58 protein-coding genes, 1 tRNA gene and 1 pseudogene (2 of these 60 cut by a window edge) are annotated in these 55,985 nt (G+C 61.3%); 32 read left to right on the plus strand and 28 right to left on the minus strand.

Annotated elements, in window-relative coordinates; translation table 11 throughout:
- Positions 1-16: the 5' end (the start) of a citrate synthase gene (locus CO666_RS14025; RefSeq protein ID WP_179869683.1), read on the minus strand. Its footprint begins 1,130 nt before the window's first position; the window shows 16 of its 1,146 coding nt (coding positions 1-16); its start codon is at positions 14-16; its stop codon lies beyond the left edge, outside the window.
- Positions 17-100: 84 nt separating this feature from the next.
- On the opposite strand from CO666_RS14025, the gene CO666_RS14030 reads away from it, so the two are divergent.
- The gene (locus tag CO666_RS14030; protein WP_097612709.1) at positions 101-1,189 is read left to right on the plus strand and encodes a citrate synthase/methylcitrate synthase; all 1,089 of its coding nucleotides are present in this window, start codon (positions 101-103) and stop codon (positions 1,187-1,189) included.
- A gap of 69 nt (positions 1,190-1,258) precedes the next feature.
- Here the strand turns inward: CO666_RS14030 and CO666_RS14035 are convergent, their stop codons facing one another.
- From CO666_RS14035 to CO666_RS14050, 4 genes are all read right to left on the minus strand, one after another.
- Complete coding sequence (locus CO666_RS14035; RefSeq protein WP_097612815.1) at positions 1,259-2,887, minus strand: CTP synthase; 1,629 nt, start codon at positions 2,885-2,887, stop codon at positions 1,259-1,261.
- A gap of 144 nt (positions 2,888-3,031) precedes the next feature.
- Positions 3,032-3,562: a preprotein translocase subunit SecG gene (gene secG / locus CO666_RS14040; protein WP_085737307.1), complete on the minus strand. Its 531-nt coding sequence runs from the start codon at positions 3,560-3,562 to the stop codon at positions 3,032-3,034.
- A 118-nt stretch (positions 3,563-3,680) separates the two neighbouring features.
- Positions 3,681-4,451 carry a triose-phosphate isomerase gene (gene tpiA, locus CO666_RS14045; protein ID WP_097612710.1) on the minus strand — a complete coding sequence of 257 codons (771 nt, stop codon included), beginning with the start codon at positions 4,449-4,451 and terminating at the stop codon, positions 3,681-3,683.
- Positions 4,452-4,588: 137 nt separating this feature from the next.
- The gene (locus CO666_RS14050) at positions 4,589-5,488 is read right to left on the minus strand and encodes a phospholipase (protein ID WP_097612816.1); all 900 of its coding nucleotides are present in this window, start codon (positions 5,486-5,488) and stop codon (positions 4,589-4,591) included.
- A 222-nt stretch (positions 5,489-5,710) separates the two neighbouring features.
- On the opposite strand from CO666_RS14050, the gene parE reads away from it, so the two are divergent.
- From parE to CO666_RS14080, 7 genes are all read left to right on the plus strand, one after another.
- Positions 5,711-7,798: a DNA topoisomerase IV subunit B gene (parE, locus tag CO666_RS14055; RefSeq protein WP_097612711.1), complete on the plus strand. Its 2,088-nt coding sequence runs from the start codon at positions 5,711-5,713 to the stop codon at positions 7,796-7,798.
- 503 nt (positions 7,799-8,301) lie between these two features.
- On the plus strand, positions 8,302-8,424 hold the full coding sequence (locus CO666_RS34895; RefSeq protein WP_280951801.1) for a hypothetical protein: 123 nt from the start codon (positions 8,302-8,304) through the stop codon (positions 8,422-8,424).
- Positions 8,425-8,502: 78 nt separating this feature from the next.
- Complete coding sequence (locus CO666_RS14060) at positions 8,503-9,801, plus strand: hypothetical protein (RefSeq protein ID WP_097612712.1); 1,299 nt, start codon at positions 8,503-8,505, stop codon at positions 9,799-9,801.
- 28 nt (positions 9,802-9,829) lie between these two features.
- A complete protein-coding gene (locus CO666_RS14065; protein ID WP_097612713.1) occupies positions 9,830-10,432 on the plus strand; it encodes a DUF2268 domain-containing putative Zn-dependent protease in 603 nt (200 codons plus the stop codon).
- Between the two features lie 398 nt (positions 10,433-10,830).
- Positions 10,831-11,970, plus strand: coding sequence for an esterase-like activity of phytase family protein (locus CO666_RS14070; protein WP_097612817.1), 1,140 nt, complete (start codon positions 10,831-10,833; stop codon positions 11,968-11,970).
- Positions 11,971-12,084: 114 nt separating this feature from the next.
- Positions 12,085-13,302, plus strand: coding sequence for an AI-2E family transporter (locus CO666_RS14075; RefSeq protein ID WP_097612714.1), 1,218 nt, complete (start codon positions 12,085-12,087; stop codon positions 13,300-13,302).
- A 164-nt stretch (positions 13,303-13,466) separates the two neighbouring features.
- Complete coding sequence (locus CO666_RS14080; RefSeq protein ID WP_097612715.1) at positions 13,467-14,201, plus strand: phosphotransferase enzyme family protein; 735 nt, start codon at positions 13,467-13,469, stop codon at positions 14,199-14,201.
- 144 nt (positions 14,202-14,345) lie between these two features.
- Here the strand turns inward: CO666_RS14080 and CO666_RS14085 are convergent, their stop codons facing one another.
- On the minus strand, positions 14,346-14,801 hold the full coding sequence (locus CO666_RS14085) for a GNAT family N-acetyltransferase (protein WP_097612716.1): 456 nt from the start codon (positions 14,799-14,801) through the stop codon (positions 14,346-14,348).
- 128 nt (positions 14,802-14,929) lie between these two features.
- Between CO666_RS14085 and CO666_RS14090 the strand changes: the two genes are divergently transcribed.
- The gene (locus CO666_RS14090; protein WP_097612717.1) at positions 14,930-15,361 is read left to right on the plus strand and encodes a hypothetical protein; all 432 of its coding nucleotides are present in this window, start codon (positions 14,930-14,932) and stop codon (positions 15,359-15,361) included.
- Here the strand turns inward: CO666_RS14090 and CO666_RS14095 are convergent.
- From CO666_RS14095 to CO666_RS14105, 3 genes are all read right to left on the minus strand, one after another.
- Complete coding sequence (locus CO666_RS14095) at positions 15,358-16,500, minus strand: DUF2336 domain-containing protein (RefSeq protein ID WP_097612718.1); 1,143 nt, start codon at positions 16,498-16,500, stop codon at positions 15,358-15,360. The two genes, CO666_RS14090 and CO666_RS14095, sit on opposite strands and share 4 nt — an antisense overlap.
- Before the next feature lie 108 nt (positions 16,501-16,608).
- Positions 16,609-17,220 carry a flavin reductase family protein gene (locus tag CO666_RS14100; protein ID WP_097612719.1) on the minus strand — a complete coding sequence of 204 codons (612 nt, stop codon included), beginning with the start codon at positions 17,218-17,220 and terminating at the stop codon, positions 16,609-16,611.
- A complete protein-coding gene (locus tag CO666_RS14105; protein WP_097612720.1) occupies positions 17,220-17,804 on the minus strand; it encodes a nitroreductase family protein in 585 nt (194 codons plus the stop codon). The genes CO666_RS14100 and CO666_RS14105 overlap by 1 nt, the downstream gene beginning before the upstream one ends.
- Before the next feature lie 113 nt (positions 17,805-17,917).
- Here CO666_RS14105 and CO666_RS14110 point away from each other — a divergent pair, with 113 nt between their 5' ends.
- Positions 17,918-19,018 (plus strand): hypothetical protein, encoded by a 1,101-nt coding sequence (locus tag CO666_RS14110; protein WP_097612721.1) that lies wholly within the window; start codon positions 17,918-17,920, stop codon positions 19,016-19,018.
- A gap of 198 nt (positions 19,019-19,216) precedes the next feature.
- Here CO666_RS14110 and thrS read toward each other — a convergent pair whose 3' ends face one another.
- The 5 genes from thrS to CO666_RS14135 form a co-directional block, all read right to left on the minus strand.
- Positions 19,217-21,223, minus strand: a complete 2,007-nt coding sequence (gene thrS / locus CO666_RS14115; RefSeq protein ID WP_097612722.1) for a threonine--tRNA ligase — start codon at positions 21,221-21,223, stop codon at positions 19,217-19,219.
- 147 nt (positions 21,224-21,370) lie between these two features.
- Complete coding sequence (locus CO666_RS14120; protein WP_097612723.1) at positions 21,371-23,971, minus strand: tetratricopeptide repeat protein; 2,601 nt, start codon at positions 23,969-23,971, stop codon at positions 21,371-21,373.
- Positions 23,972-24,147: 176 nt separating this feature from the next.
- Complete coding sequence (locus tag CO666_RS14125; protein ID WP_097612724.1) at positions 24,148-24,675, minus strand: DUF1697 domain-containing protein; 528 nt, start codon at positions 24,673-24,675, stop codon at positions 24,148-24,150.
- A 118-nt stretch (positions 24,676-24,793) separates the two neighbouring features.
- The gene (yidD, locus tag CO666_RS14130) at positions 24,794-25,207 is read right to left on the minus strand and encodes a membrane protein insertion efficiency factor YidD (protein ID WP_097612725.1); all 414 of its coding nucleotides are present in this window, start codon (positions 25,205-25,207) and stop codon (positions 24,794-24,796) included.
- Between the two features lie 5 nt (positions 25,208-25,212).
- Complete coding sequence (locus CO666_RS14135; protein ID WP_097612726.1) at positions 25,213-25,659, minus strand: iron-sulfur cluster assembly scaffold protein; 447 nt, start codon at positions 25,657-25,659, stop codon at positions 25,213-25,215.
- Between the two features lie 310 nt (positions 25,660-25,969).
- On the opposite strand from CO666_RS14135, the gene folE reads away from it, so the two are divergent.
- The 3 genes from folE (at position 25,970) to CO666_RS14150 (ending at position 28,137) form a co-directional block, all read left to right on the plus strand.
- Positions 25,970-26,584, plus strand: coding sequence for a GTP cyclohydrolase I FolE (gene folE / locus CO666_RS14140; RefSeq protein ID WP_097612727.1), 615 nt, complete (start codon positions 25,970-25,972; stop codon positions 26,582-26,584).
- 25 nt (positions 26,585-26,609) lie between these two features.
- A complete protein-coding gene (hisI, locus tag CO666_RS14145) occupies positions 26,610-27,062 on the plus strand; it encodes a phosphoribosyl-AMP cyclohydrolase (RefSeq protein ID WP_097612728.1) in 453 nt (150 codons plus the stop codon).
- A 112-nt stretch (positions 27,063-27,174) separates the two neighbouring features.
- Positions 27,175-28,137, plus strand: coding sequence for a patatin-like phospholipase family protein (locus CO666_RS14150; protein WP_097612729.1), 963 nt, complete (start codon positions 27,175-27,177; stop codon positions 28,135-28,137).
- Between the two features lie 63 nt (positions 28,138-28,200).
- On the opposite strand, the gene CO666_RS14155 is transcribed toward CO666_RS14150, so the two are convergent.
- Positions 28,201-28,635, minus strand: a complete 435-nt coding sequence (locus tag CO666_RS14155) for a CBS domain-containing protein (RefSeq protein ID WP_097612730.1) — start codon at positions 28,633-28,635, stop codon at positions 28,201-28,203.
- A 91-nt stretch (positions 28,636-28,726) separates the two neighbouring features.
- Complete coding sequence (locus CO666_RS14160; protein ID WP_097612731.1) at positions 28,727-29,518, minus strand: rhomboid family intramembrane serine protease; 792 nt, start codon at positions 29,516-29,518, stop codon at positions 28,727-28,729.
- A 262-nt stretch (positions 29,519-29,780) separates the two neighbouring features.
- Between CO666_RS14160 and CO666_RS14165 the strand changes: the two genes are divergently transcribed.
- The 7 genes and pseudogenes from CO666_RS14165 to CO666_RS14195 all read left to right on the plus strand — a co-directional run bounded on the left by CO666_RS14165 (position 29,781) and on the right by CO666_RS14195 (position 36,518).
- Entirely contained in the window at positions 29,781-30,425 is a 645-nt protein-coding gene (locus CO666_RS14165) for a PAS domain-containing protein (protein WP_179869684.1), read from the plus strand.
- A 124-nt stretch (positions 30,426-30,549) separates the two neighbouring features.
- Positions 30,550-31,161: a PilZ domain-containing protein gene (locus CO666_RS14170; RefSeq protein ID WP_097612733.1), complete on the plus strand. Its 612-nt coding sequence runs from the start codon at positions 30,550-30,552 to the stop codon at positions 31,159-31,161.
- 264 nt (positions 31,162-31,425) lie between these two features.
- A pseudogene (pip, locus tag CO666_RS14175) lies at positions 31,426-32,365 on the plus strand (prolyl aminopeptidase).
- Between the two features lie 364 nt (positions 32,366-32,729).
- Positions 32,730-33,335, plus strand: a complete 606-nt coding sequence (locus CO666_RS14180; protein WP_085737327.1) for a transglutaminase-like cysteine peptidase — start codon at positions 32,730-32,732, stop codon at positions 33,333-33,335.
- Between the two features lie 345 nt (positions 33,336-33,680).
- Entirely contained in the window at positions 33,681-34,427 is a 747-nt protein-coding gene (locus CO666_RS14185) for a hypothetical protein (protein WP_097612734.1), read from the plus strand.
- Between the two features lie 157 nt (positions 34,428-34,584).
- Complete coding sequence (locus CO666_RS14190; protein ID WP_097612735.1) at positions 34,585-36,129, plus strand: D-alanyl-D-alanine carboxypeptidase; 1,545 nt, start codon at positions 34,585-34,587, stop codon at positions 36,127-36,129.
- Between the two features lie 113 nt (positions 36,130-36,242).
- The gene (locus CO666_RS14195) at positions 36,243-36,518 is read left to right on the plus strand and encodes a hypothetical protein (protein WP_097612736.1); all 276 of its coding nucleotides are present in this window, start codon (positions 36,243-36,245) and stop codon (positions 36,516-36,518) included.
- A gap of 32 nt (positions 36,519-36,550) precedes the next feature.
- Here the strand turns inward: CO666_RS14195 and CO666_RS14200 are convergent, their stop codons facing one another.
- Together CO666_RS14200 and CO666_RS14205 are read right to left on the minus strand one after the other, a co-directional pair.
- Positions 36,551-36,988: a DUF1489 family protein gene (locus CO666_RS14200; RefSeq protein ID WP_085738944.1), complete on the minus strand. Its 438-nt coding sequence runs from the start codon at positions 36,986-36,988 to the stop codon at positions 36,551-36,553.
- Between the two features lie 61 nt (positions 36,989-37,049).
- The gene (locus tag CO666_RS14205; RefSeq protein WP_097612737.1) at positions 37,050-38,453 is read right to left on the minus strand and encodes an L-serine ammonia-lyase; all 1,404 of its coding nucleotides are present in this window, start codon (positions 38,451-38,453) and stop codon (positions 37,050-37,052) included.
- Between the two features lie 194 nt (positions 38,454-38,647).
- Here CO666_RS14205 and CO666_RS14210 point away from each other — a divergent pair, with 194 nt between their 5' ends.
- Together CO666_RS14210 and CO666_RS14215 are read left to right on the plus strand one after the other, a co-directional pair.
- Positions 38,648-39,412, plus strand: a complete 765-nt coding sequence (locus tag CO666_RS14210; protein WP_097612738.1) for a DUF599 domain-containing protein — start codon at positions 38,648-38,650, stop codon at positions 39,410-39,412.
- Positions 39,412-40,401, plus strand: a complete 990-nt coding sequence (locus CO666_RS14215; RefSeq protein ID WP_097612739.1) for a heparan-alpha-glucosaminide N-acetyltransferase — start codon at positions 39,412-39,414, stop codon at positions 40,399-40,401. The genes CO666_RS14210 and CO666_RS14215 overlap by 1 nt, the downstream gene beginning before the upstream one ends.
- 9 nt (positions 40,402-40,410) lie before the next feature.
- On the opposite strand, the gene CO666_RS14220 is transcribed toward CO666_RS14215, so the two are convergent.
- Together CO666_RS14220 and mgtE are read right to left on the minus strand one after the other, a co-directional pair.
- Entirely contained in the window at positions 40,411-40,803 is a 393-nt protein-coding gene (locus CO666_RS14220; protein WP_085737334.1) for a MerR family transcriptional regulator, read from the minus strand.
- A 63-nt stretch (positions 40,804-40,866) separates the two neighbouring features.
- A complete protein-coding gene (gene mgtE / locus CO666_RS14225) occupies positions 40,867-42,282 on the minus strand; it encodes a magnesium transporter (RefSeq protein ID WP_097612740.1) in 1,416 nt (471 codons plus the stop codon).
- Between the two features lie 240 nt (positions 42,283-42,522).
- On the opposite strand from mgtE, the gene CO666_RS14230 reads away from it, so the two are divergent.
- The 3 genes from CO666_RS14230 (at position 42,523) to CO666_RS14240 (ending at position 44,327) form a co-directional block, all read left to right on the plus strand.
- Positions 42,523-43,017, plus strand: coding sequence for a peptide deformylase (locus CO666_RS14230; RefSeq protein WP_097612741.1), 495 nt, complete (start codon positions 42,523-42,525; stop codon positions 43,015-43,017).
- A gap of 117 nt (positions 43,018-43,134) precedes the next feature.
- Positions 43,135-43,644, plus strand: coding sequence for a BON domain-containing protein (locus tag CO666_RS14235; RefSeq protein WP_097612742.1), 510 nt, complete (start codon positions 43,135-43,137; stop codon positions 43,642-43,644).
- A gap of 317 nt (positions 43,645-43,961) precedes the next feature.
- Positions 43,962-44,327, plus strand: a complete 366-nt coding sequence (locus tag CO666_RS14240) for a hypothetical protein (RefSeq protein WP_097612743.1) — start codon at positions 43,962-43,964, stop codon at positions 44,325-44,327.
- A gap of 116 nt (positions 44,328-44,443) precedes the next feature.
- Here the strand turns inward: CO666_RS14240 and CO666_RS14245 are convergent, their stop codons facing one another.
- Complete coding sequence (locus tag CO666_RS14245) at positions 44,444-45,088, minus strand: methyltransferase family protein (protein WP_097612744.1); 645 nt, start codon at positions 45,086-45,088, stop codon at positions 44,444-44,446.
- A gap of 205 nt (positions 45,089-45,293) precedes the next feature.
- Positions 45,294-46,013, minus strand: coding sequence for a lipoyl(octanoyl) transferase LipB (gene lipB / locus CO666_RS14250; protein WP_097612745.1), 720 nt, complete (start codon positions 46,011-46,013; stop codon positions 45,294-45,296).
- Positions 46,014-46,197: 184 nt separating this feature from the next.
- Between lipB and CO666_RS14255 the strand changes: the two genes are divergently transcribed.
- The 7 genes from CO666_RS14255 to sugE all read left to right on the plus strand — a co-directional run bounded on the left by CO666_RS14255 (position 46,198) and on the right by sugE (position 51,784).
- Positions 46,198-46,282, plus strand: a tRNA-Leu gene (locus CO666_RS14255).
- Between the two features lie 97 nt (positions 46,283-46,379).
- Complete coding sequence (locus CO666_RS14260; RefSeq protein WP_179869685.1) at positions 46,380-47,330, plus strand: DMT family transporter; 951 nt, start codon at positions 46,380-46,382, stop codon at positions 47,328-47,330.
- A gap of 97 nt (positions 47,331-47,427) precedes the next feature.
- Positions 47,428-48,132: a hypothetical protein gene (locus CO666_RS14265; RefSeq protein WP_097612747.1), complete on the plus strand. Its 705-nt coding sequence runs from the start codon at positions 47,428-47,430 to the stop codon at positions 48,130-48,132.
- A 95-nt stretch (positions 48,133-48,227) separates the two neighbouring features.
- A complete protein-coding gene (locus CO666_RS14270; protein WP_097612748.1) occupies positions 48,228-50,237 on the plus strand; it encodes an acetyl-CoA carboxylase biotin carboxylase subunit in 2,010 nt (669 codons plus the stop codon).
- 137 nt (positions 50,238-50,374) lie between these two features.
- Entirely contained in the window at positions 50,375-50,848 is a 474-nt protein-coding gene (locus tag CO666_RS14275; RefSeq protein WP_097612749.1) for a GNAT family N-acetyltransferase, read from the plus strand.
- Between the two features lie 10 nt (positions 50,849-50,858).
- Positions 50,859-51,326, plus strand: a complete 468-nt coding sequence (locus CO666_RS14280; RefSeq protein WP_097612750.1) for a YaiI/YqxD family protein — start codon at positions 50,859-50,861, stop codon at positions 51,324-51,326.
- A 143-nt stretch (positions 51,327-51,469) separates the two neighbouring features.
- Positions 51,470-51,784, plus strand: coding sequence for a quaternary ammonium compound efflux SMR transporter SugE (gene sugE, locus CO666_RS14285; protein ID WP_097612751.1), 315 nt, complete (start codon positions 51,470-51,472; stop codon positions 51,782-51,784).
- 48 nt (positions 51,785-51,832) lie between these two features.
- Here the strand turns inward: sugE and CO666_RS14290 are convergent, their stop codons facing one another.
- The 6 genes from CO666_RS14290 to CO666_RS14315 form a co-directional block, all read right to left on the minus strand.
- Complete coding sequence (locus tag CO666_RS14290; protein ID WP_097612752.1) at positions 51,833-52,222, minus strand: DoxX family protein; 390 nt, start codon at positions 52,220-52,222, stop codon at positions 51,833-51,835.
- A 139-nt stretch (positions 52,223-52,361) separates the two neighbouring features.
- A complete protein-coding gene (locus CO666_RS14295) occupies positions 52,362-53,894 on the minus strand; it encodes an acyl-CoA carboxylase subunit beta (RefSeq protein ID WP_097612753.1) in 1,533 nt (510 codons plus the stop codon).
- A 50-nt stretch (positions 53,895-53,944) separates the two neighbouring features.
- Positions 53,945-54,403, minus strand: a complete 459-nt coding sequence (locus CO666_RS14300; RefSeq protein ID WP_097612754.1) for a calponin homology domain-containing protein — start codon at positions 54,401-54,403, stop codon at positions 53,945-53,947.
- Positions 54,404-54,469: 66 nt separating this feature from the next.
- Positions 54,470-55,255 (minus strand): ATP12 family chaperone protein, encoded by a 786-nt coding sequence (locus CO666_RS14305; RefSeq protein WP_097612755.1) that lies wholly within the window; start codon positions 55,253-55,255, stop codon positions 54,470-54,472.
- 9 nt (positions 55,256-55,264) lie between these two features.
- Positions 55,265-55,918, minus strand: coding sequence for an HAD-IA family hydrolase (locus CO666_RS14310; RefSeq protein ID WP_097612756.1), 654 nt, complete (start codon positions 55,916-55,918; stop codon positions 55,265-55,267).
- On the minus strand, positions 55,915-55,985 hold the end of the coding sequence (locus CO666_RS14315) for an RluA family pseudouridine synthase (protein WP_097612757.1). Its footprint extends 922 nt past the window's final position; 71 of the gene's 993 nt are visible here — the last part of the coding sequence; its start codon lies off the right edge, out of view; it ends in the stop codon at positions 55,915-55,917. The genes CO666_RS14310 and CO666_RS14315 overlap by 4 nt, the downstream gene beginning before the upstream one ends.

Consider the following 55,985-nt stretch of genomic DNA (forward strand, 5'->3'; position numbering starts at 1 on the left):
CAGTCAGCCACGACATCGGAGCCTCACATTGATCAATTGCGTCAAGATTGACGTCAATGAAAGTAGGTCGGATCATCCCGGCCGTAAAGGAGAAAACAACATGAAAAATGGCTTGGAAGACGTCATTGCCGCCGAAACGCAGCTCTCGGATGTCGATGGCGAAGCGGGACGGCTGATCATCCGCGGCGTATCGCTGGATCATCTGGTAGCTGACGCCACCTATGAAGGCGTCACCGCACTCTTGCTCGACGGGCTGATGGAACGAAGCTTCAATGAAGCGCAATTGCGCGGCTGGCTGGCCAAAGCGCGAACCGGGGTGTTCGACCATATCAAGGCTGCCGATGCCACGCTGCTCGCCTTGCCTCCGGTCGATGCGATGCGGGCGCTGATCGCCAGGCTGCCCGACGGCGAGGATTTCGACACGGCGCTCCGCCTGCTGGCCGCGCCCGCGGTCTTCCTGCCGGCGATTCTCAGGCTGCAGCGCGGCGAAAGACCGGTCGCCCCGGACGCCTCGCTGCCGCAGGCGGCCGATATCCTGCGCATGCTGACCGGAAAAGTGCCGACCAAGGAGCAGACGGCCGCACTCGACGCCTACCTCGTGACGATATCCGATCACGGCCTCAACGCCTCGACCTTCGCATCGCGCGTCATCGCCTCGACGCAGGCCGGCCTCACCTCCTCGGTCCTGGCGGCGCTGAGCGCGCTGAAGGGACCGCTGCATGGCGGTGCGCCCGGTCCGGTGCTCGACATGCTGGACGCGATCGCAACAGCGGAGAATGCCGGGCCGTGGCTCGGCGAAGCGCTCGACCGCGGCGAAAGGCTGATGGGCTTCGGCCACCGCATCTACCGGGTCCGCGATCCCCGCGCCGATGCGCTGAAAGGCGCACTGCAGCCGTTGATCGCGACAGGACAGGTGGACAGCGCCCGCAGCGCCCTGGCCGAAGCCGTGGAGGCAGCGGCATTGGCGATCCTCAAGCTGCGCAAGCCGGACCGGCCGCTCGACGTCAATGTCGAATTCTATACGGCGCTGCTGCTCGAGACGCTCGGCTTCCCGCGCCAGGCCTTCACCGGCGTCTTTGCGATCGGCCGCACTGTGGGATGGCTGGCGCATGCGCGCGAACAGGCACTCGACGGCCGGCTGATTCGCCCGCGCTCGGTCTATATCGGGCCGCTGCCGGCCGCTGCTTGAAGGTCGATCCGGCAAAGATCCGGATCTCATCCAGATCGCGCTCAACCGCGCGATCTGGTGCCGCACTCGTCAGACGAGACGGCTTTGTTCCGTCGCCGCTTCGATGAAGCTGGCAAACAGCGGATGCGGGTCGAGCGGCCGGCTCTTCAGTTCGGGGTGATACTGCACGCCGATGAACCAGGGATGATCGGGATATTCGATCGTCTCAGGCAGCACGCCATCCGGCGACATGCCGGAGAAGACGAGGCCGCAGCTCTCGAGCCGGTCCTTGTAGTCGACATTGACCTCGTAGCGGTGGCGATGACGCTCGGAAATATCGGTCGAGCCGTAGATTTCCGAGATCTTCGTGCCCTTCTTCAGCGCCGCCTTATAGGCGCCGAGGCGCATCGTACCGCCGAGATCGCCGGCCGCCGTGCGCTTTTGCAGCTCGTTGCCCTTGACCCATTCGGTCATCAGGCCGACCACCGGCTCCTTGGTCGGACCGAATTCGGTCGAGGAGGCACTGGACACGTCGGCGAGATTGCGCGCCGCCTCGATGACAGCCATCTGCATGCCGAAGCAGATTCCGAAATACGGAACCTTACGTTCGCGGGCGAAACGGGCTGCATGGATCTTGCCCTCCGAACCGCGTTCGCCGAAGCCGCCGGGCACGAGAATGCCATGCACCTTTTCGAGATAGGGCGCAGGATCTTCCTTTTCGAAGACCTCGGACTCGATCCATTCGAGCTTGACCTTGACGCGATTGGCGATGCCGCCGTGATGCAGCGCCTCGATCAGCGATTTATAGGCATCCTTGAGGCCGGTATATTTGCCGACGATCGCAATCGTCACCTCGCCTTCCGGCGTGCGGATGCGGTTGCAGACCTCTTCCCAGGGGTCGAGACGCGGCTTCGGTGCCGGCTCGATGCCGAAGGCGGCCAGCACTTCGTCATCAAGGCCTTCCTTGTGGTAGGCGATCGGCACATCGTAGATGTTGGCGACGTCGAGCGCCTGGATGACGGCGGACGGGCGTACATTGCAGAACAGCGACAGCTTGCGGCGCTCTGCTTCCGGAATTTCGCGGTCGGCGCGCACCAGCAGGATATCGGGATGAATGCCGAGCGCCTGCAGTTCCTTGACCGAATGCTGGGTCGGCTTGGTCTTCAGCTCGCCGGCCGCCGGGATGTAAGGCATCAGAGTCAGGTGGACATAGACGGCGGTGCCGCGCGGCAGGTCGTTGCCGAGCTGGCGGATCGCCTCCATGAACGGCATCGCTTCGATGTCGCCGACCGTACCGCCGATCTCGCAGATGACGAAGTCATAGTCGTCATTGCCCTCGATCACGAAATCCTTGATCTCGTTGGTGACGTGCGGAATGACCTGTACCGTCGCGCCGAGATAGTCGCCGCGCCGTTCCTTGTCGATGATGTTCTTGTAGATGCGGCCAGTGGTGATGTTGTCGGTCTTGGTCGCCGAACGCCCCGTGAAGCGTTCGTAATGACCGAGATCGAGATCGGTTTCCGCGCCGTCGTCGGTGACGAAGACCTCGCCGTGCTGGGTCGGGCTCATCGTGCCCGGGTCCACGTTCAGATAGGGATCGAGCTTGCGAAGCCGGACCCGATATCCACGGGCCTGCAGCAACGCTCCGAGAGCCGCGGCCGCAATTCCTTTTCCGAGAGAGGAAACCACGCCGCCAGTGATGAATACGTATCGCGCCATGGGATTCACCGGATACCTTTTCAAAAACGATTCCACCAGCCCCAAAAATTCTTTTCCGGAATTTTCGGAGCGTGGCGCAGGAATCTGAACAAAAGAAAACCGGCAGACCCTGGGGCCTGCCGGCGGTTTATGTCGAAGCCCGATTTATTGTGCCGTCGGGACGCCGGAAGGCTGAGCCGGGGCCGGAGTTGCGGCCGGAGCCGCAGGCGCAGTCGCCGCCGGAGCGGTGGTCGTCGCCGGTGCAGTAGCAGCCGGAGCCTGAGTTGCCGGAGCAGTCGTCGCAGGAGCTTGGGCGGCGGGAGCCTGCGGCGCGGGCGTTGCCGCCCCGCTGCTTGGAACGCCGTTGCCGGCCGGCGGATTTGCCGGGGCCTGCGCGCCGCCGCCGAGCGAATCGAGAATGCCGTTGCCCTGGCCGCCTGTTGCCGGAATGCGGTCGAGAATGTCGCTCGGGCGGCCTTCGTAACGCGTCAGAATGCCGAGGCCGAGCGAGGTCAGGAAGAACAGGGTCGCAAGGATCGCGGTCGTGCGCGTCAGCGCATTGGCCGTGCCGCGGGCCGACATGAAGCCCGAACCGCCGCCGATGCCGAGGCCGCCGCCTTCCGAACGCTGGATGAGCACGACGCCGACGAGGGCGAGCACGATCATGAGATGAATGACAATCAATACGGTCTGCATGGGTCCAGTCCTGCCCGCCTGGAGACGGACACAGTTAAGAATTCTGGCGGCTCTTTACATGAGGCTTTCATCTATTCCAAGCCCTTCGGCCCGGAATAAACTGGGAAAGAACAATGCCTCAGGCGAGCAGCGCCTCATAGGCCCGGTAAATGGCGAGGAAGTCGGACGCTTTCAAGCTCGCCCCGCCGATCAGCGCGCCGTCGACATTGGCAATGCCCATCAGCTCGCCGGCATTGGCCGGCTTGACCGAGCCGCCATAGAGAAGACGCATCTTGCGGCCTTCGTCGCCGAAGCGGGCCACGAGCTCGGCACGCATGAAGGCATGCGCCTTTTCGACATCGCCCGATGTCGGCGTCACACCGGTGCCGATCGCCCAGATCGGCTCGTAGGCGATGACGGTGTTTTCGGCGGTGGCACTGTCCGGAACCGAGGCGGAAAGCTGGCGCTTGATGACGTCGAGGGCCTGCCCGGCGCGGCGTTCGTCGGCCGTCTCGCCGATGCAGATGATCGCCGTCAGCTCGGCGGCAAAGGCCGCTTCCGCCTTGGCGCGCACCAGATGATCCGTTTCGGCGTGGTCGGTGCGCCGCTCGGAATGGCCGACGATGACATAAGTGCCGAAAGCATCGGCGATCATTTCGGCAGAGATGTCGCCGGTATGCGCACCGGACGCCTTCTGATGGCAATCCTGCGCGCCGATCGCAAGCGGACTGTCGGTGCAGAGCGCCGTCGCCACGTAAAGCAGCGTCGTCGGCGGGCAGATCAGCGCCTCGACCTTGTCGGCGAGCGGCGGGCGAACGCCCTCGGCGATCGCCTTGATCTGATCGAGGGAGGCACGCGTGCCGTTCATTTTCCAATTTCCCGCCACGAGCGGTCGCACGTCAGGTGTCATGCCGGCCTTCCCAAAATCTGTCTATGCCTGCGGCAATATCAAAAGCTTGCGGCAAAGAAAAGCATCATGCCCCTGACGTAACGGGAATCGCTGCGCTTGCGGGCATATTTCTGCCGAAAACCGACGGGCAACATGCTTTAGCCGGCAAGAATCCAGTTCAACACCCTGCGCCAGTCGATCATCCGGATCGGCGTTCCGTGATTGCCGGTCTGAAACAGCGTGAAGTGCGTCGGGTATTTCGCCTTGTGCAGGCTTTCGAAGAGCGCCTGCTGGTCGCTTGCAGCATAGACCGGGTCGCGGCTGCCATGGGCGAACCAGAGCGGCAGCTTCGCCTTGTAGAAGGCGCTCCTGGTGAAATCGGGATCGGTGACGCCGCTCATGACAAGCATGCCCTTCAGCCGCTTGACGCTCTCGCCGTCGCGCGCAATGCCCCAGCAGACCTGGCTGCCCATCGAGGCGCAGGAAAGGATGATCGGCCGGCCCGGCGATTGGGCGCCAGCATAACGGATGAGGCCGGCAATCGCGGCAACGCCGTTGCTGTCGAAGCTCCTGACCGTCGGCGAGTAATAGACGCCGCCATTGCCGGCGACGAGGTTCTTCAGCCGGTTGAAATTGCCGCCGAAACTGTAGTCGTTGGCCCCCAGTCGGCGGTCGCCGTCGCGACCATGGATGAAAATCACCGTGAAGGCAGCGTTCTGAGCCGGTCCCACCCTGGTGACATCGAGCTTGATGGCGTCGAGCGACAGCGTCTCGTCGGCCTGGCTTTTGCGGATGCCGAGCGCCACATATTTCTGCTGCACCCGCTTTTGCGGGATCTGGTCGCGGCCGTTGATATCGCGCATCTCATCATAGTCGATGACCTCGAAGGCGCCGTCATCGCCGGTCTGCAAGATGGTCTGCTTCGAAAACAGATCGTCCTTGAAGGGCGGTAGCGCATCGGCCGCCCGCGCCGGGCCGACAGGGGACAGGATGGCCGCGGACAGGAAAAAGGCCGCAATTGCTGATATAACAGTGTAATGACTTGTGGACATTCGCATGCGGATGGTTTCCTGAAGCCTGCCGCCGCTTGCCATTCCGCGCCCGGCAACGCAAATCATGTATGAAAAGCCCCGCCAAAACGGGCGGTGTCGCGTATAGAGGTGCTTTCTGGCAAAATCTGCCTGATTCGCAAACGTGACATGAAATGCGGTGATTTTGGGTCGGCGGAGGATGCAAGCCCCAAGCCAGACCCAAGACAGGATGAAGATCTGAACGGCTCCATGGACGATAGCAACGACCTCTTTTCCGGAATGCCCCTCTCTGACAAACGCGAGGAGGCACAAAAGCCTGCCGCGCCGAGTGAACGGCCGCCCGTCGCTGTCGCGCCGGCCCCCGCCCCCTCGGCGCCTGCACGTCCCGCACCCGCCGCGTCGAACGCGGATGAGTACGGCGCCTCGTCGATCCGCGTCCTCGAAGGCCTGGAGCCGGTGCGCATGCGCCCTGGCATGTATATCGGCGGCACCGATGAGAAGGCGCTGCATCACCTCTTTGCCGAAGTCATTGACAACGCAATGGACGAGGCGGTCGCCGGGCACGCCAATTTCATCGAGGTCTATCTTGACCTCGAGGGTTATCTCACCGTCTCCGATAACGGCCGCGGCATCCCGGTCGAAAACCATCCGCAGGTGCCGGGCAAGTCGACGCTCGAAGTCATCATGACCAAGCTGCATGCCGGCGGCAAATTCGACGGCAAGGCCTACGAGACCTCGGGCGGTCTGCACGGCGTCGGCGTCTCGGTCGTCAATGCGCTCTCCGACGACCTCGAGGTCGAGGTGGCGCGCAACCGCAAGCTCTACCGCCAGCGCTTCTCCCGCGGCCTGCCGCAGGGCGGGCTGGAAGAGCTGGGCGACGTCCACAATCGCCGCGGCACGCGCGTGCGCTTCCATCCCGACCCCCAGATCTTCGGGGATCACATGAAGTTCGATGCCGCCCGGGTGTTCCGGATGGCGCGCTCGAAGGCCTATCTGTTCGGCGGTGTCGAAATCCGCTGGAGCTGCGAGGCCGGCGTTCTGCCCGAAGGTTCTGAAGTCCCCGACAAGGCCGTCTTCCACTTCCCCGGCGGCCTGAAGGATTATCTGCAGGCGACGATGGGCAAGGAGTTCACCGTCACCCGCGAGATCTTCGCCGGCAAGACCGAGAAGGTGAGCGGCCACGGCTCGATGGAATGGGCGATCACCTGGTATGGCGGCGATCCGCAGGTGCATTCCTATTGCAACACCATCCCGACGCCTGAGGGCGGCACGCATGAGGCGGGCCTGCGCATCGCGCTGACCAAGGGGCTGAAGGCCTATGCCGAGCTGACGCAGAACAAGCGCGCCGCGCAGATCACCACCGACGACGTGATGATCTCGGCCGTCGGCATGCTGTCGGTCTTCATCCGCGAGCCGGAATTCGTCGGCCAGACCAAGGACAAGCTCGCGACCGTCGAAGCCCAGCGCATCGTCGAGAACGCGTTGCGCGACCCCTTCGACCATTACCTTGCCGACAATCCGAACGAGTCTGCCAAGCTGCTCGACTGGGTGATCGAGCGCGCCGAGGAGCGCCTGCGCCGCCGCAAGGAAAAGGAAGTCAACCGCAAGACGGCGGTGCGCAAGCTGCGTCTGCCCGGCAAGCTTGCCGACTGCTCGCAGAACACAGCCGAAGGCGCCGAACTCTTCATCGTCGAGGGCGACTCGGCAGGTGGTTCGGCCAAGCAGGCGCGCAACCGCGCCAACCAGGCCATTCTGCCGCTGCGCGGCAAGATCCTCAACGTTGCCAGCGCCGGCCGCGAAAAGCTCGGCGCCAACCAGCAGCTCGCCGATCTCATTCAGGCGCTCGGCTGCGGCACCCGCTCGAAATACCGGCAGGAAGACCTGCGTTACGAGCGTATCATCGTCATGACCGATGCCGACGTCGACGGCGCCCACATCGCCTCGCTGCTCATCACCTTCTTCTATCAGGAGATGCCGGAGCTGGTGCGCGGGGGCCATCTCTTCCTCGCCGTGCCGCCGCTTTATAAGATCACCCAAGGGGCGAAATCCGCCTATGCCCGCGACGACAATCATCGCGCCGAACTGATGCAGACGGACTTCAAGGGCAAGGCCAAGGTCGAGATCAGCCGCTTCAAAGGTCTCGGCGAGATGATGCCCGCCCAGCTCAAGGAAACCACCATGGATCCGTCCAAGCGCACCCTGCTCAAGGTGCTGATCGACGAGGTGGATTTCGAAGGCACCCGCAGCGCCGTCGACGATCTGATGGGCACCAAGCCGGAAGCTCGCTTCCGCTTCATCCAGGAACGCGCGGCCTTCGCCGAAAACCTTGATATCTAATGAGAAACCCAAGTTGGTTCTGGCCAAACACCGCTGAAAAACTGGCCAACTGTATAAAACACAATTCCAGGCACTGCGGAGCACCTGGATTTTTTGTTAAAGGCGAGCCGAGTCCTCGGCTGTCAGTGGTGGCAAGGATGTCATGGCAATAAGTGCAAAACTCGCGAGGTTCATCACCCGCGGGTGTAGCCATGCGAAGTCTGAGGTTGCCTGTTCGTCTCAGCGACCCGTCGCCACGAAGGATTGGAGCTCCATCCGGCAGCTGCCAGTATCCGTACCGTAATGTACGCTTCCCTCGATCCCGTTCGCCGACAGTCCAAAACGGTGGCATTTCCGACATGGAGACAAGCACCGGAGTTTCTTCCACCCCAGGTGAAGATTTACGACGAATGTCCTCGACGTCGTTCATGCCTTCAGCAGAGAGCGATTTCGGCTGTCGTTGTTGTATTCCTCATAGCCATCCGAAAGGCAGGAGAAGTCCACTCACCACGAGAGCCGTCAAATTGGCCGGTGATATCAGTTACATGGCCGAAAGCGTCATCTTCGCGGTGAAGCGGGTCACGTCCACTGACGATATTCACCGCAACGTGCTTTCTTCCGCATTTGCTGTCGATACGCCGTTGTAATCTACAACGGCTGATTGACGGTATTGTCGTGCTTTATCAACATCCAGTTCCCACGATGATTCGGTGAGATGGAATGGGATGGCGAGAGATACACGTTCGGTACCTAAACGGAATGATGCGACACTGATCGAATTCTTCGTATCAGTTGCGGAAATCATTGGAGCCGATCAACTTCAAGTCCTTGTCGCAGGTCAGGACAGGACTTGGAAGCTACCCGTCGCTGACAGCTCTGAAGAGGAGCGAAATTGGATCCGCAGTTCGGAACTGTTCGCAATTCACCATATCTCCGTATCGATTCCACATGTTCAGGTGACTATCGACCGTCGCCCCGAACAGCATCGTGAATCCGGGTTCGATCTCGCGTTATTCGACCCTCTTTTGATCAATGTTGAAGCAACCAACAACTCTCCTTCGCCCATGAGCGTACTGCAAGCAAAGGCGCTGGCAGAGCTTGTTGACGAATACTTCGGTGAGAGCCTGGACTTGATTGGAGCGGCGTTCAAGGATCCGAAGTCCTTGCAAGCAGTCCTAAGGTCGCATCAATCTATCATCGAGCGTCTCCAGAGGATGACGCTTGAAGTCGGCCAGCAGACGACCGATGCTCGCAGGCGCCTAGATGAGGAATACACCGAGCTGAAACGACAGCTCGAAGAGCAGACCGCCGAGCTGAGGTTGGAAAGCCAAAAGGCGCTTGACGCGGAAAGGCTGCTTCTCGCCCAACGAGCAGATGAAATCAAGGCCAAGGCGAGAGCGCTCGATGATCGCGATAACACCCATGTTCGGCGCGAGCTTCACGAAAAGCTCAAGGCTAGGTTGGCAGATCGATTTAAGAAGCTCGACCTCACGCCGGAGACCAAAAGCGCGCGGCTACCGATCCACTTTGGCGTTGCAGCCACAGGCATAATTCTTGCCATTCTGATCTACGCGTTCACAAGCGAGGCGCTCGCAGTCACCGCAAACGCGAACTCCACCACCGCGGAACGAATCCTGGCGATCGCCAAGTCAGCCACGGCCTCTATAGGGTTCCTGGGGGTGATCAGCTGGTATCTTCGCTGGATGAACCGATGGTTCGAGAGGCTCGCGGACAGTGAATTCCATCTGAAGCAGTTCGAGTTGGACATCACTCGCGCCCAGTGGGTCGTCGAGACCGCATTCGAATGGAAGATGTCACAGCAATCCCCAATCCCCGATCAGTTGCTCGAGAATATCTCCAGAAATCTGTTTGTGACGGCGGACAAGGACGAGACGGCGGACATGCACCCCGCGGATTATCTCGCATCTGCATTGATCGGCAAAGCATCCAATGTGAAGCTCGCAGTCCCTGGCGCGGAGATCGAACTGGGACCGAAGGCTCTGAAGGCCGCGGCCGCGAATTGAAGTTCTCCAATCTGATGGGACGCCAACTATGCATTTCGACCTAGACGAAATATCCGATCTCGAGAGGATGGCCCCTGATGAGATCGAAGCTGTGAAGGGACTGGTCTCTGGATTATACGGCCCTTTCGACGAGCAGGTCATAATCGAAGGTGTTTACTTCTGGGCAGAACGAACGCCACAGATGATCTACCGTTCAGAAAATTCGAAGTACGATTTGGCGATTTGTTTGCCCGCCTTTCAGGGCGATAATCCCCTTGCCCGCCTGGTTCATCTTTCCCACGAGTTGGTTCATTGCCTCACGCCAAACGGGCCGCCTTCGTTTCAGGCAACGGTGTTAGAGGAGGGTCTCGCGGAGCATGCCAAGATCTACCTGGCCAGGCAGCTATTCGGCGAGGAGTACCCCGACTTCGATTTCAGAGACATGACTGGAGGCGACTATCTCCGGGCGTTCGACCTTGTTGAAGAACTCGTCAGCCACGAGGGGTTAGAAGGCATGCGATCGGGAGTGAGAAGTCTTCGAAGCCGCACGGGACTCCCATTCGCCCGGCTCTCAGCCATGCACTTGTCCGAGCAGTACATCAATACGCCGCCCGCGTTGTTGGACGAACTGAGTGAGCGCTTTCACTCGTGACGGCCGCCAGTCGTCGCGCCAATTGTTATGCAAAATATCTCCTCCTCGCCCAACAGGATGGATTGAGCGTTGCGACCATACGCGCGCCAGCCAGCACCTCGCGGCTGGATGGCCATACATCGATGCGTTTTTGGATTTCGGATACTGGATATCAATACCTTGCAGGTACGGTGGCCAATAACTCGATAGGCTCCTCATCCAAAACATGTAATCGCGCGCCGTATTTGGATAGACAGGTTCAGCGCGCCGCATTTTAGCACCTGCGATTTCACGGAACTGACGAAGAACCGTAACAACTCCGTCAAACAACCGGCGCATGAAGCGGTCGGCGTGCGGCCTCCTCCGGGAGAAGCGCCCGCGCCGGTTCGACCTTTTTCAACCTTTTGCCGGATTTTGTCATGACCAAGCGTTTTCTCGCGACTGCCGCTTTCGTTCTCCTGTCCAGCACCGTCACCGCCAGCGCCACCGAAATCGGCGCCGCCTTCGAGACCGCCTGCCCTTTCGGCGATTGCGCCGCCGGCATTTCGCTCTCCTATCTCGGTGAATTCGTTATCCCCACAGGTCACATGGAAAACGGCGTCGAATTCGGCGGCATATCAGGCCTCGATTTCGATGCCGCCACCGGCCATTACATCGCCATCAGCGACGACCGCTCGGAAAGGGCTCCGGCCCGCTTCTACGAACTCGACATAAATGTCGATGCCTCGGGCCTCAAGGGCGTTTCGATCGTCAAGCAGGTCACGCTGAAGGATAAAAACGGCGAGCCCTTCGCCGCCCGGACCGTCGATCCGGAATCGATCCGCCTCGGCAAGGACGGCATCTATTGGGGCAGCGAAGGCGATGGCAAGGCGCTGCTGCCGCCCTTCATCCGCGTCGCTGCGCCGGACGGCTCCTTCATCCGTGAATTCAAGCTGCCGCAGGGCTTTGCGCCGACCGCCGACAAGTCGACCGGCATCCGCGACAACCTCGCCTTCGAGGATCTCGCCGTCGCACCCTCCGGCGACGTTTTCGTCGGGGTCGAAGCCGCACTCTATCAGGACGGCCCCAATCCCTCACTGACCGCGGGCAGCCTGTCGCGCATCATCCGTTACGACGCCGCCACCGGCGAGCCAAAGGCTCAATATGTCTACCCGGTCTCGCCGATCCCGCAGGCCGCCACCAAGGCCGACGGCGGCAATGACAACGGCATGTCGGAAATGCTTGCACTTGACGATCACCGCCTGCTCGCCATCGAGCGCAGCTATGCGCAAGGCTTCGGCAACACCATCAAGATCATGATGATGGATCTGACTGATGCCACCGATGTCTCGGCGATCGCTTCCCTTGCCAAAAACGACCAGCGTGTCGTTCCCGCCCGCAAGAGCCAGGTCCTTGATGTGAGAGCGATCGGTCTGGTCCCCGACAATATCGAGGCGATGTCCTTGGGTAAGGCCAAGGATGGCGGTGACGTTCTCATTCTCGGTTCCGACAACAATTTCTCGGCCGCCCAGAAGACACAATTCTACGCATTCAAGGTTCTCAGGCGCCCGCAGCAGTAAAACGCTCTCTCTGACGGCCGAATAGCGACGCTTTCATGCGCTTTCACCGTGCGGACCTTGAAACCGCCGGGTCGTTGGCCCATAACCAGAGTACAAGAAAAAGAAGAGGCGCGCGTGGGTGTGTTCGACCGTCAAAAAAGCAATCATGAACCGCGATGGCTCGGATCGTCGGCACCGACACGCACGCCGCTGATTCCCTCCATTTCGGCGGCGCGCTGGCTGCTGGTTCTGATCGTCGCGGCCGGCGTCTATTTCTTCTACGGCTTCCTCGTGCCGGTGCTCGCAGCCCTCGTCATCGGCTTTGCCAGCTGGCCGCTCTACCGCAAGCTACTTGCCCGCGTCGGCGGCAATACGACGATCGCCGCGACCATCGCCATCCTCATGATCATCACCTTCCTGGTCATCCCGATCGGGCTGGCGGTCACCTATACGACGGGCGAAGTGCGCAACTGGGTTGCCTGGGCAATCCACGCCAACCGTGCCGGCGCCCCGACACCCGACTGGATCGTCGCGCTGCCTTGGGCAGGCGCCTATCTCGATGAAGTCTGGACCAAATATATCGGCAGCCCCGGCGCTCTCGGCGAGGTCATCCAAGCGGTCAGCGGCGCCAATATCGGTAACATCTACCGTGCCGTGCTTGCCGCCGGCGGTGGCGCCTTCCATCTCTTGCTGACGCTGCTCTTCATGCTGATCGCGCTGTTCTTCGTCTATCGCGACGGCTTCTCCTTCTCCAAACAGATCGACATGTTGGGAGAGCGCATCCTGCCGAACCGCTGGGAGCGCATTTCCCGCGTCGTGCCGGCGACGATCAGCTCCACCGTCATGGGCATGACGCTGATTGCCATCGGCGAAGGCATCGTGCTCGGCCTTGCCTACTGGATTGCCGGCGTGCCGTCGCCGGTGACGCTCGGCGTGCTCACCGGCGTGATGGCGCTGATCCCGGGCGGCGCTCCGCTCTCCTTCACGCTGGTCTCGGTCTATCTGCTGGCGAGCGGTTCGCATGTCGCCGGCATCGGTCTTTTCGTCTGGGGTACGGTCGAACTCTTCATCGTCGACAAGACGCTGCGGCCGAAGCTCGTCGGCGGTCCGATCAAGCTGCCCTTCCTGCCGACCTTTTTCGGCCTCGTCGGCGGCGTCAAGACGATGGGTTTCCTCGGCCTCTTCATCGGCCCGGTGCTGATGGCACTGATCGTCGCCATCTGGCGCGAATGGATCCACGAGGCCCGCAATGCCGACAAGAGCGAGACGGGACCGCAGATCCTCATCGACGAACAGGCTCCGCCGCCGTCGCCCGGAGCGCCGAAAACGCTTCCCCGTATCGCCGAAGGCTGAACCGCAAGCGGTGTCGCCGCCGCACCTTGTCCAATGCTCTGGGTCGTTTCGGTGATTGCCGCCATGACGGGACGGCTGCTTCGCGCCAGAAGCGGACATCGTGGCGTCGTAAACTTTCTCGACTTCTTCCGTCAATTCAATCATGGCCGCCAAGGGGATCGCCAATGGGATGGGAAGCACTCGGGCAATGGGGTGAAGATGCGGTTCGCATTGAACGGCTCACGGGCGGAGTTGCCAACGATGTGTGGAGCGTTCGCGTCCACGGGCAGATCGCGGTCGGTCGTCTCGGCCGCAGGGCCGACGCCGATCTCGCATGGGAAACCGGGCTGATCCAATATCTCGACAGTGAAGGCATGCACGTTCCAGTGCCGATCCCGACAGTTGACGGCCGGCTGTTCGTGGACGGTCTGGTGGTGATGAAATACATGGAGGGCCGACCGGCCGAGACGGAGTCCGACTGGCGTCGCGTGGCCGACACGCTCCGCGAGCTGCATCGGCTGACGTGGGGCTGGCCGCAGCGCCCTGGCTGGCGATCGTCGACCGAGCTCCTTCACGCCGAAACGGGAACGAGAATCAACCTTGCCGCGATGCCGCCCGAGGGCGTTATTCGATGTCGAACGGCGTGGGCGCGGCTCATCGGACGTCGGACATGCGTTGTCCACGGCAACCCCAACAGTCCCGGCAACATCCGCATGACCGCCGATCGGGTCGCGTTGATCGACTGGGACGAGTCCCATGTCGACGTTCCCGACCTCGACCTGGTGCTGCCCGGCAATGCTGCCGGTCTCGACGACGGCGCGCACGACATCGCCGCGCAAGCGTCAGCCGCATGGGAAGCCGCCGTCTGCTGGCAGGACGAGTACGCCGTCAAGCGGCTCGCTGAAGTTCGAGCGGTCTGAGGCGATCACGGATGAGAGCAATTTCAGGAAAAGTCCTAAGCAGTTTTCCCAGGCAAAGCGCTTTCGCCGGAAATGCTCTAGGACGGGCACGACAACCTGGAAGCGGAACATCGGTTACGCTGAACCGACCTTCGCAAACCGTCATCAAAGCCGCTTCTCCATGAACAGGCTGAGCGGATCCGGCAGGTAAGCGCCGAAAGGTTCGATGTCCTGGTAGCCGTATTTGCGGTAAAGAGCGATCGCCTCGGGCTGGTAGATGCCGGTTTCGAGCCGGATCGCCGTCAGCCGCTTTTCCCCGGCGATCGCTTCCAGCGCATTCATCAGGCCGCTGGCGATCTTGAGCCCCCGCGCCTCGGGATCGACGAACATCCGCTTGATTTCGGCTGTGCCGTCGCCGACCTCGACCAGCGCACAGCAGCCGACGATCGCATCGCCGTTGCGCGTGACGAGGAAACTCACCGAAGGTTTCTCCAGCGAGGAGAGATCGACGAGATGATTGCTCTCGGTGGGGTAGAGCGCCCCCGCATAGGCATCGGAGAGGTCGAGAAGACGGATGACGCCGTCCTGGCGCGGCGGCTCCAGGGCGATGGTGACGGACATGCTGGCTCCCGATGCTTGCGAGACGCAATTTTTCCCCGAGATGACGAAGAGTTAATGCTCTTGCCTTCATTCGGTTGGAATTGCGCCGTCTAAGGCGATATCAGGTTCAATAGCCAAGGAAGCAGAATATGCAAGCGGTGCTCATCGCGATGACCATTCTCGGTTGCGACGATTCCGTCAGCCAATGCAACTATGTCGCAACGGTCGACAAGCATTGGGAAACGGTTGCCGCCTGCGATGCCGAGGCCGAACGCCGGCTGAAGGCCTATGCCAACATCAACTATCCCTCGGTGATTGCCGTATGCGAGGCGCCGAAAGCACTCGCCGCCGCCGAGCCGCCGAAGCCGGCGCCTCTGCCTGCGGCTGCGCCCGAAGTCGCCAACGTCGCACCCGAGGCTCCCGAAGAGCCGGTTGGAACGCTCACCAGCTTCGCTGAAAATATCGCCGGCCAGGTTCGCGCGCATATTCCATCGGGCAGAAGCGTCAAGGAGACGCTCGCCAAACCGGTACACTTCGTATCCGCCAGCTATTCCTGGGTGGTGACGCGGCTGAACGACTAAGCCGCAGCAAGCGCCGCATAAATACGGGCCGATTGCCGTTGTTCGGCGACACCAAGTTTTTCCACCATATCGAGCAGTTCGCCGACGGCCCCATGCGCTTCGTAATGGCGGAATTTTTCGAGGAGACGGCCGCAGATCGTGCCGGTCACGCTGCCCGGGGCTTTTCTGGCGGCGTCGCGCCACAGCATCGTCGCCTCGACGAAGATGATGCTGATGTCTCTCGGCAGGCCGGCGGATTCGTAGAGGGCGCGCACCGCATGCATGCGGCCCGTTGCCAGGATCGAACGCACCCGGCGCTCGCTGCACGCCGTCAGATCGACGATCGCCCCGGCAAAGAAATCCACCTTGCCGGCGCAGAGCGCATGCATCAGGAAGGACGGCGTCAGCCGGCCGTTGAGGCGCAGATGCTGGACGAGATCGGGTATCTCGCGCGGCGCGATGTCGCCGGCGATCGAAACGATGGCAGCCTCGGTCGCCTCACGGCTGATGCGCTGGAGCCGCTGCAGGCCGATCGCCGCCTGTGCCAGCGGCAGCCCGACCAGCGCATTGCTGACATGCTGGGTGAGCAGCTGCCGGGCATCGGCGGGAAGATCGCTGCGGTCGAGAAGCAGGTTGCGGATGTCGCAGCAATCACCGAGCCGTTCGGCGATGCGTTTCAGGGATTGGCTGGCGATCACCGCGCCGTCATTCTCGAGCAGGCAGAGCAGTTCGTCCTCGTCGCCGACCTCGGCAAGTGCCGCCGAAACCGGGCGGGTCACATGCGCCCTTGCCGCGATCAGCATGCGGGTGGCGCCGTTGCCGCGCGCGGCAAGATCGACCAGATCGGCATCGTTTAGAAGCGGCGAACAGGTGACGGCATGGCAGGCGACTTCGGGCTGGTCTTCGGCAAGCGAAAGGATCAGGCTGCGCGGTGCATTCGGCGACCAGGCGATCGCCTCGGCCAGCGCCAGCCGCACGCGCGGCGATGGATCGTCGAGCAGAAAGGTCATCGCCATCTCGGCCGCCGCCCGCTCGTCCCCTGTCATGTCGGACTGCAGATAGGCCCGACCGAGTGCGTTTGCGGCCCGCGCCCGGTCGCCGGTCTTGGCGGTTTCGATCCAACGAAGGAAAGCTTCTACGATCACGCGACGCCCCAGCACTTGAACGCGATTCCCTCGCGCTTCATTCAATGCTGCGACCGTAGCGGCAAAAGGTTTAAGATTGGTTCACCATGTTTCTTAAGCCTTTTTACGCCTTGCCCATTCGGCTCAACCTTGCTGCGACCTCGGCCGAAACATTTCGAAGACCTCGCTGGTTTCGCTGTAATCCATATAGCCGAGACGCGCGACCGGGCGAGCAAGCGACATGTCGATGCGTCCGTCCCTGACGATCGCCTCGTCGATGTGAATCCCGACCACTTCACCGAAGACGAAGACGTTTTCGGACGGTTCGCCCGACAGCGTCTTCGGTTCGATGATCTCGGTGACCTTGCATTCGAGCACCGCGAAAGCCTCGCCGACATAGGGCGCGTCGATCAGTTCGGCCTGTTTCGCAGTCAGGCCGGCGAAGTCGAATTCGCTGTCGCCATAGGGCAGCGCCGCCGAGGAAAGATTCATCTTCTCGGCGAGATTGCGGCTGACGAAACTGCAGGTGAAGGCGCCGGTTTCCGCCGCATTGCGCTGGCTGTCCTTACGGCCGCTGGAGGAAAACATCACCAGCTTCGGCCGGTCGGAAACGGCATTGAAGAAGGAATAGGGCGCCAGATTGATCGAGCCGTCCCTGCCCTTGCTGCCGATCCAGCCGATCGGGCGCGGCGACACGATCGCCTTGAACGGATCGTGCGCCAGCCCATGCCGGTTGCTGTCAGTGCTATAGAACATCAGTCGTCTCCGCCGACCCAGGTGACAGTGTCGGCAAGCTCCGGCCGCGGCCGTTCGATCGCCGGAAATGTCGTCGAGCCGATATGGATGAAGCCTGCCACCTTTTCGTCGGGCCCGACGCCGAGCAACGGATAGGCGCGTTCGTCATAGGCGAACCACTCCGTCAGCCAGTTGGCGACATAACCGCTGGCATTGGCGGCCAGGATGACGTTGAGGCAAAGCGCGCCGGCCGACATCATCTGCTCCCATTCCGGGATCTTGATATGCGGTCCCGCCTTGCTGACGACGGCGACGACGACAGGCGCGCGGGTGAAACGGGCGCGCTCGACCTGGATCATCTCCTCGGAAAGCTCGGGCTTTGCCTCGAGCGCCAGCTTCAGAAGCTCCTCGCCAATGTGAGCGCGCTGCTGTCCGCGATAGACGATGAAGCGCCAGGGTGCGATCTTGCCGTGATCGGGAACACGCGAAGCAAGCCTCAGGATTTCCTCGATCTCGGCCCTCTCGGGGCCTGGTTCGCACATCTGGAAAGCGGGGATGGAACGACGCACTGCGAGATAGTCGATCAGCTTGATATCGGATTTCATGCGGGAGAAACTCTCATTTTTCTGCTGCTGCAAAGGGCGGGTCTTGAATTTGCCATCGCGTTGGTCTTGAAGTGGCCTTTGCGATTTCAGAAGTCAATCGGTTCACGAAACAGATGTTTGGCATTTCGCCTCTTGCACGCACCGGCCTCGCCATCGCCCTGATGGTCTTGATGCCCCTCGGCGCCGGCGCGCAGGATGCCTTCAAGGATTTCAAACAGCTCGATTCGAGCTCGAAGATGCCGAAGCTGAACGCCTTCATCGCACCCGGCACGGCGCCCGAAGGGGCCAAGTTGCGCGATGTCGCAATGGAAGCCAAGCTGACGGCCGACAGCGGACCGGTCGAGGATGGCCTTTCCTGGTATGTCTTCAGCCCGATCGCCGGCACCGACGGCAAGCTGCCGCTGATCGCCAGCGCCAAAGGCGGACCCGCCGCCTTCCAGCTCGCCCCCGGCGATTATTTCGTCAATGTCTCCTTCGGCCGCGCCGGCGTTACCAAGAAATTGACCGTGCCTGCTGACGGCGAGGTCGGCAAACAGGTGATGGTGCTCGATGCCGGCGGCCTGCTGCTCAACGCCGTCTCCGGCACCGATGCCCGCATCCGCCCCGACCAGCTGAGCTTCTCGATCTATTCCTCGGAGGTGCGCGAGGATGGCGAGCGCGGCCTCGTCCTGGCCGATGTCTCGCCGAACACTGTCGTGCGCCTCAATGCCGGCACCTATCACATCGTTTCCGAATATGGCAGCGTCAACGCCGTCATCCGCGCCGATATCCAGGTCGAAGCCGGCAAGCTGACCGAGGCGACGATCCAGCATCGCGCCGCGCAGGTCACCTTCAAGCTGGTGTCCGATGCCGGCGGCGAGGCGATCGCCGATACGGCATGGTCGATCCTGACGGCGGCCGGCGACAGCGTCGGCGAAAGCGTCAGCGCCTTCCCGACCATGGTTCTCGCCGAAGGCGGGTATTCCGCCGTCGCCCGCAACAAGGACAAGATCTACCAGCGCGACTTCACCGTCGTCGCCGGCAGGAATACCGATGTCGAGGTTCTGATGAAGGACCAGCAGCCGCAGCCGCCGGTGAACGACGCGGCCCGCACGGTGCAGCAGGTGCCTGTCGGCACACCGCCGCCGCCAGGCGTCCAGCCGGCTCCGGTGGCACCGCTCCCCTCCTACGAACAGCTGGCGCCGCAGGGCGGCGACGACACCAGCCTCGATTGATTTAGCGTAAGCGTTTCGGTTTATGTGGAGAAGTGCGCTTCGCCGTCACTGAGAAGACGGCCGGAAAGCCCTGACGGCGCAGATCGGGAACCCTTCAACGCCGCTCGGGATGCCGGTTCCGGTCCTCACAACGACATTGTGATTTTCGATTGGATTTCCGACAGCGCCGAAGCCGGCGCTGTCGGAGCCCGGCGGTTTTCAGGCCGCCTTGGCTTTCTTTGCTTCGGCCTTGCGGCGGATATCTGGCGGTGTCGCCTCGAGGGTCAGGCTCTCGACCGCGGCGTCGAGCCCCATCGAAACCTGCTCCTGGCTGCCCAGGCGGCGGATGTTGACCGTGCGCTCTTCGGCTTCCTTCCTGCCGCAGACGATAATGACCGGAACCTTGGTGACCGAGTGTTCGCGGACCTTGTAGTTGATCTTCTCGTTGCGGAAATCGGTCTCGACGTTGAGACCGGCCTCGCGCAGCGCCTCGGCCACCTCGAGCCCGTAAGCGTCGGCTTCCGAGGTGATCGTCGCGACCACCACCTGCAGCGGCGAGACCCAGAGCGGCATGTGGCCGGCGAAGTTCTCGATCAGGATGCCGAGGAAGCGCTCCATCGAGCCGCAGATGGCGCGGTGGATCATCACCGGCTGCGTCTTTTCGGAGTTGCTGTCGATGTAGAAGGCGCCGAAGCGTTCCGGCAGATTGAAGTCGACCTGCGTCGTGCCACACTGCCATTCGCGGCCGATCGCGTCCTTTAGCGTATATTCGAACTTCGGCCCATAGAAGGCGCCCTCGCCCGGCAGGATGCCGGTCTTGATGCGGCCCTCGGACTGCGCCTCGATCGTCTTCAGCACCTCGGTCATGACGGCTTCCGCACGGTCCCAGAGCGCGTCGGAGCCGACACGCTTTTCCGGACGGGTGGAAAGCTTGACGACGATTTCCTTGAAGCCGAAATCTTCGTAGACCGACAGGATCAGGTCGTTGATCTTCAGGCATTCGGCCGCCATCTGCTCGTCCGTGCAGAAGATGTGCGCGTCGTCCTGCGTGAAGCCGCGCACGCGCATCAGGCCATGCAGCGCGCCCGAAGGCTCGTAGCGATGCACCAGGCCGAATTCCGCCAGGCGGATCGGCAGCTCGCGATAGGACTTCAGGCCATGTTTGAAGATCTGCACATGGCCGGGGCAGTTCATCGGCTTCAGCGCGAAGACGCGATTATCAGCTTCCTTGTCGTCGGGATGCGTCATCGCATGCGCCGACTTCACAGCGAACATGTTTTCCTGATACCAGCCCCAGTGTCCCGAGGTTTCCCAGAGCGAGGTGTCGAGCACCTGCGGCGCGTTGACTTCTTCATAGTCGACGGCGAGCCGGCGGCGCATATAGGCGACGAGCGTCTGGAAGATGCGCCAGCCCTTGCCATGCCAGAAGACCACACCCGGGCCTTCCTCCTGGAAATGGAACAGGTCCATTTCGCGGCCGAGCTTGCGGTGGTCGCGCTTTTCCGCTTCCGCCAGCATATGCAGATAGTTGTCGAGATCGGCCTGGTCAGCCCATGCCGTGCCGTAGATACGCGACAGCATGGCGTTGTTGCTGTCGCCGCGCCAATAGGCGCCGGCAACCTTCATCAGCTTGAAGGCGGTGCCGACCTGGCCGGTCGAGGCCATGTGCGGGCCGCGGCAAAGATCGAACCATTCGCCCTGATTGTAGATCTTCAGATCCTGTCCTTCGGGGATAGCATCGACGAGCTCGACCTTGTATTGTTCGCCCTTGGCGGCAAACACGTCCTTGGCCTTCTCGCGCGACCAGATCTGCTTGGTGAAGGGCGCATTGCGGGCAATGATCTCCTTCATCTTCTTTTCGATCTTGGGCAGATCGTCGGGCGTGAACGGCTCGTTCTTGGCAAAATCGTAATAGAAGCCGTTCTCGATGACCGGGCCGATCGTCACCTGCGTGCCGGGCCAAAGCTCCTGCACGGCTTCGGCCATCACGTGTGCGGCGTCATGGCGGATGAGTTCCAGCGCACGGCCGTCCTTGCGGGTGATGATCTCGATCTTGCCATCGGTGACGACATCGGAAAGGTCTTGCACGGTGCCATCGATCGCAATGGCGACCGCGCTCTTGGCGAGCGACTTGGAAATGGATTCGGCGACATCCTTGCCGGTCGCGCCGGCCGGAAAGCTGCGCACCGAACCATCGGGAAATGTCAGGGAAATAGCGTCAGACATCGAAATTCTCCTTGTCCAGTCCCGCCAACGAATGCGGGTGGTTGAAATGGAAGCGTCATCCCTCGGGATGACGCCGCCTGATACTGATATTTGCCACCTTAGTAAAGGAAAAGCACGACGATCGAGCACCGAAGAGAGGTCGTGCGTCTATCCGCCGTAGCTCATCGCGTAATTCTTCAGCGCCGATTTCAAGGGCTGGTCGATCTCATCGTCCAGCGGTCCATCGTAAAGGCCGCGTCGTGACAGGCTTCTTTTCAGCGCCGTGCGGGTGAAAGGCGAAAACGCCTTCAACTCATCGGCAATCTGCCGGTCTCCTTGCCGCATTGCCAGAAGGATATTTTCGGCTGCATTATCCGAACTGAAGGTCGCGTCGTAGGCATAGGCCAGCCGATAGGCGGCTCTATTGTAGCCAGCGTCCATCGCCCGCAGATACCACTTGATGGCCTCTTGCCGGTCGACTGCAATTCCGAGGCCGTCGTCGTAGAAACGCCCGAGCGCGAACATGCCGCCGGCCGAATTCAGCTCGGCGGATTTCTTGTAATATTGGAATGCGACAGCCTGATCTTGATCCTTGCCGTTCTCGTAATACCACGCAAGATTAAGAGCGCCGGCCGCAGATCCCGCATCGGCTGCCTTCTGAAACCAGTTGCGGGCGATGGTCTGGTCCTCTTTGGTGCCGATGCCATTCTGGTAGTAATAGCCGACGGCGTTCATCGCTTCAGGATATTGCTTGAAGGCCGCCATCATGAACCAGCTGAGCGCCTTGGAGCGATCGATAGGCACGCCCTGCCCGTATTCGTAGATATCGCCCAGGGAGTATTGCGCTTTCGCATTGCCATAGGCCCCGGCCTTCGTCAGCCATTCCAGAGCCTTGCCGAAATCCTTCTGGTTTCCATCCGCTCCGCGATAGAGCGTCCCGAGCCTGTACATCGCGTCGGCAGATTTCTTGTTCGCCGCCGCTTCGTACCACTCGATCGCTTTCGCATAGTCGCGGGCTACCCCATCGCCATCCTCATATTTGATGCCGAGCAGGATCATCGCCGTGGCGTTACCGGCGGCCGCGCCTTTTTCCAGATAGCCGATCGACTTGCCGTCGTCCCGTGGCAGGTTGGCATCATTGGCGTACATTTCGCCAAGCTCGGCGAAGGCCTCGATATATCCGTTCTCTGCAGCGGTCTTGAACCAGTGTACGGCCTCTCTCGAATCCTGAGCCGTACCCTCGCCTCTTTCATACAAAAGCCCGACACAATACTGGGCTTTGGCCGAACCACTTTCGGCCGCCTTGAGATACCAGACAAGGGATTTCTGGGCGTCAGCAGTCGTCCCGGAACCGTCATAGGAGCGGTCCGCGACTTCGAGAAATGCGTCGGCATCTCCTGCATCCGCCGCCTTCTGGAACCATTCGAAAGCTTTCACCGCATCCTTTGGAAGACCGCTGCCGTCTTCGTAACCATAGGCAAGGACCCGCATGGCGTCTGTCTCGCCGGCAGCTGCCGACTTCTCGAGCCATTTCACGCCATTTTCGATGTCGCGAGGACCGCCTCTTCCAAAATAGAGCGATTGGCCGAAATGGCGGGAACCGCTGGGATCTCCGAGTTTGGCAGATTTTTCATACCAGATGCGGGCTTCGCGCTCGTCCACCGGCACACCTTTGCCTTCTTCATACATAACGCCTACATCCGCCATGGCGCGGGAATCGCCACGAGAGGCGGCTTCCTTCATCCAGGACATGGCCTGGCCATAACGCGGATCGGGCATCTTCCAGAAAAGCAAAGCTTTGCCGCGATAGGCAGCGACGATCCCTTGTGCGATTGCTTGATCCAGCAGGGCCTCTGCCTTCGCGAAGTCCCGCTCCGTTACCTTGCCCGCGATGTAGATGTCTGCCAGTGTCCGCATCGCACCGCCGTCGCCAAGTGCCACGGCTTTCTCGAGGAGATCGAGCGCCGTCTTTTTCTGCGCCTTGTCCCCATCTCTCAGATAATATCGAGCAAGCGTTCTCATCCCATCGGCGGAACCCTTCCGCACGAGGTCGTCCAGCATGGCAACGGCGCGGCTGGTGTTCTTCTCCGTTCCAATGCCTATCGTGTAAAGGAATGCGAGGTCCGTTGTCGCTCTCTCATCACCAAGTTGTGCGGCCGCAGAAAGCAGCCCGAAACCCCGCTCGGCATCGACCGGAGCACCGAGCCCGTCCAGATACATCCAGGCAAGAGATCTTTTCGCCGGAACATAGCCCAACCGGTCGGCAAGTTCGAAATAGGAGCGCGCCATGACGAAGTCCTGCGCAACGCCCCATCCGAGCTTATACATCTCTCCGAGATAATCGGCGGAGCGTGGATCGTTTGCTTCTCTTGCCTTTCTCAGCCAGGAGAGCGCCGTATTGAAATCGCGCTCACGCCCGAAACCGTAGGCAGATGCCTCCGCCAGATAATCCATGGAGGGCGCGTGCCCCTGGGCCGCCAGCTCCTCGAATCCGGCAAGTGCCGGCTCATATTGCTGAAGGTTGAACTTGCTGGCGAGCCAGAAATAACGGGCGTCGATGGAGCCTGGCTCTGCCTGCAAATAGGCTTCGCAGGCGGCAAGCGCATTTCGCCAGTAAGCGAGATTGTCGATTTCCACGCCGTCACGCGCCAGATGGCGGCAATTGGCTTCCGATGTGGGGTCAACTGCATTTGCAGCAGCTGCGGGAGAATTGGTAATGGAGACGGCGAGAAAAAGCGACGCGGTCGCGAGAAAGTTGAAGAGTTTCATCAGTGACGGAATTTCAAAAACCAGGACAGGAAATGCAGTGATATCTCTCACTTATTCAACTGCAAGTACAATTTTCCTCAAGTGATGAAAACCTTTGAAGACGTGTTCTCCCTGCACCTAATCCGGTGCATCGGTGAGGAGGGATCATTTCCCGTCCGCGTCAAGAAAAAGCCGGCCTACATGATCATTTCGGCAAGGCCACACACGGTGTTCCAGTTGCGCATCGTGCCGACGCCGAGCCGCTTGGTCGTCAGCGCCGAAAGCAGTTTGGATTGGCTCGGCTTGCCGGCAAAATCGATCCACAGATCGCCGCCGACGACGGCGATGCGCTGCCCCTCCGCCATCAGCGGTTTCAGCGCCTCCACCTTCTTCGGATCGACCGGCAGGCGCATCACCCGGACGATGACCTGGTCACCATTGCCGTCCTTGAAGGGATTGGTGCTGCAAAGCGCCATCCAGGTACAGTCGCTGCGCACGACGATATCGACATGTTTGCCGAATTTTTCTTCGAAGCCCTCTTCCAGCATGACCTCGAGTTCGTGCGGCCGCACATCGTCGGCCTCGAAAACCAGATTGCCGGTGGAAACCAGCGTGCGCGGCTCGCGAAAACCAAGCTCTTCGGCCAGTGCCCGCAAATCCTGCATGATGACGCGGCGATCGGGCGTCAGAACGATGCTGTGCAGAAGGGCGACGAACATGCTCACGGCTGCCGGCCCTCCTCGGTTGCCCTGTACCCGAAACCACGGTCACCGAATGGTGACCGTGCCTTGCGCATCGTCGCTGCCCGGTTCTCCGCCACGCATGCGTATTCGCAAGGCATCGTCATGGCGCTCCCCCTCTCTTGCGTCCGAGGGAGAAATACCGCCACGGGGTCCACCAGTGAAAATCACCGCCGAGTATCTCCGGCACCGGGTCGAGGCCGCTGGTGCCGCCCGGGCCACAGCGGCCGACGCGAAACAGCGTCATCCAGCCGCCTGCCCATAGGCCGTGGCGGGCGATCGACTCGTAGCCATATTCGGAGCAGGTCGGGATATGGCGGCAGGAATTGCCGACAAAGCCGGAAAGCGTCAGCTGATAGAAGCGGATCAGCCCCATGCCGAGCAGGCGGTCGGGGGACTTGCGGAAAGGACCTGTATAATTGCGGGAGCGGTATGCGGCCTTTTCACGCGACTTCTCGGGTCCGGCGGCACCGCCGTCATCCTCATCGCCTGCCTGCAGGGCGCAGAACTCGCACATCTCGGTTACGCCTCGACAATTTCCGCCCGTTTCGCCTCGATCTGCCCGACCGCATCGACGACGGCATCGAAGGTCAGCATCGTCGAGGCATGGCGGGCCTTGTAGTCCCGTACCGGCCGGAGATAACGCATGTCTTCGAACCGGCCTTCAGGCCCCACCCCGTCTGCTTTCAGCATGGCAAGCATGTCCTCGCGTGCCTGGCGCAATTCGCCCGAGGTGGCGCCGACGACGTGGCGCGCCATGATCGAGGACGAGGCCTGGCCGAGCGCGCAGGCCTTCACCTCATGGGCAAAACCGGTCACGATATCGCCGTCCATCTTCAGCCAGATTCTGACCTTCGAGCCGCAAAGCTTCGAATAGGCCTGGGCGCTCGCATCGGCGTCATCAAGCGTGCCGGTCAACGGAATATTACCGGCGAATTCGAGGATCTTGCTGTTGTAAATGTCGTCCATGCTGGATTTCCGCTCCAAAATCGCTGCGGATCGGCCTCAATAAGGGCTGTTATTGTTATTGAAACAAAAAACACACCGTGTCATCTGAGGATACTTACATACGATGGCCGTCTTCCTATATGTATGTCGTTCGAAGGCCATTAAAATGCAATGGCCTCGTGTAAGTTTGATTGGGAAACCGTGCCGGACGGGTGTTGAATACGCCTCGAAAGCCCCGGAGCCTGCCAAAGGTGCATGAATTCCCGCATGGGATTGACCAGTGGCGATTCCGACAGATCGGTCCGCGATGCGGACCAGGAGACCATTGTTCATGGACGCCATCGTAAAAAACTTTCCGCAGACGAACCGCGACTCCGATCGTCCCTCCCAGCAGGAGGCGGAGGAAGCCGTTCGCGTCCTGCTGCGCTGGGCCGGTGACGACCCGACGCGCGAAGGCCTGCTCGAAACGCCGGCTCGCGTAGCCAAAGCCTACCGCGAACTTTTCGCCGGCTACGACATGGCGCCGGAAGACGTGCTCGGCCGCACCTTCGAGGAGGTCGCTGGCTACGACGATATGGTCCTCGTCAAAGACATTCCGTTCTACTCGCATTGCGAACATCACATGGTGCCGATCATTGGCAAGGCCCACGTCGCTTATATGCCTGATGGCCGTGTGCTCGGCCTGTCGAAGATTGCCCGTGTCGTCGAGATCTACGGCCGTCGCCTGCAGACGCAGGAAACGATGACCGCGCAGATCGCCCGGGCCATCGACGATACGCTGAACCCGCGCGGCGTCGCCGTGATGATCGAAGCCGAACATATGTGCATGGCGATGCGCGGCGTTCAGAAGCAGGGCTCGACCACGCTGACGACGACGTTTACGGGTACGTTCAAGACCGAGCCGGCCGATCAGGCCCGTTTCATGACCATGGTGCGGAGCCGCTGATACCGGCTCCCGCAGGAGGGCCGCGATGAACCAACTGATCTTCAATCAACCATCCGAGGACAAGTCGGCGTTGGAAGACGCCGGCGATTTCACGCCGCGTTTCGATGACCGCGGCCTGATCACCGCCATCGTCACCGACGCCGGCGACGGCGAGCTCCTGATGGTGGCGCATATGAACGCGCAGGCCCTGGCGCTGACCATCCAGACCGGCACGGCCCATTATTTCAGCCGGTCGCGCGGCAAGATCTGGAAGAAGGGTGAGACCTCGGGCAATCTCCAGACGGTCAAGGAAATTCGCACCGATTGCGATCAGGACGCGATCTGGCTGAAGGTCGAGGTTGCCGGCCACGATGCCACCTGTCACACCGGCCGGCGTTCCTGCTTCTATCGCACGATCACGCTTCGGGACGGAAAGCCGATGCTGGATATCGTCGACGACGAACTTCATTTCGATCCGCAAGATGTCTACGGAAAATAGCCCGAATCTGCGGCTTTGCTCCTTATTGCGCCAGAAACCGCGTCTATATACCATTTGGAAACTGATCGGGCACAGTATCTGAAACCATGTTCTGCTGCGAGGGGAGAGCGCCATGCTGAGCTGGAATTTGCATCGTCAAAGCTCTGAAGGCGAAGGCCCCGGCTCCGGCATGTCGACCACCCTCGAGATGCTCCCACCTCCCGCACCTGTCAGGAAAATCAAGATTGCGCTGGCGCTCGGCGGCGGTGCGGCCCGCGGCTGGGCCCATATCGGCGTGCTGCGCGCCCTCGACGAGGCAAAAGTCGAGATCGGCATGATTGCCGGCACTTCGATCGGCGCGCTGGTCGGCGGCTGCTATCTCGCCGGCAAACTCGACGAACTCGAAAGTTTCGCCCGCTCGCTGACGATGCGCCGGATCGCCAGTCTCCTCGATCTCACCATCGGCGGCAGCGGCCTGTTCGGCGGCATGCGGCTGACCAAGCGCATGCAGGAACATCTCGAAGGCCTGAATGTCGAGGATCTCGACCGGCCGTTCGTTGCTGTCGCGGCCGAGGTCAACACCGGTCACGAGGTCTGGATCGCCAATGGTTTGCTGATTACGGCTTTACGGGCCTCCTATGCCCTGCCCGGCATTTTCGAACCGGTGCGCAGCAACCACCGCACGCTGGTCGACGGTGCGCTGGTCAATCCGGTTCCCGTCTCCGTCTGCCGTGCCTACGAGCAGCCGCTGGTCGTCGCCGTCAATCTCAACTACGATCTCTATGGCCGCTCGGCCGTCGTCCGGCACAATGCCAGCCTCTCGCCGCAGGAAGTGCAGAAGCAGGAAGAGGCGCCCTATGCCCGTCTCGGCATGACCGGCGTCATGGTGCAGGCCTTCAACATCATTCAGGACAGGATCGCCCGCGCTCGCCTTGCCGGCGACCCGCCCGATATTTCGCTGCAGCCGCGCCTCAGCTATATCGGCCTTTCCGAATTCCACCGGGCCGGCGAGGCGATCGAACGCGGCTACGAGGAAGCCAGAGCCCGGCTCCCCGAAATCAAGCGCATGCAGGAAGTCTACGCCAGCCATCCCTGATCAATGTCCAAAAGCCTGTATGCCTTTGGACAATGACCTCTGCAGACAAGACAGGCGAAAATCTCACCCGGCGATATAGGCCTTGATCTCCTCGGCCTCGCGCTCGACTTCGGCGATGCGTGATTTCACCACGTCGCCGATCGAGATGATGCCGGCAAGCTTGCCGTGGCTTTCGACAGGCACGTGACGGAAACGGCGGCTGGTCATGAGCTCCATCAGCTCGTTGACGGTCGTCTCCTCATGGCAGCGGTAGACCTTTGCCGTCATGACCTGGGCCAGCGACTGCTCGAGGCCGTCCTTGCCATGTTTGGCGATGGCATGCACGAGATCGCGCTCGGTGAACATTCCGGAAATCCGGTTCTCCATGCCGACGACGACGATGGCGCCGATCTTCTTCTTGCTCAGGATGACGGCCGCCTCGGCGACCGTGGTATGCGGCCCGGCAGTGACGACGTCCCTGCCCTTCAGGTCGAGAATTGCTTTGACTGAACCGGTCATTCGAACCTCCTATGTCCGTGAAACACTTGTCACAGGCATCCGCGGCGGTTTCTCCCCCCAGCGCGGATAGGTCAATCGTGCACTGCCCTGCTCAGGATTGCAACAGATCCTTATCCGTTACGGTAGGTTCCATCACGGGCGGACGCGGCGCCCGGTCGAACAGCGAAAACAGCAGGAAGCCGAAGACGAACCCGCCGATATGCGCGTCCCAGGCGATGGGCTGATCGCTATCGCCGACGAGCGGAATGCCGACGGCGATCAGGGCGTTGCCGACCAGCCAGAGCAGCATGAAGATGACGACGGTCCGGCTCTTCAGCGCCTCGACGATGGTAAGCCGGGCATTGAGATGGGCCGGCAGCATCGGCCGCCGTTCGGCCGGAAAGGCGAATCGGCAGGCAGCACCCATCAGCCCGGAGATGACGCCAGACGCACCGATCAGCAGCGTCACATCCCCCCAGTTCAGGACCGCATGCAGGGCAGCGGACGCGACGGCTGAAAAAACCCAGAAGAGCACGAAACGCAGCGTCCCGATGCGGCGCACGACCGGCGCGCCGAAGGCCATCAGCCAGAAGGCGTTGAAGACGATATGCTGGATACTGCCGTGCAGCAGCGAATAGGTGACGGGCGTCCAGAACAGCTCCGGCCCCTGCTGCGACAGCGGGACCACGTAATCGTGGGGACTAAAGCCGAAGGTGTTGAGCAGCCAGTTCACCGCAGCGTCGGAGAGCACGAGCGCCTGCACCGCATATATGGCGGCGAGCAGGCAAAGGCTGAAGAATAGTGCCGGCGGAAGGTTGAAGACCGGTACCCGCGGCGGCTTTGCCGGCGGCTGGACCTCGGGAGGCTCGGGCGCCTTATGCGGCTCGGCCGTCTGCTCGTTCATTTCGATATCGCCTCGTTGAGGCCACAGCCATACAGGAGCACCTGTCAAAAAAAAAGCCGTCCGAAGTGCCGGACGGCGTGACCGGAGTTCCTGGAAAGACCTGGACCCCGCAGGTTGTGCTGAACTTCGAAAGTCGAAGCGATGAAAGGACAGTGTCACGACGGGCACTGCACCTCAACCGAAACCGTTTCTTAACCTTAACAGCCGCGGTTTGGCATGAAATCCGCAAGGTAGAGCCTGTACGGGCAATGACTGCCCGAAAATGATCCGGAATGGGACAGGTTGGTGTAAGATGCGTGTACAAACGACCATAGAGATTTTTGACTACTGGAACCGTATCCGCGGCGCAGCCGATGCGCCGCTGAAATCGCAGGTCGAACCCTCCGCCGTCCCCCATCTGCTGCAAAGCCTGTTCATCCTCGAGACGCGAGAGCCAGGAAACATCGGTTTCCGGCTTGCCGGCACCCGCATTTGCGATCTGTTCGGCCGGGATCTGCGCGGCGAACGTTTCTCCTCGCTTTGGGCAAACGGCCAGGACGCGGATATCGAACGTACGGCGATGGGCGTGATGGACCATGCCATGCCGGCTCTGTTCAATGCGACCGGCTACAGCACCGTCGGTCATCAGGCCTCCTTCGAGATCATCATGATGCCGCTGCGCTCGCCGCACGGCGCCTGCGACCGGCTGCTCGGCGCGATCGCACCGACCGCGTCAGCGAGTTGGCTGGAGATTGTACCGCTCGAATTCCTGGCGCTCGACCGCAGCCGCCTGCTGCCCGGAAAATTCGGCACGGGCACGCCGGCCGACCTGCGCCCCATCAACGAAATCGTCGCCGGCAAAAGCGTCGGTTTCGGCCAGGTCATGCGCCGCATGGTGTCTCAGCTGCTGAGTGCGGAGGCGCACTGACCGTTTCGTTTCAGGACATCGCACACACTCGTTTTCGGCTATGTCCAAATGAGGCAAAACAACCTTCTGTTAATGGATTGCAGGTAAAGATCGGTCTCTGCGATCTTGATGAAGAAGCCTTTTGATGCACTCGTTCCAGCCAGCTCAGACGCAACGACCTGCGCCGCGCCCTGAACAGGGCGTTTTCCAGCGCGTGCCGATCAATATGCAGGGCCGGCTGATGCTTGCGAATTACGAGGAGTTCGAATGCATGGTGATCGACATGTCGCCCGGCGACATGTACGTCACCTGCTCCGGCCGGCCACGTGCCAACGAACGCGTCGTCGCCTATATCGACCATCTCGGCCGCGTCGAAGGTTATGTGCAGACGCTCGATGGCCGCGGCTTCGCCATGTCGATCAATGCCACCGAGCGCAAGCGCGAGAAGCTCGCCGCCCAGCTCACCTGGCTTGCCAACAAGCACGAACTCGGCCTGCCGGAAGATCGTCGCCATGACCGTCTGACGCCGCGCGACACGAAGACCGAGCTGACGCTCGAGGACGGCACACGTTATTCCTGCCGCATCATGGACCTTTCGCTGTCGGGCGCCGCCGTCGATGTCGAGATGCGCCCCTCGATCGGAACGGCAGTGCGCCTCGGCAACATGCGCGGCCGCGTCGTGCGCCATTTCGTCGAAGGCGTGGCGATCGAATTCCTGTCGATCCAGTCCCGCGAGACGCTGCGCGAATTCCTCTGACTGGCTGCCGATCACGCTGCGCTTGCCAGGTCCGGCACACACCCGGTCAGGTCATCTTGAAACCGCTTGAGCGTCACGGCGAGCGATCTGCAAGCGGCGACCGATCTGGCTTCGGAAAGCAGGCTCAAATTCTGTCGCAAGTCGTTCCAGCCAGTCGATAGTAATATTATGAGTGGAACAGCCTGCGACACAGGTCGTATGCCCGCCGTCTTCCCTTCGTCATGGATATGATGGATAAAGCCCGCCTCGACCGCAGGCGCACCGATGTCAGCTCTTTATCCGGAAATCGAACCCTATGATCATGGCCTGCTCGATACGGGCGATGGCAATCTGATCTATTGGGAGAGCTGTGACAATCCGGCGGGCCGGCCGGCGCTGGTGCTGCATGGCGGGCCGGGCTCCGGCTGTTCGACGACGGCGCGCCGCCATTTCGATCCCGATGCCTACCGAATCATCCTGTTCGATCAGCGCAACTGCGGCCGCAGTCTGCCGAGTGCTGCCGATCCGCAAACCGATCTCTCCCGCAACACCACCTGGCATCTCGTTGCGGATGTCGAGCGGCTGCGGCTCTTCTTCGGCATCGACCCTGGCGCTCGCTTATGCCGAAACCCATCCCGAGCGCGTCGCCGCAATCGTCATCGCAGGCGTGACCACCACAAGGCGATCGGAAGTCGACTGGCTCTATCGCGGCATGGCGCCGCTCTTTCCGGAAGAATGGTACCGTTTCCAGCAGGGAGCTGCCGCAGGCAGCCAGAAGCCAAATCGGGACATGGTGGCAGCCTATCATCGTCTGCTCAACGACCCCAGCCCGGAAACGCGGCTGAAGGCGGCGCGCGACTGGCATGACTGGGAGGCGGCTTCGATCCTGCTCGCCGACCCTCAAGGCTTGCCCAGCCGCTGGGCCGATCCGGCCTATCTGCTGACCCGCGCCCGCATCATCACCCATTATTTCACCCATGGCGCCTGGCTGGAAGATGGCCAGCTTTTGAAGAACGCCGCGCGACTGGCCGGCATTCCCGCCATCCTGCTACAGGGAAGGCTCGACATCGAGGCGCCGCTTGTCACCGCCTGGGAACTTGCGCGCGCATGGCCGCAAAGCGAACTCCAAAGCCTGCCGCATGCCGCCCATTCCACCGCCAATCCCCACATGAGTGCGGCGATCGTCGCCGCCACCGATCGATTTCGCAATTTTCTTCAAAAATAATTTGCCGCCGGAAACGCGGATCTGAGCGTTATTCCGCTTTTGAAGCGGCCAAATCGGCCGAGGCCGGCCTGTATCGCCAGCCTTCCGCGCGCCGCCCAAGCACATCGGACTTTACCCGGCTCACCGAAAACCCTTAACGCCGGGACGGCACCGTAACCTTTCTGCGGCCGAAAGCCTTGTTGCGCAAATTACATTTTTAATCGATTTCGAGCCAAATCCGCATCAAATTTTAGTCGCATTCGACTTGGTTTTTAGTCAGGTTTTATCTGCATTTGAATCAACTAAGCCTTTAATTCTATTGCGTAATTTTGCGTGAGATAAAAACGTCTGTGCGATTGTCGCCTCAACTTACGGGGAGACGGCAATGACAAGTGCGAATATCCTGAAAGGCGGCCTGCTGGCCGGTATCATCACCATGGCAATGGCGGGTTCGGGACAGGCGACGCCCGCCAGCATGGCGCTCGCAGGCAATGCCAGCCCGCCGATCGGACACTATGAATTCTGCAAGGCGAACCCGAAGGAATGTGTCGAAGTCGGCGGCGATGCCGGACCGGCTATCCTCACCGAGGAGCGCTGGAAGGAAATTCTCAAGGTCAATTACACGGTCAATTCGACGATTCAGCCGGAGACGGATGAACAGATCTACGGCGTCGAAGAACACTGGGCCTATCCCACAACCGTCGGCGACTGCGAGGACTATGCCCTGCTGAAGCGCAAGATGCTGATCGAGGATGGCTTCTCGCCCTCGGACACGCTGATGACGGTCGTGTTGCAGCCGAACGGCGAAGGCCATGCCGTGCTGACGGTCCGCACCGATCACGGCGACTTCATCCTCGACAACATGCGCAACAAGGTGCTGCTGTGGTCGGATACCGAATACACCTATCTGAAGCGCCAGTCCGCCGACGATCCGGCCCGCTGGTCGAAGCTTCAGGATGGCCGCGCCGTCGCGGTTGGTAGCGTCAAGTAAGAACAGCCTGCCGGCCCCATGCCGGCAGCCTGCGGCCCGGTCAGTCCCCGCATTCCGTCCCCGACCGGCGCCCAAGAGCCGTTCCCGCTGTCCCGGGAACGGCTCGTTTTCTTTTGGGACAAGCCTTCGTCCCCCCCTTCAAATCGCAATGCCTGTCGCCCCAGATGTGCAACGGCCCGGGAGGACGACATGCATGAAAACAAAGCGCTAAAACACCTCGGATGAATCGCGTTCGATGTGATGCGCCTTAGTAAATTGTTAACCATGCCGGTCTGATCATGCCGATCAGATTCACCATCGGCATCGGCGGTCCATGTTCCCGCGGCCGAAACGCGAAGAACCGCCATGAGCCATGCCGTGCACAGCGCATCCGACGAGCAGCCGCTTTTTTCCATGGGGTTTCTCCTCCGCACCATGGCTGTTATCACCGTCCTTGCGGTGCTGACCGTTGCCATCAGCATCGGCGGGCGTTGGTTCGGGCGACATATCTCGCTTGCCGGCAACACGGACAGTACCGCTGAAATTTCAGTGACGATCGGCCGCGACAGCGTGAAGTTCCCCGAGAATGCCATCCGCTTCCCGAGCCAGAGGCATGAAGGCGCGGCTGAGCGCGTCGATCTCTACCTCGCCTGGCCTGAAATGCAGGGCTACGGCAAGGAAAACCATCTCCGATTCGACGATGTCGCCCAATCCTCCGGCCTGATTTTCCTGCAACTCACCCAGAGCACCATGTCGCGCGATATGTCGGGCCGGCTGGAGCCGATCTATTCGCATCTGCTCGAAGGAGCGGCCGAGACTTTCGGCAACGGTCTGACGCTGCATCGTCTGCGCGCCGACGCCGGTTACGGCGACGAGGTGCTGCTGACGGCGCCCGTCAAAGGCGGCCCGGATTATGTCGTGCGCTGCATGTTGCCTTCAGCCCCGGACAAGGCGGCAAGCGGAGATTGCCAGCGCGATATCAAAGTCGGCAACGATCTCAGCGTTCTCTACCGTTTCTCCAGCAGCCATCTCGACGACTGGGAACATATTGATGCCGCTATCCGCACCTTTGTGGAAGCGCGTCTTATGAACCGTTCTGCAACAAGTCCCTAAAATGCTCCCCGGACAGCGAAATAAACGATTCATCATAAACGGATTGGTAACGCCCAATCGGTAGATTTGAAAGACGAGCTGTGCGGCGGGAGGTGTGCGGTTCCGGCCGAATATCTGAAGCGCCAACTATCTGAAATGCAAAGCGAAGAGTGGAATAGTGTCAAGGTCAGTCTCCTCCGTATCATCGTCCCGATCCGGCAGTTTTATCGCAAAGCTGCTGGCGATCCTTTCGGTGGCCGTCACGATCGTCCTGGTCGATTCGGTAAGTGCCGAAGCGGAAGCGGCGAATTCGAAATATGCAGGCATCGTCGTCGACGCCAAGACCGGCAATGTTCTCTACAGTGAGAATGCCGACCGGCTGCAATATCCCGCCTCGCTGACCAAGATGATGACCCTCTATATGACCTTCGAGGCGCTGGAGCAGGGTCGCATCCGCCTGGATACGCAGGTTCCCTTCTCCGCCCATGCGGCAGCTCAGGCGCCGACCAAGCTCGGCGTTCGCGCCGGCGGCACGATCACCGTCGAGCAAGGCATTCTCGGCCTCGTCACCCTGTCGGCCAATGATGCCGCAACCGCGCTCGGCGAAATGCTCGGCGGCGGCAGCGAGGATCGCTTTGCCCAGCTGATGACCGCCAAGGCGCATGCACTCGGCATGACGCGCACGACCTATCGCAATGCCAACGGCCTGCCGAATACGGCGCAGATGACGACGGCGCGCGATCAGGCCCGCCTCGGTATCGCTCTTCGCCAGCATTTCCCGCAATATTACGGCTATTTCTCCACCCGCGCCTTCAAGTTCGGCACCCGCACGATTCGCAGCCATAACCGCCTGGTCGGTTCGGTGCGCGGCGTCGACGGTATCAAGACCGGTTATACCAGGGCTGCCGGTTTCAATCTGGTGAGCTCGGTGCAGCTGGACGGCAAGTCGATTGTCGGCGTTGTGCTCGGCGGCGCTTCGGGGCCAGCTCGTGATGCCCAGATGCGCAATCTGATCGCCGCCTACCTGCCGAAGGCCTCAAGCCGCGGCGGATCGTCGGCACTGATCGCCCAGGCGGCCCCTGCCCCTGCTATGATCGAGACACCGGCGCCGGTCGAGCCGCAGAAGGTCCAGCCGAAGACCCAGCCGCAAATGGCAAAGACGATTACCGCGGCGCAGCAGCCGGTTCCGGCAGCCGTCGCCGATCTCAGCCTGCCACACAAAGGCCCGCTGCCGGATGCGCGCGAGGTGGCCGAGACCGAGGTCGCCTATGCCGAGACCGCGCAGTCGAAGTCCGACAATCCGCTGGTCGCACAGCCGATGCAGGCGCCGACCAAGGTCAAGACCACGACCTTCAAGCAACAGGCATCGGTGCCCGCACCGAAGCCGTCGGAACAAGACGATGCCGGCGTCGATAACGTCACGACGGCCTCGACCAGCCCTGCTTCTGCTGGCGCCGCTTCGGGTGGCAATGGCCCGGCCGGCTGGGTCGTGCAGGTCGGCGTCTCGCCGAGCCGGCAGATGGCCATGGACCTTCTCGATAGCGCCAAGAGCAAGGGCGGCAAAGCCTTGGCCTCGGCAAAGCCTTTCGCCGTCGCCTACGGTGCCGGTGGTGACCAGCTCTATCGCGCCCGCTTCGGCGGTTTCGATGACCAGCGCGATGCGGTCAATGCCTGCAAGGCCTTGAAGAAGGCCGGCGTCAAGTGCTGGGCGGCCGCCCAATGAGCTATTCGATGCTGCCTGCGAGATGGCCGGCGGCGTCGGTAACGGCCGGAATCGGTGTTTGCGTTTCCGGCCACCGTTCTTGAACTCGATCAGTATTGCGTACGGGGAAAACAATGGCGATCAATGAGAATGTTCCGGGAATGCCTTCAGACCGCCGCATGACGGCCAAGGGCCGCTCTCCTCTGCATCCGTTGCACGAGGCGGCCATGCGCCTGGCCGAGATCGGCCTCCAGCGGCCGAAGCCGAAGTCTCCTAAGACCAGGGATCTCATCAATCTGCTGCTTTGCCACGGTGCCCGCGCCTGGCGTTATTCCCAGCCCGAAGCCCGCATTCACCTGCATGTCATCTCGCAGGACGGCAGCGTGCCGGTGCATCTGCGCCTGCGCTGACCGGCAGAGGTCCGCTCTGATCGCGATGCGCCTTAGAGCAGGCCGAGCTCGGTGAGCTCGCGGCGAAGGTCCGCGGGCATTTCGACAATACCGGCTCCGAGGCTTGTCAGGTCGCGCGGCACGTCGTCCTCGGTATAATAACGCCAGCCCTGGAATGGACGCTTCGGCTGCACAGCCGTCTCAATGACTTCAGGGCCGAGCATCAGGCGGCACCGCGAAATGCCCTCGCCGTCGGTGAAAGTTTCGATGCCGAGCAGCTTTTGGCGCGCCTGCACCTGCCCCTTGATCACCCAATAGAGCGAGCCGCCGTCCAGCAGCTCCTCCATGCGTTTCGGCACCATGCGCGTCGTGTGCACGGAGTGCGGCTCAAGCCCGGCGGCGATGGCGCTGAGCGAGCGTTCCGCCACCCATTCGCGCAGATCGTCTATCGAGTCGGCGCCGACACAGAGTTTGATGAGATGCAATGCCATGCCGCCGTTGAAATCCTTTTGGCAGCGGGCGTCAAGCGGCAACCATCAGGAGTCCACAAACTCAGCATTCGACCACGTTGACGGCCAGGCCGCCGGTTGAGGTTTCCTTATACTTCTCGCTCATGTCGTGGCCGGTCTGGCGCATCGTCTCGATGCAGGCGTCGAGCGGCACGAAATGCTGGCCGTCGCCCTTGACGGCGAGGGATGCCGCGGTGACCGCCTTGACGGCGCCGAGCGCGTTGCGCTCGATGCAGGGAACCTGCACCAGGCCGGCGACCGGATCGCAGGTCATGCCGAGATGGTGCTCGAGCGCGATCTCGGCAGCGTTCTCGATCTGCTCTGGCGTGCCGCCCATGACGGCGGCAAGGCCTGCGGCCGCCATCGCCGCCGCCGAGCCGACTTCGCCCTGACAGCCGACTTCGGCGCCCGAGATCGAGGCATTGTGTTTGATGATGCCGCCGATGGCCGCGGCCGTCAGCAGATAATCGCGGATGCCGTTCTGATCCCAGTCCTCATGGAAATGCTCGTAATAGCGGATCGTCGCCGGAATGACGCCGGCCGCGCCGTTGGTCGGCGCCGTGACGACGCGCCCGCCGGCGGCATTCTCTTCGTTGACGGCCATCGCATAGACGGAGAGCCAGTCGTTGGCGAGCAGCGGGTTGACGCGGTTGCTGCGCCACTCCTCCTCCAGCTTGTCGTGAATCCTGCGGGCGCGACGCTTGACGTTGAGGCCGCCCGGCATGATGCCCTCGACCTTGAGGCCGCGCTCGATGCAGGAGCGCATCGCTTCCCAGATGCGGTCGAGTCCCTGGTCGAGTTCCTCCGGGCTGCGCTGGCTCTCCTCGTTCGCCCGCTTCATCTGCGCGATCGACAGCCCCGAGCGCTCCGCCATGTCGAGCATCTGCCGGGCGGTCGAGAAGGGATAGGGCACGCGCGTGCTGCCGGCCGCGTTCTTCTTCGCCCGCATCTGCTCCAGCTCGGTGTCGGTGACGACGAAGCCGCCGCCGACCGAATAATAGATGCGCTTGAGGAGCAGCCGGCCATCCCTGTCGAAGGCGGAAAAGGACATGCCGTTGGCATGGCCGGGCAGCGGCTGTTTCTTGTCGAAAATCAGATCGGTCTTTGGCTGGAACTGATAGCCGGGATGCCCTTGCGGCGTGATGCGGCCGGTGCGCTCGACCGTATCGACGATGCCGTCCATCCTGTCGGGATCGACGCTGTCGGGCGCCTCGCCCATCAGGCCGAGAATGACCGCCCTGCCCGTGCCATGGCCGATACCGGTATGGGCAAGCGAGCCGTGCAGGCTGACCTTGATCGCGACGACCTCAGCACCCGACGATGGGCGCGGCCAGTCGTTCGACAGGATCAGTTCGAGAAACCGATTGGCGGCCGACATCGGACCCATCGTGTGCGAACTCGACGGCCCGACACCGATCTTGAAGACATCGAATACCGAGAGAAACATGGATGCGCCTTCTGATTACAAGGATACAAACTTAAGCGACGCCGGTTTTCCATCCGTGCGAGCCACCGACATCGCATGCAGCCGGTGCGACATTGTGGCTGAACACTAAAACGATCAGGCCGACCTTACCAATCATTGCAGCATTTCAATGCATATGTAAGGTGGCCGCACTTCATGCGGAGACTGAATCACTGATGACGACGGCGGACTATATCGCTCTGGCCTTCTTTGCCTGTGTCTGGATGGGCTATTCCTGGCTGCTGCATGGCCGCACCTTCTTCGGACGTACCAGCCTCACCCATGCGATGATCGAACGGCGGCGGGAATGGATCTACAATTCGCTGCGCCGCGACCTGAAGATGATCGACACGCAGATCATGGCCGGCCTGCAGAACGGCACCGCCTTTTTCGCGTCGACCTCGATCTTCGCGATCGGCAGCTGCTTCGCGCTGCTCGGAGCGACGGAGAAGGTCGACGCCGTCTTCGCCGACCTGCCCTTCGTCTTTCACAGCGGCCATGCCGTTTTCGAGATGAAGGTCGGCGGGCTGGCGGCGCTTTTCGGCTATGCCTTCTTCAAATTCGGCTGGTCTTACCGGCTGTTCAATTACTGCACTATCCTGTTCGGCTCGATCCCGATGCTGCGCGATACCGAGCGCGACGTCATCGCCGCCGAACGGGCCGCTGAACGCGTTATCCGCATGAATGTCATTGCCGGCAGCAATTTCAACGAGGGGCTCAGGGCGATCTTCCTGTCGATCGGTTATCTCGGCTGGTTCATCAACCCCTATGTCTTCATGCTGACGACGGCGATGGTCATCTTCGTGCTGACGCGGCGGCAGTTCTTCTCGCAGGCGCGACTGGCGATCATGGACGCCGGCCCGCCATCAAATCTTCACCTTTCTGCTATTCGCCACGACATGCCGTCGAGCGACGGAGCTGATTTGCCCGAGGGACTTTGATGACATTGCCGGCAATCGAAGCCGATGCGGCGGCCAGACCGCCGCGCATCGGCCTGTTGGACACGGCGCGCGGTGTCGCGCTGATCGCCATGGCGACCTACCATTTCAGCTGGGATATGGAGTTCATGGGCTATCTCACAGCCGGCACGGCCGAGACCGGCTGGCTGAAAATCTACGCCCGGGCGATCGCCACGACGTTTCTGTTCATCGTCGGTATCAGCCTCGTGCTGTCGAGCACCCCGGAGATCCGCTGGCCCTCGTTCTGGAAGCGTTTCGGCATGATCGCCGCGGCAGCCGCCGTCATCTCGATCGCCACGCGGATCGTGATGCCGAACGAGTGGATCTATTTCGGTATCCTGCATTGCATCGCGGTGCTGACACTGATCGGCGTCGTTTTCTTGAGGTTGCCGCTCGTCGTCACGCTGATCACAACGCTTGTGCTCCTTGCCGCCTGGCTGACCGATAATTTCGGTCCACCCGGCCTCATTCGGTCATCCTTTTTCGATCCGAGATATCTCGCCTGGATCGGCCTTGCCGCGATGCCGGAACGGTCCAACGATTATGTGCCGCTGTTTCCCTGGGCAACGCCCTTTTTCGCCGGATTAAGCTTCGCCTTGATCGCGATCAGAACCAGGCTGCCGCATCGGCTTGCCGCCATCGGCACCGATTCCTGGTGGCCGGCCAGGCTCGGCCGCCACAGCCTTGCCTTCTACCTCATTCACCAGCCGGTGTTGATCGGCATCGCCTACGGGCTTTCCCTCGTCATCCCGCCGCAGGCGGCGGATCCGGTCGCGACTTACCTAAGGCAATGCAACTCCGCCTGCGTCATGCAGCAAGGCGAAGCGCTCTGCCGCAGCTTCTGCCAATGCACGCTGGAGAAATTACAGGCGCAAGCCCTGTTCACGCCGCTGCAGGCAGGCGCGATCAATATCGAGACGGACGAGCGGGTCCAGACGATTGCCGCCGAGTGCAGCGCCGAGGCGCAATAAGCCTAATCCTCAGGTGGTGACACCGATTTCGGCGAGGCGGCCGAGGCAGGCCTCTTCGATATTGTCGAGTTCCGTCAGCGTGTCGTCGATATCCTTGCGCTTCTGCCGCAGGTCCTCGCGCTTCTCATCGACGCGCTTCATCAGGAGCTTCAGCTGCCCGAGCTCACCCGGCGGCTCCTTGTAGACCTGGATGATCTCGCGAATCTCTGCGATGGTGAAGCCGATGCGCCGGCCGCGGAGAATTTCGCCGATCAGCCGGCGGTCGGCCTGGCGGAAGAGACGGGTCCGCCCTCGCCGCTCCGGATGGATCAGTCCCTCGTCCTCGTAGAAGCGCAGCGTGCGCGTGGAGACACCGAATTCGCGCGTCAGCTCCGTTATGCTATAAAATTTGTTCACCGGCATGCCTTCCCCGTCATGAACCGGCAATAATATTGACTTTTACGTAATAGTCAATTTCGCACCCAGTCAGATGCCGAACCACCATGTGGCAATGCCGAGAAAGGCGAAGAAGCCGGTACAGTCCGTCACCGTCGTGACGAAGACGGAGGAGGCGATCGCCGGGTCGGCGCCTACCTTGTCGAGCAGCAGCGGCAGCAGGATGCCGGCAAGGGCTGCCGCCATCAGATTGATGATCATCGCCGCCGCGATCACCCCGCCGAGCTGGTAGTCGTGGAACCAGATGCCGGCGATCGCACCCATGATCGTCGCGAAGACGACGCCGTTGAGGATGCCGACGCCCGCCTCCCTGCGGATGATGCGGCCGGCATTGTAGATGTCGAGATCGCGGGTGGCGAGCGCGCGCACCGTCACCGTCATCGTCTGCGTGCCGGCATTGCCGCCCATCGAGGCGACGATCGGCATCAGCACGGCAAGCGCGATCATCTTCTCGATCGAAGCGTCGAACAGGCCGATGACGCTCGCCGAAAGCATCGCCGTGCCGAGATTGATCAAGAGCCACAGGAAACGCGAACGCGCCGTCGACAGCACATTGTCGGACAGTTCTTCGTCGCCGACGCCGCCGAGGCGCTTGATGTCCTCGTCCGCTTCCTCATGGATGACGTCGACGACGTCGTCGATGGTGAGCACGCCGACCAGCCGGCCGTTTTCGTCGACGACGGCGGCCGAGAGAAGGTCGTACTGCTCGAAGAGCTGGGCCGCCTCCTCCTGGTCCATCTCGGCGGGAACCGGATGGTTGGTCTCGCGCATAATCTGTTCGATCTTCGTCTGCCGCTTGGTGCGCAGGATCTGGTCGAGATCGACGGCGCCGAGCAGCTTGAAGGTCGGATCGATGACGAAGATCTGCGAGAAGGAATAGGGCAGATCCTCCTCGTCGCGCATGTAGTCGATCGTCTGTCCCACCGTCCAGAACGGCGGCACGGCGACGAACTCCGTCTGCATGCGGCGCCCGGCCGAGCTTTCGGGATAGTCGAGCGCCCGCCGCAGCCTGACCCGCTCGGTGAACGGCAGCTGCGCGAGAATCTCTTCCCGGTCTTCCTTGTCGAGATCTTCGAGAATGTAGACGGCGTCGTCCGAATCGAGCTCGCCGATTGCTGCGGCGATCTGCTCGTTCGGCATCTGGTCGACGATCTCGCGGCGAATCGCCTCGTCGACCTCGGTCAGCGCCGTCATGTCGAAATCTTCGCCGAGCAGGCGCACCAGCGCCAGGCGCTGATCCGGCTGGATCGATTCCAGCAGGTCGCCTATTTCGGATTCATGCAGGCGGGCGACGTTCTGGCGCAGGAACAGCGTGTCACGGTCGGCGATCGCGGCGCCGACGAGCGCCAGGAAATCGCTGCGGACATTGCCGTCCTCGTCGTAAATATCGGCTTCTTCGTCGTCCGGACGCCTGCGGATGCGGTCTTCCCCGTCGGTCGTCGTCATCTGCCGCCCTCGCATCTGGTTCGAATTTCAACGACTACAGCGCCGCACTCGCAAATGCCGGCGAAAACACATTGTCAACAAGCAGATAAGCAAATCCCGCCCCAGGCTCCCGCGATCGGAATTCATGCTTCTGCTAGCCCAAAGAATCCTTGCCGTAAAGGCGCAAACCTGCCTCTTGATGACAATGCCTGCGGCCGGCGATAGTTTCGCCACCCCCGGTCAAGCAGAGAAAGCTGCCCCATGCCCATCCGTCCGATTCTGCGTTATCCGCATCCTGCCCTGAAGAGCGTCTGCGCGCCGGTGACAGCCTTCGGCCCGTCGCTCGCCGCGCTTGCCGACGACCTGCTGGCGACGATGCGCGCCGCTCCCGGCGTCGGCATCACCGCCGCCCATATCGGCGTCCTCAGCCGTGTGACGGTACTGGAGCTCGACAAGGCCTTCGGCGTGCGCCTCTACGTCAACCCGGAGATCACCTGGTTCTCGCAGGAGACGATGAACCACGCCGAAGGCAGCGTCTCCATGCCCGGCGCCACCGACGAGGTCACACGCCCGCGCGCAATTCGTTTCCGTTACCAGGATGCCGAAGGCACCGTGCACGAGGAGACAGCCGAAGGTTTCCACGCCATCTGCATCCAGCACGAGGTCGACCAGCTCGACGGCATTTTCTGGCTGCAGCGCCTCTCCCGGCTGAAACGCGACCGTCTCGTAAAAAAATGGGAAAAAGCCCAGAGCTAACAATCGGAACCGATAATCAGGGCTGGAAAAGCACCACCCGCGCCGAACCATTCGCCGCTGCCCACGTTCTCGCAAAGAACCCCAGCGTTTTCCGCAAAGAGACGAGGAGCGACCGCAATGGCAAGGATCGGTGACAAGACCCAATTTAGCCGGGAAAAGCCTGAGCTTTCCCGGGAGGAAGACTATCGTGACCTCGAGGAACGCAATCTCGACGACGGCTGGCCCTATGCCGACGGCACCGGCGCCGACCCGGCCAACCGCCCCTATGGCGAGACGGCGGCAAATTTCGACAGCGACCCCAACAAGGGCTTTCGCATCGACGGCACGGATGCAGACGGCAACGAGAACCGTCTGAAGGATTCGCTGCGCCCCGACACGATCGACCGCGATGAAAGCGACGACCTCGAAGCACGGGTGAACGATCGTCTCGAAAACATCCCCGAGGTCGACATGGACAGTATCGAGGTCCACGCAGACGGGCACGTGATCACCCTGGAAGGTTCGGTGGAAACGATCGGCATTGCCCGCAAGGTCGAACTCAGTGCGCTTTCGGTCGATGGCGTCCGCCACGTCCGCAACAAATTGCAGCTGACCGGCGTCGACGCGCATATCCCGAACGAGGACTGATGGATTTACAAGACACGCGGGAGGCGCCGATGCCTCCCACCTCCCGGCGATTTTCCTATCCGCCAACATTACCAAAAGTTAACAATTTCAGATTGCATCATGATATGCTTATGCGGATACCGCATTCGGCCATTTGCTTAGGCGGCTTCTGTAACGTGAACGTCAATTTCGTTGACAACACTGTGATTTCATTTGGACAAAACGTCGCGGCCACGCCGCCGTTTGTTCACAAAATTGCCTGAATTGGGGCGCGAACTCGGAGGTGCCGAGGGTTAGTTTATGTTGTGAAATTCAACAGTAGATTGAGGAGAAAACCCATGCGCATCAAATTTGCTCTCGCCGCATCCCTGTTCGCCGTCAGCCTTGCAGGTGCTGCCTTCGCGCAGCCGGGCTATTCCGATGACTATACCAACGACAGCGACGGCTTCGCACCCAGCCCCACGTCGAAGCCCGCCCCGGTCCATTACAGCAACCGCAAGGCCCCGGCCTATTCCAGCGACTATACCAATGACAGCGACGGCTTCGCACCGAGCGCCATGGCCGCCCCTGCCGTCGACAAGACCGCAACGGCGAGCATCGCCCCCCTGCCTCCATGCCACAGCATGATCGGCCCGAAGGGCTCCCACACCAAGGGTGCCGACAGCGGCGCCTCGCGCACGGAAGCTTGCCGCGCGACGCATTGATCCAACAAAAGAAAGGGCCGGAAACCGGCCCTTCTCTTTTCTATCTGCTCTCTGTCGTCTGAGTGCGCGTCGCCCGAAGGTCTACAACGGTTCCGGCGTGTGCAAAACAAGGCGCTTCAGAACACGAATGGAACCAGCCGGTAGCGGGTTGTGGCCATGAAGGCCGTGTAAGCAGGATCCTGACTGAGCAGACGCTCCTCCGCAAGGATGCGGAAACATTGTGCGGCCAGCGCTGTCGCATAGATGGTGAAATTCCAAAGGCTCGGGTGCACCAGGAAGAAGGCGATATGTGTCATCAGATAGCCGGCGTACATCGGATGGCGGACAAACTTGTAGGGCCCGCCGATCTTGATCCCGCGATTGGCCGGCGCCAAGCCGAAGCTTCGCCGCAGTGACAGCTTTGCCGATATCTGCAGGACGAAACCGAGTACCATCAACATCCCGCAGAACGCGAGCGGTGCAAGCGGTTGCGTTGCGGCAGGAACGACAAGCAGCGGGAAGAGCGTGCCGACGGCGGTGACCATCAGGTCGAACGGCCGAAGCGACGCATTTTTCGTCGGCCGCCGCGTCAGGATAAGAAAGGCGGCAGCTCCCTCCGACACGATCAGCAGGCCGTCGATGATCGCTCGATCGTCCTGCATCTGCGACAGGATCCGCAGGACAATCGCAACGAAAAGATAGCCGATGACCACTTTTTCAACGATGTCGAGAACGAAATACACATCCAAGAACGACAAGCTTGCCGCTGTCTTTTTCTTCATCGTTCACAAATCTTCCGCATCATAAGGCTATGCTATCCTATATGCGCGCGATCGCTAATTATGGGTTAAGGCCTGAGCCGACCGGCGGCGATTCGCGGGCCGATCTCACAGCAGAATGAAACAATGACGGCCAACGCAGGGGTTTCTGCAAGCAATATCAACGCCATGACGCAGATTGCCGGAGACCGGTCGCCGTCCTGAACAATCAGATTTCGCCGGTCGTTTCGCCGAAAACCGCCTCGAAGGCGGTGCGTAGCCGCATATCGACATCCGCCATCATCACGGGCAGACCGAGATCGACCAGGCTGGTCACGCCATAGGCCGATATCCCGCAAGGCACGATGCCGCCGAAATGATCGAGATTCGGATCGACGTTGAGCGACAGTCCGTGGAAGGTCACCCATTTCCGCAGCCTTATGCCGAGGGCGGCGATCTTGTCCTCGGCCATCGTTCCATCGGCAAGCAACGGTTTTTCCGGCCGGCGCACCCAGACGCCGACGCGGTCTTCACGTCGTTCGCCGCGCACATTCATCATGTCGAGCGTGCGGATGACGACATCCTCGAGGGCAGCGACGAAGGCGCGTACATCCTGGCGTCTGCGCTTCAGGTCGAGCATCACATAGGCGACGCGCTGGCCGGGCCCATGATAGGTGTATTCACCGCCGCGCCCCGTCGCAAAGACCGGAAAACGGTCCGGCTGGACGAGATCGCTCGCATTGGCGCTGGTGCCGGCAGTATAGAGCGGCGGATGTTCGACGAGCCAGACGAGCTCATCGCCGCCATCCGATATCAACGCCACCTCGCGCTCCATCGTCTCTACGGCCTCCTCGTAGGCAACGAGGCCGTCGGCGATGCGCCAGCGCACCGGCCGGGTGCCGGCTTGGGGAAGCATGGAGAATTCGAGATCGGTGCGAAGCATGGCCATTCCTTGCCGCCCTCCCCGAAATGCCTGCGAAATTAGGGGGCGGCAGGACAGCTATATGGACCCGTTTCGGGGGCAATTCAAATGCGATGACCGCTTTTTAAAAAAACTGTCATACCGCCCTTGTGCACCCCAAATCCTTTTGCTACATGCTGCCCCGCCGACGCAAATCGGCACCTACCACGATGCGGTCGTGGCGGAATTGGTAGACGCGCAGCGTTGAGGTCGCTGTGGGGCAACCCGTGGAAGTTCGAGTCTTCTCGACCGCACCATCTCCCTTCAGGGAAGCGCTTTCTAAGCGGCGATTTCGATTTTACCTCGAAATTATCTACGGCGCCTCGACTTGATCGCTCGGCCTTCTCATGGTTGATGGCGTCATTCCCGCAAGAATCGGCCATCATGTCAGATCCCCATCAAAATTCCCTGCAGGGCATGGCAATCATGTCCGGCGCCATGCTGATCCTGCCGACCATGGATGCCATCGCCAAGTACATGGCGACCTTCGAGGCGATGTCGCCGGGTCAGGTGACCTTTTACCGATTCTTTTTCCAGATCGCCTGTACCCTGCCGATTCTCTTCGCCCTTTTCGGGTTGAAGGCGCTTTCGGCCAGACGGCCATGGATGAACTTGCTGCGCGGCGTGCTGCACGGTGGTGCGAGCCTGCTTTTCTTCGTCGCCGTCAAATACATGCCGCTTGCCGATGTCTTCGCCATCTATTTCGTCGAGCCTTTCATGCTGGCCGCCCTGTCGGCGTTGTTCCTCGGGGAGAGGGTCGGCTGGCGCCGCTGGGTAGCGATCGTGGTCGGTTTCGGCGGCGCGATGATCGTCATTCAGCCGAGTTACGAGATTTTCGGCCTGAAGGCGCTGCTGCCGGTCGCCTGCGCCTTTCTGTTCTCGCTTTATCTGTTCCTCAACCGTGCCATCGGCGAGGCCGATTCGCCGCTGACGATGCAGACCATGGCCGGCATCGGCGGAACGGTCTTCATGGCCGCCGCCCTTTTCGTCGGCAATGGTTCCGGCAATGCCGATTTCGCCGTCTCTCTGCCCTCCTCCGGTCTCGCTCTTGCGCTGCTCCTCGCCCTCGGCCTGATCTCGGGATATGCGCATATGCTGGTGGTGCGGGCTTTCCGGCTCGCGCCGCTGTCGCTGCTTGCGCCGTTCCAGTACTTCGAGATCATCTCGGCGACGGTGCTCGGCTATGCGCTGTTCAATGATTTCCCGAGCGTCTCCAAATGGATCGGCATCTTCATCATCGTCGCATCCGGGCTCTTCATCATCTGGCGCGAGCGGCTGCAGGCGCAATCGTTAAAATCTTCCTGACCCCGGGAATGTCGGATTAACTTCTCTTCTTGAGGGATCGTCAATTCGCAGGCGATAAAACTGTCTCCGGCTTCATGATGAAGCCTGGAGCTAAAACATGAGCGAATTTCGTCTCGCTTTTCCGGCCTGTGTCGTGGCCGGCAAGCATCGGCTGACGGCCGAAGATATAGTACTGTTGCGCAAACATGCTTTCCCGGAAGGCATCCGGACATCCGACGATGTCGTGGCGATGTTAGCGCTCAATAATTCCTGCCCTGAAAAATGTGCCGCCTGGAACACTTTCTTCGTGGAGCAGCTCGCCGGTTTCATTGTTCATTATACCTATCCGCAGGGCTCGCTTGATGAAATCAACGTCGCCTGGATCATGCGCATGTTCACGACCGACGGCGTCGTCAACTCGGCGCTGGAACTCGAGCTCATTCTCCACATCATGGAGATTTCGGCCGACGTCCCGGGTGAATTGAGGGCGCTCGCGCTCGATCAGCTCCGCCTGGCGATCACCGACAATATCGGTGGCTACAAGCTCTCGCGTGCCGTCGATCGCCGGGGCATTACCCGTCAGGACGTCGATTTTGCGATGCGCATCTTCAGAAGCGTCGCCGAAAGCGGCGTCATCCCCGTTTCCTCGGCCGAATACGGCGTGCTTAAGCAGATCGAGCAGGCGACGCTGCCCGGCGCCAATCATCCCCGCTGGACGGGAATCATGGCCGCCGTCGAGCTGCGTGACTATGCCGAGCCGCGGCGCAGCCGCTGGCTGCGCATCGTCGACGAGGAACCCGTCTGCGAAGCAGCTGTCGCCTGACGCTCCTCAAGCCTGCCTGATGCTCTTCAAGCCTGATTGTGCGTTCCGGTGTTTTGTGCGTAAAACTCCGGAACGCATTTCTGGGTGGAGTCTCGATGTTCAAGAAAATCCTGATCGCGAATCGCGGCGAAATCGCCTGTCGCGTGATCAAGACCGCGCGCCGCATGGGCATTCTGACCGTTGCGGTCTATTCGGATGCGGATCGGGATGCACTGCATGTCGAAATGGCCGACGAGGCCGTGCATATCGGCCCGGCCGCAGCCTCCGAGAGCTATCTGGTTGCCGAAAAGATCATCGCCGCCTGCAAAGCGACCGGCGCCGAGGCTGTGCATCCCGGTTATGGCTTCCTGTCCGAACGCGCCGCCTTCTGCGCTGAACTGGAAAAGCAGGGCATCGTCTTCATCGGTCCCAAGCCGAAGGCCATCATGGCGATGGGCGACAAGATTGAATCGAAGAAATTCGCCAATGCCGCCGGCGTGTCCACGGTGCCCGGCCATCTCGGCGTCATCGAGGATGCGGCCCATGCGGAAGTGATATCGGGCGGCATCGGTTATCCCGTCATGATCAAGGCATCGGCCGGCGGCGGCGGCAAGGGCATGCGCATTGCCTGGAATGAGGCGGAAGTGCGTGATGGCTTCGAGCGCGCCCGCTCGGAAGCGAAAAGTTCTTTCGGCGACGACCGGGTCTTCATCGAGAAGTTCGTCGTCGAGCCGCGCCATATCGAGATCCAGGTGCTCGCCGATGCGCACGGCAACGTCGTCTATCTCGGCGAGCGCGAATGCTCAATCCAGCGGCGCAACCAGAAGGTCGCCGAAGAGGCGCCCTCGCCTTTTCTCGACGAAGAAACCCGCAAGGCGATGGGCGAGCAATCGGTGGCATTGGCGAAAGCCGTCGATTACCAAAGCGCCGGCACCGTCGAATTCATCGTCGACCGCGACCGCAATTTCTATTTCCTCGAAATGAACACCCGCCTGCAGGTCGAGCATCCCGTGACCGAACTCGTCACCGGCATCGACCTCGTCGAGCAGATGATTCGCGTGGCCGCAGGCGAAGCCCTTCCCTTCACCCAGGAAGAGATCAAGCTCGACGGCTGGGCGATCGAAAGCCGGCTCTATGCCGAAGACCCTTACCGCAACTTTCTGCCGTCGATCGGCCGCCTGACGCGCTATCGCCCGCCGGCCGAGGGCCGGACCGGCAACGTCGTCATCCGCAACGATACCGGCGTCTTCGAGGGCGCCGAGATCTCGATGTACTACGATCCGATGATCGCCAAGCTCTGCACCTGGGCGCCGACCCGGCTCGAAGCGATCGAGGCCATGGGCCGGGCGCTCGACGGCTTCGTCGTCGATGGCATCGAGCACAATGTTCCGTTCCTCGCGGCGCTGATGAAACATCCGCGCTGGCGCGAGGGCCGGCTTTCCACCGGCTTCATCACCGAGGAATATCCTGACGGTTTCGCGCCGATGAAACCGGAGCCGTCGGAAGAGGCCGTGCTTGCCGCCATTGCGCTCTCCGCATCGCTGATCGAGACGAACCGCCGCGAACGTTTCGCCGATCGCTTGCGCGCCGCATCGGGTGCGCTGCGCGAAGATTGGGTGATCAAGACAGGTGAAAACTACGTCGCCATCAGATTGCTCGACGGCCTCGTCACCATTCCCTTCGATATGGACATGGCGATCGAGGGCGAGAGCCGGAGCGTTGTCACCGATTGGAGACCTGGCGATCCGGTCTGGAGCGGCAAGGTCGGCGGTCGCGACATCACCGCGCAGATCCGTCCCGTCCTGAACGGCTTGCGCATCGACTGGCAGGGACTTTCGGTAACCGCCAAGGTCTTTTCGCCGCGTCATGCCGAACTCGACAGGCTGATGCCGGTCAAGCTGCCGCCCGATACGTCCAAGCTCCTGCTCTGCCCGATGCCCGGCCTGGTCGTTGCCATCGCGGTTGTCGAGGGCCAGGAGGTCAAGGCCGGTGAGACGCTGGCGGTCGTCGAGGCGATGAAGATGGAAAACGTGCTGCGCGCCGATCGCGATCTCGTCGTTTCGAAGATCAACGCCGCGGCCGGCGAAAGCCTGGCCGTCGATGCCGTGATCATGGAATTCGCCTGAGGCGAAAGAATTCGCCCGAGGTAAAGTCGCGGGTCAGACCTGCTATTCCTCGCTTGAAGTCAGCGATTGCGTCGTCCATATACGAACAGCCTCGGCCCCTGTGCTCCGGCGAGGGTATCCGCAGCATGGTTCTATCGATGGCTCCAACGACTTACACGACTGACCTCAAGGGTTTCGACGAATTCTCCGCGCGCGAACTCTACGACCTCCTGAGAATGCGCGTCGACGTCTTCGTCGTCGAGCAGAATTGCCCCTATCCGGAACTCGACGGTAAGGACGTCGATGCCCTGCATCTCAGGCTGCTGGATGGCGGCGAACTGCTCGCCTCCGTACGGCTGCTGAAGCCCCACAATGCACGGGATCCGTCAAAGATTGGCCGCGTCGTCGTCTCGCCCGCCCATCGCGGAAAGCGCCTGGGCGATGCATTGATGCGCGAAGCGATCACCGCCTGCGAGCGGCTTTATCCGGCCAACCCGATCGCCTTGTCGGCGCAGGCCCATCTTCGCCGTTTCTACGAAGCCTTTGGCTTTATCGGCACGTCGCAGGAATATCTGGAAGACGGCATTCCCCATATCGATATGATCAGACAGCCGCTGACTCAGCCGGCATGAGGATATCGCCATGATCTATGTCGACGCCGATGCCTGCCCGGTGAAGCCGGAAATTCTCAAGGTTGCCGAACGCCACGGCCTCGAAGTCACCTTCGTCGCCAATTCCGGACTGCGCCCTTCCCGCGATCCGATGATCCACAACGTCATCGTCTCCAACGCCTTCGACGCCGCCGACAACTGGATCGCCGAGCGCGCCGGCGCCGGCGATGTCGTCGTCACCGCCGACGTACCGCTCGCCGTGCGCTGCGTCGCGACCGGCGCCTTCGTCAGCGGCCCCACGGGACGCGTCTTCGACGAAACCAATATCGGTATGGCAAGCGCCATGCGCGATCTCGGCGCGCATTTGCGTGAAACCGGCGAGAGCAAGGGCTACAACGCCGCCTTCAGCCCGAAAGACCGCTCACGCTTCCTCGAAACCTTCGATCGGCTCTGCCGCCGCGCCAAGAGTCTTTCCGGAGACGCCGGCAGGCAGGCATGAAACGGGTGGCATGGCAGCCATGCCAATTCCTGCCTTGAACGGAGCCGTTGCCTCACGCATATAGACCTTAACGCAGACGACTGCGGCATCCTCTGGATGCAACCGTCGCGGGGACGGCCTCGCTCTTGAACAAGGAGAGTCGCATGGCCTGGTTTCTGCTTTTTCTCGCTGGTCTTTTCGAATGTGGCTGGGCAATCGGCCTTAAATACACCGAGGGTTTCACCCGGCCGTTGCCAACAGCGCTGACCGTCATATCGATGGTGGTCAGCATCGTGCTGCTCGGCCTGGCCGTGAAGCATCTGCCGATCGGCACCGCCTATGCCGTCTGGACCGGCATAGGCACGGTCGGCACCGTGCTGCTTGGCATCTGGCTGCTAGGCGATGCGGCAAGTGTCTCCCGCCTTGCCTGCATCATGCTGATCGTCGGCGGCATCGCCGGTCTCAAGCTCACCGCCTGAATAGGCAAACGCTGCGGGGCATCGCAATGCCCCGCAGCCTATGTCGGCTCAGGCCTTGCGGTTATCGATCGATAAAGCGCCGGGACCGGAGAAGAACAGGTAGAGGAAGACGAAGCAGAACAGGATCGCGGCATCGCCCTGGTTCATGGCCGGGAAGAAGCTTTTCGGGGCATGCGCCATGAAATAGGCGACCGCCATCTCGCCGGCAAGCAGGAAGGCGACAGGGCGGGTCAACAGGCCGACGAGAATGAGGATGCCGCCGACAAGCTCAAGAAGAGCCGCAAACAGCATCAGCGGCGGCAACGGGCCGTCCATCTGCGCAGCCGGGAAAGCGAACAGCTTCATCGTGCCGTGTTCGATGAACAGCAGCGCGGTGATGATTCTGAGAGCGGCCAACCCATAGGGGCGATAGGCGGAAAGACGCTCGAAACTTGACATTAAACCTCTCCATTTAAAACAATACGGCCGAGCGTTAGCCTGTCATCGATACGGATTGAACACACGGATTGCTGACAGCCGTTCACTTTTTCGACAGCAGCTAAACACGTGAGCAGGCGGTTTTATTCGCCCGCAAATGTCAGAGCGGAATGTTGTCGTGTTTCTTCCAGGGATTGGCGAGATCCTTGTTGCGCAGCATCTTCAACCCACGCGCCAGCCGCCGGCGGGTCGAATGCGGCATGATCACCTCGTCGACATAACCGCGCTCGGCGGCGACGAAGGGTGAAAGAAACCGGTCCTCGTACATTTTCGTATGCGCGGCGATCTTTTCCGGATCGGCAATATCCTTGCGGAAGATGATCTCGACTGCGCCCTTGGCGCCCATCACGGCGATCTGCGCCGTCGGCCAGGCATAGTTCAAATCACCGCGCAGATGTTTCGACGCCATTACGTCATAGGCGCCGCCGAAGGCCTTGCGGGTGATGACGGTGAGCTTCGGCACCGTCGCCTCGGCATAGGCAAAGAGCAGCTTGGCGCCATGCTTGATGAGGCCGCCATATTCCTGCGCCGTGCCCGGCAGGAAGCCGGGAACATCGACGAAGGTGACGATCGGAATGTTGAAGCAGTCGCAGAAGCGCACGAAGCGCGCCGCCTTGCGCGAGGCGTCGCTGTCGAGCACGCCGGCCAGCACCATCGGCTGGTTGGCGACGAAACCGACGGTGGAGCCTTCGATGCGGCCGAAGCCGCAGACGATATTTCCGGCAAAGCTCGCCTGGATCTCGAAGAAATCCCCCTCATCCGCCACCTTCCGGATCAATTCCTTGATGTCGTAAGGCTTGTTGGCGCTGGCCGGCACCAGCGTATCGAGCGAATTGTCGGTGCCGGTCACCGACTGGTAACATTCGATTTCAGGCACCGGCGACGTGTTCGACTGCGGCAGGAAATCGATCAGCCGGCGGACCTGCAGCAGTGTATCGACATCATTGTCATAGGCGCCGTCGGCAATCGAGGAGCGCGTCGTATGCACGGTCGCACCGCCAAGTTCCTCGGCTGTGACGGTTTCGTTGGTGACCGTCTTCACCACGTCGGGGCCGGTGACGAACATGTAGGAGCTATCGCGCACCATGAAGATGAAATCGGTCATGGCAGGCGAATAGACGTCGCCGCCGGCGCAGGGGCCCATGATCACCGAGATCTGCGGGATCACGCCGGAGGCGAGCACATTGCGCTGGAACACCTCCGCATAACCGCCGAGCGCCGCCACGCCTTCCTGGATGCGGGCGCCGCCGGCATCGTAGATGCCGACGATCGGCGCGCGGTTCTTCAGCGCCATGTCCTGCACCTTCATGATCTTCTCGGCATGCGCTTCCGAGAGCGAGCCGCCGAAGACGGTGAAGTCCTTGGCGAAGACGAATACCGTGCGGCCGTTGACGGTACCCCAGCCGGTGACGACGCCGTCGCCGGCTATGCGGCTCTTGTCCATACCGAAATCGGTGGAGCGATGTTCGACGAACATGTCGAACTCCTCGAAGGACCCTTCGTCGAGGAAGAGGTCGATGCGCTCGCGCGCCGTCAGCTTGCCACGCTTGTGCTGGGCGTCGATGCGTGCTTCACCGCCGCCGAGGCGGGCGATGCCGCGGCGCCGTTCCAGTTCCTCGAGAATTTCCTTCATGCGGGTCTCCCTCGCCGCTACAGGCGGCAATCCGGCAGTAGATTTTTGTGCTAGCGCCCGCGCCCGCTAAGCGAGAATACCGAGCGTATTCTTGCTGCAACGTCCTCGGCCAATATCTGGTCGGCGAGCTTGGGGTCGGCGGCGATGCTGGTCACGTCGAAGGCGCTGACGGCGATGACCGAGCCGTCCTCGACCGAGGCAGCGTCGATGCTGATCTTGGCGACATTGCGGTCCTTCTGGAAGCCGAGGCCTTTTTCGATGGACACCACGCGGATCGTCAGCACCACCCGCGGCAGCACGGTATTGCGGGTGGTGACGTTGATCGCGGCGTTGACGCGGTCGTTGATGCCGGACAGCAACTCGGCCGGCATGTTCGGGCCGGAGAGGACGACGGCGCTGCGCACGTCGTACATCGGTGCCTCTGGTTTTTCGGCCGAGAGGCTGGCGCAGGCCGTGAGCGCGACACAAAAGAGTGTGGCCCGGCAAAAACACGACCTCAGCCAATTCATTACAAAATCCTGCCCGCCCCATTGGAGTCGCAGATTTCGTCATAATGTCCGGGAAAGCAATATGTTTCAGGCGGTTAGGGCGAAAAAAACATCTGTCGCCGCCTTGAACTCGGCAAAGCGCTTGGCGCGGCGCTCCTCGGCCTCTTCGTCATTGCCCCAATGCTCGATCGTCCAGTCTTCATCGAGATGGGCAAGCGACCAGACCTCCTCCATCGTCAGCCGACCGCAGGCGAAGGCGAGTGCCAGGATCGCCGAACCTGTCAGCGTGGTGACGGTGTGGAGTGCTGCTAGCGCCATCGGGCTGTCAAATCTGGCGAGCGTGACGGCGAAGGCGGCCGTCGCCTCACGCGGCTGCTCTTGAGGCATCACGCCTTCGATGAGGATGAAGCGGGCGCCGAGATCGTTCGCCGCCCAGTCGACCACGGGATCCCAGCGCTCGGTCTGGCGCGCGACCAGCAGTTCCGGCCCATCGGCGCGGTAGCAGATGAGGTCGCTGGAGGAAAAGCGCAGGATATCCTCGAGGATCGCCTGCTTATTGGCGGTCACGCCGTCGAGTGCCGTATTGACGAGCCGCGTCACCGGCATGGTGATGGGATTGATCTCTTCGCCCTGCGCCTGCCATTCGGCGGCGACAAGCCGCGCCAGCGCCTCCGTGGGAACGGCGAGAACCTGCCGTGCCGGCGTGCGTACCGTCTTGCCGTCGAGCGTAACCGCAAAACTGCCCTCGTGCTCGGCAACGGCGACATCGGCATAGAAGCGCTTCGGCAGCGGCTTGTTCATCTGGATCTGCGCCCGGCGGATGGGATCGGGATGGCTCAGGCCCTCGGAAAGATCGTTCAGCAGATCGCGCATGGGCTCACCTCAGGAAAAATGGCGCAATATCTCGTTCGGATGGTAGGCGATCGCATCGGCGCCGTTGGCGATCAGCTCATCCACGCTGGCATAACCCCAGGCAACACCGATCGCTTTTGCGCCGGCAGCCTTTGCCATCTGCATATCGTAAACCGCATCGCCGATGACAATGGTGTCGCCGGCATTCATGCCGGTTTCGTCACAGCATTCCGTCACCATGGCCGGATGCGGCTTGGACGGGCAGTCGTCGGCGGTGCGCGCCACGATGAAAGATCGGTCGAAGCCGTGCGTCTCCATCACGAGGTTCAGCCCGCGCCTGGATTTGCCTGTCACCGCGCCGATCATGAGATCCTCGCGCCCGCTGATTGCGTCGATCATCTCGCGAATGCCGGGAAACAGCGGCTCCCGGTAGTCGAGATCCTGACGGACGACCGAGAACAGCGATTTGTAGTGCGCCGTCATGTCGATGTCGTCCTGCTCGACATGCGGCCTGCCTTGCATGCGGGCGATCGCAATATCGAGGGACAGGCCGATAATGGCCTTGGTATCCTCGAATCGCGGTTCCGGCTTGCCGAATTTCTCGAAGGTGCGGCGCATGGTTTCGTGGATCAGGCCGGCGCTGTCGACCAGCGTGCCGTCGCAATCGAAAAGCGCAAGTTTCATTCGTCGTCCCTTTCAGCGCCGGCAAGGTCGAGGCCGAGAAGATTCCAGGTCTGCACCATATGTGCCG

Origin of the sequence: Rhizobium chutanense, from assembly GCF_002531935.1 — a bacterium.
In the GTDB taxonomy this organism is placed as follows: Bacteria; Pseudomonadota; Alphaproteobacteria; order Rhizobiales; family Rhizobiaceae; genus Rhizobium; species Rhizobium chutanense.

Bases quoted from the DNA above. Each gene is read 5' to 3' on its own strand.
- CO666_RS14030 (WP_097612709.1), top strand. From the start codon at position 101: ATGAAAAATGGCTTGGAAGACGTCATTGCCGCCGAAACGCAGCTCTCG.
- CO666_RS14035 (WP_097612815.1), bottom strand. From the start codon at position 2,887: ATGGCGCGATACGTATTCATCACTGGCGGCGTGGTTTCCTCTCTCGGA.
- secG (WP_085737307.1), bottom strand. From the start codon at position 3,562: ATGCAGACCGTATTGATTGTCATTCATCTCATGATCGTGCTCGCCCTC.
- tpiA (WP_097612710.1), bottom strand. From the start codon at position 4,451: ATGACACCTGACGTGCGACCGCTCGTGGCGGGAAATTGGAAAATGAAC.
- CO666_RS14050 (WP_097612816.1), bottom strand. From the start codon at position 5,488: ATGCGAATGTCCACAAGTCATTACACTGTTATATCAGCAATTGCGGCC.
- parE (WP_097612711.1), top strand. From the start codon at position 5,711: ATGGACGATAGCAACGACCTCTTTTCCGGAATGCCCCTCTCTGACAAA.
- CO666_RS14060 (WP_097612712.1), top strand. From the start codon at position 8,503: ATGGCGAGAGATACACGTTCGGTACCTAAACGGAATGATGCGACACTG.
- CO666_RS14065 (WP_097612713.1), top strand. From the start codon at position 9,830: ATGCATTTCGACCTAGACGAAATATCCGATCTCGAGAGGATGGCCCCT.
- CO666_RS14070 (WP_097612817.1), top strand. From the start codon at position 10,831: ATGACCAAGCGTTTTCTCGCGACTGCCGCTTTCGTTCTCCTGTCCAGC.
- CO666_RS14080 (WP_097612715.1), top strand. From the start codon at position 13,467: ATGGGATGGGAAGCACTCGGGCAATGGGGTGAAGATGCGGTTCGCATT.
- CO666_RS14085 (WP_097612716.1), bottom strand. From the start codon at position 14,801: ATGTCCGTCACCATCGCCCTGGAGCCGCCGCGCCAGGACGGCGTCATC.
- CO666_RS14090 (WP_097612717.1), top strand. From the start codon at position 14,930: ATGCAAGCGGTGCTCATCGCGATGACCATTCTCGGTTGCGACGATTCC.
- CO666_RS14100 (WP_097612719.1), bottom strand. From the start codon at position 17,220: ATGTTCTATAGCACTGACAGCAACCGGCATGGGCTGGCGCACGATCCG.
- CO666_RS14105 (WP_097612720.1), bottom strand. From the start codon at position 17,804: ATGAAATCCGATATCAAGCTGATCGACTATCTCGCAGTGCGTCGTTCC.
- CO666_RS14110 (WP_097612721.1), top strand. From the start codon at position 17,918: ATGTTTGGCATTTCGCCTCTTGCACGCACCGGCCTCGCCATCGCCCTG.
- thrS (WP_097612722.1), bottom strand. From the start codon at position 21,223: ATGTCTGACGCTATTTCCCTGACATTTCCCGATGGTTCGGTGCGCAGC.
- CO666_RS14120 (WP_097612723.1), bottom strand. From the start codon at position 23,971: ATGAAACTCTTCAACTTTCTCGCGACCGCGTCGCTTTTTCTCGCCGTC.
- yidD (WP_097612725.1), bottom strand. From the start codon at position 25,207: ATGTGCGAGTTCTGCGCCCTGCAGGCAGGCGATGAGGATGACGGCGGT.
- CO666_RS14135 (WP_097612726.1), bottom strand. From the start codon at position 25,659: ATGGACGACATTTACAACAGCAAGATCCTCGAATTCGCCGGTAATATT.
- folE (WP_097612727.1), top strand. From the start codon at position 25,970: ATGGACGCCATCGTAAAAAACTTTCCGCAGACGAACCGCGACTCCGAT.
- hisI (WP_097612728.1), top strand. From the start codon at position 26,610: ATGAACCAACTGATCTTCAATCAACCATCCGAGGACAAGTCGGCGTTG.
- CO666_RS14150 (WP_097612729.1), top strand. From the start codon at position 27,175: ATGCTGAGCTGGAATTTGCATCGTCAAAGCTCTGAAGGCGAAGGCCCC.
- CO666_RS14155 (WP_097612730.1), bottom strand. From the start codon at position 28,635: ATGACCGGTTCAGTCAAAGCAATTCTCGACCTGAAGGGCAGGGACGTC.
- CO666_RS14160 (WP_097612731.1), bottom strand. From the start codon at position 29,518: ATGAACGAGCAGACGGCCGAGCCGCATAAGGCGCCCGAGCCTCCCGAG.
- CO666_RS14165 (WP_179869684.1), top strand. From the start codon at position 29,781: ATGATCCGGAATGGGACAGGTTGGTGTAAGATGCGTGTACAAACGACC.
- CO666_RS14170 (WP_097612733.1), top strand. From the start codon at position 30,550: ATGCACTCGTTCCAGCCAGCTCAGACGCAACGACCTGCGCCGCGCCCT.
- CO666_RS14180 (WP_085737327.1), top strand. From the start codon at position 32,730: ATGACAAGTGCGAATATCCTGAAAGGCGGCCTGCTGGCCGGTATCATC.
- CO666_RS14185 (WP_097612734.1), top strand. From the start codon at position 33,681: ATGAGCCATGCCGTGCACAGCGCATCCGACGAGCAGCCGCTTTTTTCC.
- CO666_RS14195 (WP_097612736.1), top strand. From the start codon at position 36,243: ATGGCGATCAATGAGAATGTTCCGGGAATGCCTTCAGACCGCCGCATG.
- CO666_RS14200 (WP_085738944.1), bottom strand. From the start codon at position 36,988: ATGGCATTGCATCTCATCAAACTCTGTGTCGGCGCCGACTCGATAGAC.
- CO666_RS14205 (WP_097612737.1), bottom strand. From the start codon at position 38,453: ATGTTTCTCTCGGTATTCGATGTCTTCAAGATCGGTGTCGGGCCGTCG.
- CO666_RS14210 (WP_097612738.1), top strand. From the start codon at position 38,648: ATGACGACGGCGGACTATATCGCTCTGGCCTTCTTTGCCTGTGTCTGG.
- CO666_RS14215 (WP_097612739.1), top strand. From the start codon at position 39,412: ATGACATTGCCGGCAATCGAAGCCGATGCGGCGGCCAGACCGCCGCGC.
- CO666_RS14220 (WP_085737334.1), bottom strand. From the start codon at position 40,803: ATGCCGGTGAACAAATTTTATAGCATAACGGAGCTGACGCGCGAATTC.
- mgtE (WP_097612740.1), bottom strand. From the start codon at position 42,282: ATGACGACGACCGACGGGGAAGACCGCATCCGCAGGCGTCCGGACGAC.
- CO666_RS14230 (WP_097612741.1), top strand. From the start codon at position 42,523: ATGCCCATCCGTCCGATTCTGCGTTATCCGCATCCTGCCCTGAAGAGC.
- CO666_RS14235 (WP_097612742.1), top strand. From the start codon at position 43,135: ATGGCAAGGATCGGTGACAAGACCCAATTTAGCCGGGAAAAGCCTGAG.
- CO666_RS14240 (WP_097612743.1), top strand. From the start codon at position 43,962: ATGCGCATCAAATTTGCTCTCGCCGCATCCCTGTTCGCCGTCAGCCTT.
- CO666_RS14245 (WP_097612744.1), bottom strand. From the start codon at position 45,088: ATGAAGAAAAAGACAGCGGCAAGCTTGTCGTTCTTGGATGTGTATTTC.
- lipB (WP_097612745.1), bottom strand. From the start codon at position 46,013: ATGGCCATGCTTCGCACCGATCTCGAATTCTCCATGCTTCCCCAAGCC.
- CO666_RS14260 (WP_179869685.1), top strand. From the start codon at position 46,380: ATGGCGTCATTCCCGCAAGAATCGGCCATCATGTCAGATCCCCATCAA.
- CO666_RS14265 (WP_097612747.1), top strand. From the start codon at position 47,428: ATGAGCGAATTTCGTCTCGCTTTTCCGGCCTGTGTCGTGGCCGGCAAG.
- CO666_RS14270 (WP_097612748.1), top strand. From the start codon at position 48,228: ATGTTCAAGAAAATCCTGATCGCGAATCGCGGCGAAATCGCCTGTCGC.
- CO666_RS14275 (WP_097612749.1), top strand. From the start codon at position 50,375: ATGGCTCCAACGACTTACACGACTGACCTCAAGGGTTTCGACGAATTC.
- CO666_RS14280 (WP_097612750.1), top strand. From the start codon at position 50,859: ATGATCTATGTCGACGCCGATGCCTGCCCGGTGAAGCCGGAAATTCTC.
- sugE (WP_097612751.1), top strand. From the start codon at position 51,470: ATGGCCTGGTTTCTGCTTTTTCTCGCTGGTCTTTTCGAATGTGGCTGG.
- CO666_RS14290 (WP_097612752.1), bottom strand. From the start codon at position 52,222: ATGTCAAGTTTCGAGCGTCTTTCCGCCTATCGCCCCTATGGGTTGGCC.
- CO666_RS14295 (WP_097612753.1), bottom strand. From the start codon at position 53,894: ATGAAGGAAATTCTCGAGGAACTGGAACGGCGCCGCGGCATCGCCCGC.
- CO666_RS14300 (WP_097612754.1), bottom strand. From the start codon at position 54,403: ATGAATTGGCTGAGGTCGTGTTTTTGCCGGGCCACACTCTTTTGTGTC.
- CO666_RS14305 (WP_097612755.1), bottom strand. From the start codon at position 55,255: ATGCGCGATCTGCTGAACGATCTTTCCGAGGGCCTGAGCCATCCCGAT.
- CO666_RS14310 (WP_097612756.1), bottom strand. From the start codon at position 55,918: ATGAAACTTGCGCTTTTCGATTGCGACGGCACGCTGGTCGACAGCGCC.